Annotated in this window: 50 protein-coding genes and 1 pseudogene (2 of these 51 running past the window's edge); 10 read left to right on the forward strand and 41 right to left on the reverse strand. The window is 74.0% G+C overall.

The window, feature by feature from the left end:
* From lepB to ACUXPL_RS04095, 8 genes and pseudogenes are all read right to left on the reverse strand, one after another.
* Nucleotides 1-97, reverse strand: partial view of a signal peptidase I gene (lepB, locus tag ACUXPL_RS04060; protein ID WP_454182082.1) — the 5' end (the start) only. 647 nt of this gene lie to the left of the window's left edge; the window shows 97 of its 744 coding nt (coding positions 1-97); its start codon is at nt 95-97; its stop codon lies off the left edge, out of view.
* 36 nt (nt 98-133) lie between these two features.
* The gene (rplS, locus tag ACUXPL_RS04065) at nt 134-487 is read right to left on the reverse strand and encodes a 50S ribosomal protein L19 (RefSeq protein ID WP_002853821.1); all 354 of its coding nucleotides are present in this window, start codon (nt 485-487) and stop codon (nt 134-136) included.
* 245 nt (nt 488-732) lie between these two features.
* Nucleotides 733-1,479 (reverse strand): tRNA (guanosine(37)-N1)-methyltransferase TrmD, encoded by a 747-nt coding sequence (gene trmD / locus ACUXPL_RS04070; RefSeq protein WP_454182084.1) that lies wholly within the window; start codon nt 1,477-1,479, stop codon nt 733-735.
* A 3-nt stretch (nt 1,480-1,482) separates the two neighbouring features.
* Nucleotides 1,483-2,082, reverse strand: coding sequence for a ribosome maturation factor RimM (rimM, locus tag ACUXPL_RS04075; RefSeq protein WP_454182086.1), 600 nt, complete (start codon nt 2,080-2,082; stop codon nt 1,483-1,485).
* 46 nt (nt 2,083-2,128) lie between these two features.
* Entirely contained in the window at nt 2,129-3,655 is a 1,527-nt protein-coding gene (locus ACUXPL_RS04080) for a sensor histidine kinase (protein WP_454182088.1), read from the reverse strand.
* Complete coding sequence (locus ACUXPL_RS04085; protein WP_454182424.1) at nt 3,652-4,635, reverse strand: ATP-binding cassette domain-containing protein; 984 nt, start codon at nt 4,633-4,635, stop codon at nt 3,652-3,654. Before ACUXPL_RS04085 ends, ACUXPL_RS04080 begins: the two co-directional genes overlap by 4 nt.
* A 57-nt stretch (nt 4,636-4,692) precedes the next feature.
* Nucleotides 4,693-5,409, reverse strand: a pseudogene (locus tag ACUXPL_RS04090) (ABC transporter transmembrane domain-containing protein); the annotation flags it as partial.
* A gap of 26 nt (nt 5,410-5,435) precedes the next feature.
* Nucleotides 5,436-6,638, reverse strand: a complete 1,203-nt coding sequence (locus ACUXPL_RS04095) for a DUF1611 domain-containing protein (protein ID WP_454182090.1) — start codon at nt 6,636-6,638, stop codon at nt 5,436-5,438.
* Between the two features lie 178 nt (nt 6,639-6,816).
* On the opposite strand from ACUXPL_RS04095, the gene ACUXPL_RS04100 reads away from it, so the two are divergent.
* The 3 genes from ACUXPL_RS04100 to ACUXPL_RS04110 are packed head-to-tail and all read left to right on the forward strand — an operon-like array spanning nt 6,817 to nt 9,550.
* The gene (locus ACUXPL_RS04100; RefSeq protein ID WP_454182092.1) at nt 6,817-7,359 is read left to right on the forward strand and encodes a hypothetical protein; all 543 of its coding nucleotides are present in this window, start codon (nt 6,817-6,819) and stop codon (nt 7,357-7,359) included.
* Between the two features lie 29 nt (nt 7,360-7,388).
* The gene (locus ACUXPL_RS04105; RefSeq protein WP_454182094.1) at nt 7,389-8,852 is read left to right on the forward strand and encodes a sensor histidine kinase; all 1,464 of its coding nucleotides are present in this window, start codon (nt 7,389-7,391) and stop codon (nt 8,850-8,852) included.
* A complete protein-coding gene (locus ACUXPL_RS04110; protein WP_180537349.1) occupies nt 8,849-9,550 on the forward strand; it encodes a response regulator transcription factor in 702 nt (233 codons plus the stop codon). Before ACUXPL_RS04105 ends, ACUXPL_RS04110 begins: the two co-directional genes overlap by 4 nt.
* A 71-nt stretch (nt 9,551-9,621) precedes the next feature.
* On the opposite strand, the gene ACUXPL_RS04115 is transcribed toward ACUXPL_RS04110, so the two are convergent.
* The 6 genes from ACUXPL_RS04115 to ACUXPL_RS04140 form a co-directional block, all read right to left on the reverse strand.
* Nucleotides 9,622-9,861, reverse strand: a complete 240-nt coding sequence (locus ACUXPL_RS04115) for an RNA-binding protein (protein ID WP_029248213.1) — start codon at nt 9,859-9,861, stop codon at nt 9,622-9,624.
* 2 nt (nt 9,862-9,863) lie between these two features.
* Nucleotides 9,864-10,310 (reverse strand): 30S ribosomal protein S16, encoded by a 447-nt coding sequence (gene rpsP / locus ACUXPL_RS04120; protein ID WP_020628324.1) that lies wholly within the window; start codon nt 10,308-10,310, stop codon nt 9,864-9,866.
* A 200-nt stretch (nt 10,311-10,510) separates the two neighbouring features.
* The gene (gene ffh, locus ACUXPL_RS04125) at nt 10,511-12,097 is read right to left on the reverse strand and encodes a signal recognition particle protein (RefSeq protein ID WP_180537348.1); all 1,587 of its coding nucleotides are present in this window, start codon (nt 12,095-12,097) and stop codon (nt 10,511-10,513) included.
* 123 nt (nt 12,098-12,220) lie between these two features.
* On the reverse strand, nt 12,221-13,483 hold the full coding sequence (locus ACUXPL_RS04130) for an ammonium transporter (protein ID WP_036381234.1): 1,263 nt from the start codon (nt 13,481-13,483) through the stop codon (nt 12,221-12,223).
* A gap of 195 nt (nt 13,484-13,678) precedes the next feature.
* On the reverse strand, nt 13,679-14,887 hold the full coding sequence (gene ftsY, locus ACUXPL_RS04135; protein WP_179288545.1) for a signal recognition particle-docking protein FtsY: 1,209 nt from the start codon (nt 14,885-14,887) through the stop codon (nt 13,679-13,681).
* Nucleotides 14,888-14,934: 47 nt separating this feature from the next.
* On the reverse strand, nt 14,935-16,740 hold the full coding sequence (locus tag ACUXPL_RS04140) for an alginate lyase family protein (protein WP_454182097.1): 1,806 nt from the start codon (nt 16,738-16,740) through the stop codon (nt 14,935-14,937).
* 230 nt (nt 16,741-16,970) lie between these two features.
* On the opposite strand from ACUXPL_RS04140, the gene ACUXPL_RS04145 reads away from it, so the two are divergent.
* Complete coding sequence (locus ACUXPL_RS04145; protein WP_180537344.1) at nt 16,971-18,275, forward strand: MFS transporter; 1,305 nt, start codon at nt 16,971-16,973, stop codon at nt 18,273-18,275.
* Between the two features lie 90 nt (nt 18,276-18,365).
* On the opposite strand, the gene wecB is transcribed toward ACUXPL_RS04145, so the two are convergent.
* The gene (wecB, locus tag ACUXPL_RS04150; RefSeq protein WP_454182099.1) at nt 18,366-19,511 is read right to left on the reverse strand and encodes a non-hydrolyzing UDP-N-acetylglucosamine 2-epimerase; all 1,146 of its coding nucleotides are present in this window, start codon (nt 19,509-19,511) and stop codon (nt 18,366-18,368) included.
* A gap of 178 nt (nt 19,512-19,689) precedes the next feature.
* Here wecB and ACUXPL_RS04155 point away from each other — a divergent pair, with 178 nt between their 5' ends.
* From ACUXPL_RS04155 to ACUXPL_RS04170, 4 genes are read left to right on the forward strand one after another with little or no spacing between them, the layout of a single operon-like run.
* Nucleotides 19,690-20,577, forward strand: a complete 888-nt coding sequence (locus ACUXPL_RS04155; RefSeq protein WP_180537342.1) for an ABC transporter permease — start codon at nt 19,690-19,692, stop codon at nt 20,575-20,577.
* Complete coding sequence (locus ACUXPL_RS04160) at nt 20,574-21,449, forward strand: ABC transporter ATP-binding protein (protein ID WP_454182102.1); 876 nt, start codon at nt 20,574-20,576, stop codon at nt 21,447-21,449. Before ACUXPL_RS04155 ends, ACUXPL_RS04160 begins: the two co-directional genes overlap by 4 nt.
* Nucleotides 21,446-23,242 carry a hypothetical protein gene (locus tag ACUXPL_RS04165; protein WP_454182103.1) on the forward strand — a complete coding sequence of 599 codons (1,797 nt, stop codon included), beginning with the start codon at nt 21,446-21,448 and terminating at the stop codon, nt 23,240-23,242. The genes ACUXPL_RS04160 and ACUXPL_RS04165 overlap by 4 nt, the downstream gene beginning before the upstream one ends.
* A gap of 20 nt (nt 23,243-23,262) precedes the next feature.
* Complete coding sequence (locus ACUXPL_RS04170; RefSeq protein ID WP_454182105.1) at nt 23,263-25,848, forward strand: glycosyltransferase family 4 protein; 2,586 nt, start codon at nt 23,263-23,265, stop codon at nt 25,846-25,848.
* Nucleotides 25,849-25,903: 55 nt separating this feature from the next.
* On the opposite strand, the gene ACUXPL_RS04175 is transcribed toward ACUXPL_RS04170, so the two are convergent.
* The 18 genes from ACUXPL_RS04175 to coaD form a co-directional block, all read right to left on the reverse strand.
* Complete coding sequence (locus ACUXPL_RS04175; RefSeq protein WP_454182107.1) at nt 25,904-27,874, reverse strand: hypothetical protein; 1,971 nt, start codon at nt 27,872-27,874, stop codon at nt 25,904-25,906.
* 155 nt (nt 27,875-28,029) lie between these two features.
* The gene (locus ACUXPL_RS04180; RefSeq protein ID WP_454182109.1) at nt 28,030-29,505 is read right to left on the reverse strand and encodes a glycosyltransferase family 4 protein; all 1,476 of its coding nucleotides are present in this window, start codon (nt 29,503-29,505) and stop codon (nt 28,030-28,032) included.
* A gap of 152 nt (nt 29,506-29,657) precedes the next feature.
* Complete coding sequence (locus tag ACUXPL_RS04185) at nt 29,658-30,644, reverse strand: Gfo/Idh/MocA family oxidoreductase (RefSeq protein WP_454182111.1); 987 nt, start codon at nt 30,642-30,644, stop codon at nt 29,658-29,660.
* On the reverse strand, nt 30,641-31,744 hold the full coding sequence (locus ACUXPL_RS04190; protein WP_454182113.1) for a DegT/DnrJ/EryC1/StrS family aminotransferase: 1,104 nt from the start codon (nt 31,742-31,744) through the stop codon (nt 30,641-30,643). The genes ACUXPL_RS04185 and ACUXPL_RS04190 overlap by 4 nt, the downstream gene beginning before the upstream one ends.
* Nucleotides 31,737-32,360 (reverse strand): acyltransferase, encoded by a 624-nt coding sequence (locus ACUXPL_RS04195; RefSeq protein ID WP_454182115.1) that lies wholly within the window; start codon nt 32,358-32,360, stop codon nt 31,737-31,739. Before ACUXPL_RS04195 ends, ACUXPL_RS04190 begins: the two co-directional genes overlap by 8 nt.
* On the reverse strand, nt 32,357-33,667 hold the full coding sequence (locus ACUXPL_RS04200; protein WP_454182117.1) for a nucleotide sugar dehydrogenase: 1,311 nt from the start codon (nt 33,665-33,667) through the stop codon (nt 32,357-32,359). Before ACUXPL_RS04200 ends, ACUXPL_RS04195 begins: the two co-directional genes overlap by 4 nt.
* Before the next feature lie 112 nt (nt 33,668-33,779).
* A complete protein-coding gene (locus ACUXPL_RS04205) occupies nt 33,780-35,585 on the reverse strand; it encodes a glycosyltransferase family 4 protein (protein ID WP_454182119.1) in 1,806 nt (601 codons plus the stop codon).
* A 49-nt stretch (nt 35,586-35,634) separates the two neighbouring features.
* Entirely contained in the window at nt 35,635-36,891 is a 1,257-nt protein-coding gene (wecC, locus tag ACUXPL_RS04210; RefSeq protein ID WP_454182121.1) for a UDP-N-acetyl-D-mannosamine dehydrogenase, read from the reverse strand.
* 97 nt (nt 36,892-36,988) lie between these two features.
* Nucleotides 36,989-39,184: a glycosyltransferase gene (locus ACUXPL_RS04215; protein ID WP_454182123.1), complete on the reverse strand. Its 2,196-nt coding sequence runs from the start codon at nt 39,182-39,184 to the stop codon at nt 36,989-36,991.
* Nucleotides 39,181-39,951 carry a hypothetical protein gene (locus ACUXPL_RS04220; RefSeq protein WP_454182125.1) on the reverse strand — a complete coding sequence of 257 codons (771 nt, stop codon included), beginning with the start codon at nt 39,949-39,951 and terminating at the stop codon, nt 39,181-39,183. The genes ACUXPL_RS04215 and ACUXPL_RS04220 overlap by 4 nt, the downstream gene beginning before the upstream one ends.
* Nucleotides 39,952-40,033: 82 nt before the next feature.
* Complete coding sequence (locus ACUXPL_RS04225; protein WP_454182127.1) at nt 40,034-41,206, reverse strand: glycosyltransferase family 4 protein; 1,173 nt, start codon at nt 41,204-41,206, stop codon at nt 40,034-40,036.
* Nucleotides 41,196-42,341 (reverse strand): LCP family protein, encoded by a 1,146-nt coding sequence (locus ACUXPL_RS04230; protein ID WP_454182129.1) that lies wholly within the window; start codon nt 42,339-42,341, stop codon nt 41,196-41,198. The genes ACUXPL_RS04225 and ACUXPL_RS04230 overlap by 11 nt, the downstream gene beginning before the upstream one ends.
* A 50-nt stretch (nt 42,342-42,391) precedes the next feature.
* On the reverse strand, nt 42,392-43,309 hold the full coding sequence (gene mutM / locus ACUXPL_RS04235; RefSeq protein WP_251649602.1) for a bifunctional DNA-formamidopyrimidine glycosylase/DNA-(apurinic or apyrimidinic site) lyase: 918 nt from the start codon (nt 43,307-43,309) through the stop codon (nt 42,392-42,394).
* A 4-nt stretch (nt 43,310-43,313) separates the two neighbouring features.
* Complete coding sequence (rnc, locus tag ACUXPL_RS04240; protein WP_020621711.1) at nt 43,314-43,976, reverse strand: ribonuclease III; 663 nt, start codon at nt 43,974-43,976, stop codon at nt 43,314-43,316.
* A gap of 73 nt (nt 43,977-44,049) precedes the next feature.
* On the reverse strand, nt 44,050-44,253 hold the full coding sequence (gene rpmF / locus ACUXPL_RS04245; RefSeq protein WP_002856390.1) for a 50S ribosomal protein L32: 204 nt from the start codon (nt 44,251-44,253) through the stop codon (nt 44,050-44,052).
* A 2-nt stretch (nt 44,254-44,255) separates the two neighbouring features.
* Complete coding sequence (locus tag ACUXPL_RS04250) at nt 44,256-44,828, reverse strand: YceD family protein (protein WP_002856392.1); 573 nt, start codon at nt 44,826-44,828, stop codon at nt 44,256-44,258.
* Nucleotides 44,829-45,002: 174 nt separating this feature from the next.
* Nucleotides 45,003-45,917, reverse strand: a complete 915-nt coding sequence (galU, locus tag ACUXPL_RS04255; protein ID WP_180537326.1) for a UTP--glucose-1-phosphate uridylyltransferase GalU — start codon at nt 45,915-45,917, stop codon at nt 45,003-45,005.
* A 68-nt stretch (nt 45,918-45,985) separates the two neighbouring features.
* Nucleotides 45,986-46,459, reverse strand: a complete 474-nt coding sequence (gene coaD, locus ACUXPL_RS04260) for a pantetheine-phosphate adenylyltransferase (RefSeq protein WP_036338106.1) — start codon at nt 46,457-46,459, stop codon at nt 45,986-45,988.
* A gap of 132 nt (nt 46,460-46,591) precedes the next feature.
* Here coaD and ACUXPL_RS04265 point away from each other — a divergent pair, with 132 nt between their 5' ends.
* On the forward strand, nt 46,592-47,845 hold the full coding sequence (locus ACUXPL_RS04265; RefSeq protein WP_454182132.1) for an aminotransferase class I/II-fold pyridoxal phosphate-dependent enzyme: 1,254 nt from the start codon (nt 46,592-46,594) through the stop codon (nt 47,843-47,845).
* Nucleotides 47,846-48,049: 204 nt separating this feature from the next.
* On the opposite strand, the gene rsmD is transcribed toward ACUXPL_RS04265, so the two are convergent.
* The 4 genes from rsmD to ACUXPL_RS04285 are packed head-to-tail and all read right to left on the reverse strand — an operon-like array spanning nt 48,050 to nt 52,957.
* Entirely contained in the window at nt 48,050-48,613 is a 564-nt protein-coding gene (gene rsmD / locus ACUXPL_RS04270; RefSeq protein WP_200968607.1) for a 16S rRNA (guanine(966)-N(2))-methyltransferase RsmD, read from the reverse strand.
* Nucleotides 48,614-48,616: 3 nt separating this feature from the next.
* Nucleotides 48,617-50,809 (reverse strand): ATP-dependent DNA helicase RecG, encoded by a 2,193-nt coding sequence (locus ACUXPL_RS04275; protein ID WP_454182135.1) that lies wholly within the window; start codon nt 50,807-50,809, stop codon nt 48,617-48,619.
* Nucleotides 50,799-51,839 (reverse strand): DAK2 domain-containing protein, encoded by a 1,041-nt coding sequence (locus tag ACUXPL_RS04280; protein ID WP_454182137.1) that lies wholly within the window; start codon nt 51,837-51,839, stop codon nt 50,799-50,801. The genes ACUXPL_RS04275 and ACUXPL_RS04280 overlap by 11 nt, the downstream gene beginning before the upstream one ends.
* Entirely contained in the window at nt 51,836-52,957 is a 1,122-nt protein-coding gene (locus ACUXPL_RS04285) for an LCP family protein (protein ID WP_454182139.1), read from the reverse strand. The genes ACUXPL_RS04280 and ACUXPL_RS04285 overlap by 4 nt, the downstream gene beginning before the upstream one ends.
* 89 nt (nt 52,958-53,046) lie before the next feature.
* Between ACUXPL_RS04285 and ACUXPL_RS04290 the strand changes: the two genes are divergently transcribed.
* Entirely contained in the window at nt 53,047-53,526 is a 480-nt protein-coding gene (locus tag ACUXPL_RS04290) for a DUF3515 family protein (RefSeq protein WP_180537320.1), read from the forward strand.
* A 56-nt stretch (nt 53,527-53,582) separates the two neighbouring features.
* Here ACUXPL_RS04290 and ACUXPL_RS04295 read toward each other — a convergent pair whose 3' ends face one another.
* From ACUXPL_RS04295 to murA, 4 genes are all read right to left on the reverse strand, one after another.
* Nucleotides 53,583-54,722, reverse strand: coding sequence for a D-alanine--D-alanine ligase family protein (locus tag ACUXPL_RS04295; protein WP_454182142.1), 1,140 nt, complete (start codon nt 54,720-54,722; stop codon nt 53,583-53,585).
* Nucleotides 54,719-55,756: an NAD(P)H-dependent glycerol-3-phosphate dehydrogenase gene (locus ACUXPL_RS04300; protein ID WP_454182144.1), complete on the reverse strand. Its 1,038-nt coding sequence runs from the start codon at nt 55,754-55,756 to the stop codon at nt 54,719-54,721. The genes ACUXPL_RS04295 and ACUXPL_RS04300 overlap by 4 nt, the downstream gene beginning before the upstream one ends.
* A complete protein-coding gene (locus ACUXPL_RS04305) occupies nt 55,753-56,427 on the reverse strand; it encodes a lysophospholipid acyltransferase family protein (protein WP_406890631.1) in 675 nt (224 codons plus the stop codon). Before ACUXPL_RS04305 ends, ACUXPL_RS04300 begins: the two co-directional genes overlap by 4 nt.
* 80 nt (nt 56,428-56,507) lie before the next feature.
* Nucleotides 56,508-57,188 carry the 3' portion of a UDP-N-acetylglucosamine 1-carboxyvinyltransferase gene (murA, locus tag ACUXPL_RS04310; RefSeq protein WP_180537317.1) on the reverse strand. Its footprint extends 648 nt past the window's final position, so only the last 681 of its 1,329 coding nucleotides appear in the window; the start codon falls outside the window, past its right edge; it ends in the stop codon at nt 56,508-56,510.

Here is a 57,188-nt window from a genome sequence, read left to right on the forward strand (position 1 = left end):
CGGAGGCGGGGGTCGCCGTCGGGCCCGAGGAGGAGCCGGCCCCGGACGCGACGGAGCCCCGTGACCGGCGGGGGTCACGGGGCTCCGAGGCGCGCATGGGTCGATCACCGGTCGGCGGGGCCGACCGGGATGATCACTTGGCGTCGGCGCGCTTCTCGCGGATGCGGGCGGCCTTGCCGTGGCGGTCGCGCATGTAGTACAGCTTCGCGCGGCGCACGTCGCCCTTGGTGACGACCTCGATCTTGTCGATGACCGGGGAGTGCACCGGGAACACGCGCTCCACACCGATGCCGAAGGACACCTTGCGGACGCGGAAGGTCTCGCGCACGCCGTAGCCCTGACGGCCCATGACGTAGCCCTGGAACACCTGGACGCGGGCGGTCTTGCCCTCGATGATGTTCACGTGCACCTTGACGGTGTCGCCGGGGGCGAACTCCGGGATGTCGTCGCGCAGCGTCTTCTTGTCGAACGAGTCGAGAATGTGCATGTCGTCTCTCCTGGCGGATGCCACAGGTCAACCGCGTGGTATGCGGGCGCACGGCCCGTCCACGTCCGCATGACGAGGGGGCCGGGTCCCGAGCCGAGGGCCGGGCTCCGCACGTGGGGTGCGGTCCCGGGGTCCGATCCGTTGACGCGCGCCCCCTGTGGCAGGTCGGGCGTCCGGCGGACACGAGGATCCATTATGCCACAGCCGACGACGTCGCGACGCCCCGGCCCGTCGGGCGCGGCGGATCAGGCCTCGGAGCCGTACGCCGCCCACAGGTCCGGTCGCCGCTCGCGCGTGCGCTCCTCCTGCTGGGCCCGACGCCAGGCCGCGACCTTGCCGTGGTCGCCCGAGAGCAGCACGGGCGGCACCGCACGGCCCCGCCAGTCCGCGGGCTTGGTGTAGACCGGGTACTCCAGCAGGCCGTCCTCATGGGACTCCTCGACGAGCGAGGCCGGGTTGCCCACGACGCCCGGCACGAGGCGGCCGACGGCCTCGATCATCGCCAGCGCCGCGACCTCGCCGCCGTTGAGCACGTAGTCGCCCAGCGAGACCAGCCGCACCTCGAAGAGCTCCTCGGCCCAGCCGAAGACGCGCTCGTCGATGCCCTCGTAGCGGCCGCACGCGATCGCCACGTGCTCCCGGCCCGCCAGCTCGCGGGCGAACCGCTGGGTGAAGCGCTCCCCCGAGGGCGTCGGCACGAGCAGCACGGGGCGGTCCCCCGGCTCCGCCGACACCGGATCGGCGGGGGCCGGCGCCGCGGGCCCCTGGGCCGCCACGTGCTCGAGCGCGAGCGCCCACGGCTCGGGTTTCATCACCATGCCGGCGCCGCCGCCGTAGGGCGTGTCGTCCACGGTGCGGTGCCGGTCGAAGGTGAAGTCGCGCAGGTCGTGGACGTGCACGTCCACGAGGCCCTCGCGGCGGGCACGGCCCAGCAGCGAGACGTCGAGCACCGCGAGGTACTCGGGGAAGATCGTGACGACGTCGAAGCGCACCGCTCAGTCCTCCGCATCCGCATCGGCGGGCCCGTCTGCGGCGTCCCCGTCCTCGCCGGCGGCGAGTTCGAGCAGCCCCGGCGGCGGGGTCAGCACGAGCACGCCGGCCTCGGGGTCGATCTCCGGGACGATCTCCTCGACGAAGGGCACCAGGGCCTCCTCCTCGACGCCGTCCAACGCGACGTGCAGCAGATCCTGGACCGCCCCGGTGGTCAGGGCCGTGACGACGCCGACGCGCTCGCCGTCGACCCGCACCTCGAGGTCCACGAGGTCCTCCTCGTACCACTCGTCGGACTCCTCGGGCGCGGCGGGAACGGCGAACAGCTGGGCGCCGCGCAGGGTCTCGGCGACGTTGCGGTCCGGCGACTCCTCGAAGCCGACCACGAGGATCTGCTTGTTCCACCGGGCCCGGGTGACGGTGAGCTCCGCCGGAAGGCCCGGGGCGCCGTCGCGCACCACGAGGCGCTCGCCGGGGGCGAAGCGGGCGTCCGGGTCGTCGGTGAAGACCTGCACGGTCACCTCGCCGCGGATGCCGTGCGGCTTGCCGATGCGGGCGACGCGGACGAGCGCGTCGGCTGCGGATGGGGTGGGGCTGTGGCCCATGCGTTCTCCTGCCGGTCGGGGGACGGATTCGACCCCCCTCAGTAGATCACGCGAGGCCGCGCGCCCCCGTCCGGGCTGCACACCCGCGCCGGGCAGAGCTGAGGCGGACAGGCGCTCGCGGAGCCCAGTCCGCCTCCGGGGCCGGCCGCAGCAGCAGGCGCACCCGCGTCCGGCCGTCCTCGGTCTCCGCCAGGCGCAGCCGTCCACCCATCCCGGCCAGCAGGCCGGCGGTGATCGGCAGGCCCAGGCCGTTGCCAGGATCGGGGTCGTTCGACGCGGCCGCGAGGCGGCGCAGCACCAGGTCGCGCTCGTCCTCGGGCACGCCGCGGCCCTCGTCCTCGACGTCGACGGCGACCCACCGGTCCTCGTCCTCGCTCACACTGTGCACGCGCAGCCGGATCCGGGCCTGTACGGGGTCCGGGGCGGCGTCGCGGGCGTTCTTCAGCACATGCTCGAGGGCCTCGACGAACGCGGGCGCGTCCGCGAGCGCGGTCTCCTCCCCTGCCGTGTCCACCTCGGGCTCGGGGCCTTCGGCGGCGGACCGGGCGTGCCAGGACTGTGCGGCGGTGGCGGCGAGGGCGGCGACGTCGACCGGCCCGGGTTCGGCCCCCGTGTCCTGCCGGTCGAGGCGGACGAGGGTGACGAGTCCGTCCACGAGTTCGCGCACCCGCGTGGCCTCCGCGGCGAGCCTGTCCCGGGTGGCGTCCCGCTGCTGCGGGGTCGCGCCGGGGTGGCGCAGACCCTCCTCGAGCACGGTGAGCGGGGTGCGCAGGGCGAAGGCCACGTCCTCGGTGAAGCGGCGCTCCTGCCGCAGCCCCTGCCCGGCCCGGCGCAGCAGCGCGTTGGTCCCCCGGGCGAGCTCGCGGTACTCGGCGGAGCCCTCCTCAGGCAGCGGCCGCGGCTCGGGGGTGTCCAGGGCGCGTCGCACCGCGTCGTCGAACTCGGCGGTGTGGTCGAGGAATCGGCCGGCGGCGGCCCAGGCGGCGGCGCCCGTGGCGGCCAGGGACCCGAGGGCGAGCAGTCCCAGCAGCAGACCCTGACGGGCGAGCACGTCGTTGCCGGTCTGCCGGAACACGGCCACGACCACGTGCCCGGTGCGGTCCCCGGCCTTCACCTGCACGTTGGTCCAGGTCACGGGCCCGTGGACGGGGTCGGTCATGGTGCCGCCTCCGTCCGGGGCCAGCAGGGCCTGGCGGGTGTCGGGCGCGAGGTCGGCCAGGGACACGGCGTCGACGCCGACGCTCTCCCGGCGGTCCGGGTCCCCGGCGGTGCCGCCGATGACCAGTTCGGTCGGATCGGCCCGGTGGCGGTCGACGTAGAGGTCCACGAAGCGTTCGGGGTCGGTGGCCGGTTCCCCGGTGTGGGGGTCGCGGCCCTCGCGGGCGAAGGCGGCCACCGCCTCGTGGTCCCGGGTCAGGGCGCGGTGGACGTCCTCGTCGGCGGTCCAGCGCAGGGCCAGGGTCAGGGTGGTCAGCAGCAGGGCCGTGCCGACCGCGGCGGTGAGCACGGTCCAGCCCACGATGCGGAACCGTCCGCCGGTGGGGATCCGGCGGGTCGTCGTCGTGCGGGTCATGCGTCATCGTCCTCATCGTCGGGGCGGTCGTCCACGGTCGCGTGCCGCAGGCCTGCGAGCTGGGCGGCGGAGTGCTGCGCCGGCGGGCCGGAGGGGTCGCGTCCGGAGCCCGCGAGCCACGTGGTGGGCCGCAGCCCGTGGGTGTCGGTGCCGCTGCGGGGCAGGGCGCGCACCCGGGTGCGGGACAGTTCGTCGACGTTCCAGACGTCGTAGTGGTCCAGCAGCTGCTCGGGGTGGGTGCTGCGCAGGATCACGCAGCCGGGGTAGTCCCGCAGGATCCCGGCCAGCACCTCGCGGTCCTCGGCGTCCAGCGGGTCCTCGATGTGGTCGAGCACGAGCAGGGGCGGGTCATCGGCCACGGCCCGGGCGAGCTTCAGCAGGGCCCGTTCGCCTCCGGAGAGGGGCTCGCCGCCGCGGCGCAGGGTGGTGCGGTGGCCCTGCGGGAGTCGGTCCACCCGCTCGGCCATGCCCACTCGTTCCAGCAGGGCGTGCGTGGTCTCGTCGTCGCCGGGCACCCGGTAGCGGACCGTCCGGTCGATCGAGCCGCGCGGCAGGGGCACGTCCCGGGCGGCCACGCCGACGAGTGTGCGGCGGTGCCGGGTCGGCATGGCGTGCAGATGCCGCCCGGCCACGGTCACCCAGGCCGTGGAGTCGGCCACGTCCCCGGTGATCTCGCGGCAGACCCAGTCGATACGCTGCGGGGAGGCCCCGGTGAGCAGCACTCGGGAGCCGGGCATGGCCACCAGGTCAGGCACCGTCCCCTCGGCGTCCCGCAGGTCTGCCACGTGGACGGCGCCGCGGGTGAGTCCGGGCTGGTCACCGTGGTGGCGCAGCCGGTCGCGCTCCCGCTTCCGGCGGCGTTCGCGCCGCTCGTGCTCCCGGGCGTTCTCGATCACGGGCCCGATGATCCGCGCCGCGGCGTTGAAGTTCGGGCGGTGCTCGCCGACCCGGCCCAGTTCGGTGACGGGGGGTCCGAGCATGCCGGCGATGAACACGGCGGTGGTCACCTCCGCCCCGGTGGCGCCGACCACGCCGCCGACGACGGCGACCAGCACCCCCAGCAGCGTGGTGATGGACGCCGCCGAGCCGCGCATCGCGCCGGAGACCACGGCCCGCCGGTGGGCGGCCTCCTGCAGCTGTTCGGAGATCCGGTCTACGCGCCCGACCTCCCGCTTGACCCCGCCGGAGGTGCGGATCGCCTCGGCAGCGGTGACGGTGTCCGCCACATGACCGGCCATCCGGCCGCGCACCCGTCGCACGGCCACCGCCCGGCGGTAGAACACCCGGGAGAGCAGCCACAGGGCGAGGAAGTGCACGGCCAGCACCGCGGCCGCCGCCAAGCCCAGCGGCGGCAGCAGCACGAACAGTCCGCCCACGGTCCCCAGGATCAGGGGCGCCCCGACCACGATGGGGCTCACCCCCAGGGCGATCCAGTTCCGCACCGCGGTCAGGTCGTTGGTCGTGCGGGCGATCGTGGTGCCCAGACTGGTGGAGCCGGCCGGCACGAGGGCGCTGGTCACCAGCAGCCGGCGGGTCTCCCGCACGTAGTCCTGGCCGAGGTCCTCGGCGAGCACCCGCTCACCGATCCGGGCGGCCCCGACCAGCAGGGCCGCCCCGAGCAGGCTCGCCGCCAGACCCCAGGCCCCCGACCCCGCGGCCAGCAGCCGCGGGGTCAGGACGGCCACGAGGACCGAGATCGCCGCCTGGACCAGGCCGAGGCCGGCGAGGGAGGCCAGCAGGATCCGGCGTCGTCCGCTCAGCAGCGAGGGGAGCACGGAGCTCACGCGAGCTGGGCCGTCCGGTCGGCGCTGATGACCTGCCGGGCCACCTCGGCATCGCACAGGTCGTAGGTGGGGATGATCGGCACGGAGACGACCTCGGCGGCCTCGCGGGTGATCAGCGGCGAGGACGTGAGCAGCCCGGAGACGGCAGCCAGAGGCAGCCCGGCGGCGGTGAGCACCCCGGCGCCCGCGGCGGCGGACAGGGCCTCCCCGCAGGCGAACAGCACGACATCCGTGAGCCGGCCGAAGTCGGGGTCGGCCACGAGACCGGCAGTCTCCCCCTGGTAGATGCCGTCGGCGATCTCGATGACCACCACATCCGGGTCCCCCTCGGCGAGGGTCGCCGCCATGGAGAACACCACGTCCTTGATCTGCAGCAGCGGCAGCTTGAACGTGGAGGGCAGGCCGAAGTCGGTGAAGTCCACGACGACGTCGGCCCCGGAGTCCCGGAACAGGCCGGCGTCGTTGCCGGCACCGGTGCCGGTGGCCTTGCCCGCGTGCACCTTCAGCCCGGCGTGGACGAGGCCGTTGACCAGGCAGCCGACGGTGGTGGACTTGCCGGAGTTCATGGACGAGCCGAACACGACCACCACGGTGGGTCCGTCCTCGGCGAGCGCGTCCCGACCCCGGGTCCAGTCCTGGACCTCGTGCTCGGCGTTCCCGGTCATCGTGACGACCTCCCCGCCGTGGGTGATCAGGCCGATCGGCTCCAGCATGGTGGCCGGGTCGATGCGCTCATGGCGCTCCACGACCTTGCCCGCCACGCCGCCGGCGGCCACGAGGTGGGTGTAGCACAGGTCCTCCGGCGTCTCGGCCAGGAACTGGTCCGGGGCGTAGCGGGCGCCGTAGGCCACGATGACCTCGTCCCCGAGGAAGAGGCTGCGGCGGCGCGAGTTGTGGGACTCCAGGCGCTTGTGCTGCCCGATGGCCACGACCCGGGCGAGCACGAGGTCACCGGAGCTGGGCCGGACACCGCGGCCGCGGCGCACGCCGTAGCCCTGGTAGGCATCCGCGCGGGCGGAGCTGTGGAGGGCACGGGCGTTGTAGGAGATCTTGGCTCGGCGCAGGCGCTCAGCCTGCAGCGGCATGTCCTGGACGCCGTCGTCGCGGACGCCCTCGGCCGGGCGGTCGACCAGGTGGCGGTACTTCTCCTCCAGCTCGGCGGACAGGGTGGTGAACAGGTCGGACGTCGCGGTCTTCACGGTGACTCCTCGTCGCGGGGGTACCGCCGGCCGGCGCGGCGGGCGGGCCGTCCGTGGGAGACCGCCTCGGCGGCCACCGTCCGGCGGCAGAAGCATCACAGCAAGCCCACGTGAAAGCCGGATGAGAAGGGGCATCGCTCTCATCCGTTCCTCACGATCGAGGGCGATCATGGGACGCATGTCCCGCTCCGCCCGTCTCGCCCTCGCCCTGGTCCTGTCCCTTGTCGCCATCGTCGGCGCGGTCCTGCTCCTGGGGCCTTCCGATCGGTCCGGCAGAGAGGTTGTCGGTCCGCAGATCGTGCTGGAACCGACCCCGTCGGCGTCCTCGGCGTCCCCGTCCGAGCAGGCCTCCGGCACCCCGGGCACGTCCTCGCCCTCCTCGACGTCCGCGGCGCCTCGCACCGATCGGCCGGCCACGTCCACGCCGGCCCCGACGTCGGCCACCCCCACCCCGGCCAGGACCGCCCCGACGACCACCTCTGCCCCGGCGAAGTCCGCCGATCCCGCCGGCTCCTCCCCCAGGACGCCGGCGGCGCGCACCGCCGCGTCGTCCACCCGGCAGGCCTCCCCGTCCCTGCCCCGGGTGCCGGCCCAGGTGTCCTCCCCCACACCGTTGGACGGGACGGCCGCCGGTGGGGAGGATGACGGAGACGACGACGGCCCGGAGGACGACGACGATGACGATGATGACGATGATGACGACGAGCAGGACGACGACTGAGCCGCGGCTCGCACGGGGGCGCTGAGCCCGTGCTGAGGCGCTGGCGCCGGCTGCCGGTCCGGACCCGGCTCACGCTGCTGCTGGCCACGGTGCTGGGGATCGCCCTCGCCGTCTCCGGGGTCACCGCGTACCGGTTCCTGCGCGTCGGGCTGCACGAGCAGGTGGACGAGAGCCTGGAGCGCAGCGTCGAACAGGTGCAGCTGCTGGCCTCCACCGGGGTCGTGCCGGAGACGGGCGAGCCGGTGGACGAGGCCGAGGAGCTGATCCGGGTGGCGATGGTGCGGGTGGGGACCCTGGACAACGAGGGGATGCTCGGCCTCGGTGAGGGACGCGCCACGCTCGGGGCCTCCGACGCCGTCGAGCTGCGCCTGGAACGAGACCCGGAGCTGGTGGCCTGGGGGCTGGATCGGGTGCGGTCCGAATCGGTGATCATCGACGACGTCCAGACCGCGACCGCGCTCTACCGCGCCGTCGTCGTCCCGGTGGGCGGGCGCACCCCCGACGACGTCGGCGCCCTGCTGCTGGCCTTCGACATGGACGCCGAGGCCCAGCGCCTGAAATCGATCTTCCAGGGCTATCTGGCGGTGGCGGCCCTGTCCACGCTGCTCTCCATCCTGCTGGGCGTGCCCCTGCTGCGCGGTGTCTTCGCGCCGCTGGAGGCCCTGCGGGACACCGTGGCCGAGGTCTCCGAGCACGACCTGGGCCGGCGGGTGGCCGTCGCCGGCGAGGACGACGTCGCCGCGCTCGGCCACAGCTTCAACGCCATGCTGGGCCGGCTCCAGGCCTCCTTCGCCTCCCAACGGCGACTGCTGGACGACATCGGACACGAGATGCGCACGCCGCTGACGATCGTCCAGGGCCACCTGGAGGTGATGGACCCGGACGACCCGCAGGACGTGCGGGACAGCACCCGCCTGGCCCAGGACGAGCTGGAGCGCATGGGCCGGCTCGTCTCGGACCTGGTCACGCTGGCCTCGACTGAGCGCCCGGACTTCCTGCGTCCGGCACCGACCGACGTCGGCGACCTGACCGCCGCGGTGGTGGACCAGGCCCGGGGCCTGGGTGACCAGCAGTGGCGGCTGGAGGGCGTCGCGGAGACGGTCGCGGTGCTGGACGCGCAGCGACTGACCCAGGCGTGGCTGCAGCTGGCCTCGAACGCGGTCCGCTACTCCGCGCCCGGTTCGACGGTGGGGTTGGGCTCCGAGATCGTCGGCGACACGCTGCGGATGTGGGTGCGTGACGAGGGCGTCGGCGTCCGGCCCGAGGACCGCGAGGTGATCTTCCAACGCTTCTGCCGCGGCGCCCACGGCCGGCGCGCGGACGGGTCCGGACTGGGACTGTCGATCGTGGCCTCGATCGTGGAGGGTCACGGAGGACACGTGCGTTTGGACAGCATCCCGGAGACGGGGAGCATGTTCACCATGGAGATCCCGCTGCGGCCGGCAGCCACCCAGGACGAGCGCCCGGCCGGGCAGGAGGGGGCGCGCCCGTGATCCCGCTGCTGCTGATCGAGGACGAGGAGCGCATCGCCGCCTTCGTCACCAAGGGCTTCACCGCGGAGGGCTATGCCGTCACCACCGCGACCACGGGCACCGAGGGCATCGCCCTGGCGATGACCGGCGCCTTCGACCTGGTCATCCTCGACCTCGGCCTGCCGGATCTGGACGGCTTCGAGGTGCTCGAACGGATCCGGCGGCAGGAGCCGGAGCTGCCCGTGATCATCCTCACGGCCCGCTCCTCCACCCAGGACACCGTGGCCGGCCTGACCTCCGGCGCGGACGACTACATGCCCAAGCCGTTCCGCTTCGCCGAGCTGCTCGCCCGGGTGCGGCTGCGGCTGCGTGCGGCCGGGTCCGCCCCGGCCCCGGCCGACGCCCCGGTGACCCGGCTGCGGCACGGCGACCTCGAGCTGGACACCGCCCGCCGGCTCGTCACGGTGGCCGGTGCCACGGTGGATCTGTCCGAGCGGGAGTTCGCGCTGACCGAGGAGTTCCTGCGCAGCCCCGCCCTCGTGCTCAGCCGCGCCCAGCTGCTGGCCGCGGTGTGGGGCGGCGAATCCGAACCAGGATCGAACGTGGTGGACGTGTACGTGCGGTACCTGCGCGCCAAGCTGGGCGCACACCGGATCGTCACCGTCCGCGGGCACGGCTACCGGCTGGCCACCGAGCGGGAGCTCCAGGCTCGGGGCTGAACGTCCAGGCCGGAGGACGACGACGGCCCGCCGGCCCGGTGAGGGGCGGGCGGGCCGTGCGTCACGGGCCGTCAGGAGCGGCGGTCGGTCTCCACCACGTCCACGCGGACGGGGTGGCCGGCCAGGCCGTCCAGCACGGTGCGCAGCGCGGTGGCGGTGCGACCCTGGCGGCCGATCACGCGACCCAGGTCCTCGGGGGCCACGCGGACCTCCAGCATGTCGCCGCGCCGCTGGGAGCGGGCGTCCACGCGGACCGCCTCGGGCGTGTCCACGATGCCGCGCACCAGGTGCTCGAGGGCCTCGGTCAGCATGGTCACTCGGACTTCTCGGCGTCCTCGGCCGGCGCCTCAGCGGCCTCCTCGGCCGGGGCCTCGGCGGCCTGCTCGGACTCGGCCGGGGCCTCCTCTTGCTTCGGCTCCTCCGGCAGGATGACCGAGCCCTTCTCGGGGGCCACGAAGGCCTCCTTCTCGGACTTGGACTTCAGGGTGCCCTCGGCGCCCGACTCGCCCTTGAACTTCTGCCAGTCACCGGTGACCTTCAGCAGCGCGGCGACCTGCTCGGTCGGCTGGGCGCCGACGGAGAGCCAGTACTGGGCGCGCTCCGAGTCGATCTCGATGAACGAGGGCTCCTCGGTGGGGTGGTACTTGCCGATCTCCTCGATGGCACGGCCATCGCGGCGGGTGCGCGAGTCCATGACGACGACGCGGTAGAACGGGGCGCGGATCTTGCCGAACCGCTTCAGACGAATCTTGACAGCCACGAGTGTGGTTCTCCTTCAGTGGATCTGGGGGGCCGGGGCACGACGCCGCGTGGGGGCAGCGGGCGTCGACGACCTGGCACACGGAACGGAGCGCAGCGGAGGATAGAGGGTCGTCCGGGCTCACGCTCAGTACCGTGCCATTCTGCCAGATCGGGCGGGCCGGTGCACACCCGGCGCGCCGCGACCGGGCAGCGGGCGGCTCAGCGGTCCTTGAGGTACTTCTCGAAGCCCGCCGGCAGGTTGAGGGTGGACGGGTCGAAGCCCTCCATGCCCGCGCCGTCGCGGCCGAACACCGCCCCGGCCTGCGCCTGGGCGGCGCGGGCGCGCCGCTCCTCGATCGCCTTGCGCTCGGCCGCAGCCTTGGCCGGGTTGCCGGACTTCACGCGATCGCGCTTCGCGTTCTTGCCCTTGCCCTTCGCCTTGCGGGAGGCGCCGCCCGGCATCCCGGGCATGCCCGGGATGCCACCGCCGGCGGCCATGCGCTTCATCATCTTCTGCGCCTCCGCGAAGCGCTCGAGCAGGCCGTTGACCTCCGACACGCTCACGCCCGAACCGCGGGCGATGCGGGCACGGCGCGAGCCGTTGATGATCTTGGGGGCCACGCGCTCGTGCGGGGTCATCGAGTGGATGATCGCCTCGACGCGGCCGATCGACGACTCGTCGAACTGCTCGAGCTGCTGCCGCATGCCCTGGGCGCCCGGCATCATCATGAGCATCTTCTTCAGCGAGCCCATCTTCTTGAGCTGCTGCATCTGGGCGAGGAAGTCGTCGAGGGTGAAGTCCTCCTGGTCCGCGAACTTGCGGGCCATCTTCTCGGCCTCGCTGCGGTCCCAGTTCTGCTCGGCCTGCTCGATCAGGGAGAGCACGTCGCCCATGTCGAGGATGCGCGAGGCCATGCGGTCCGGGTGGAAGACCTCGAAGTCCTTCAGGCCCTCGCCCGTGGAGGCGAACATGATCGGCTTGCCGGTCACGTGGCGGACGGACAGCGCGGCGCCGCCGCGCGCGTCGCCGTCGAGCTTGGTGAGCACGACGCCGGTGAAGCCGACGCCCTCGTTGAACGCCTGGGCCGTGGCGACGGCGTCCTGGCCGATCATCGCGTCGATGACGAAGAGCACCTCGTCCGGGTCCACGGCGGCGCGGATGTCCGCGGCCTGCTGCATGAGCTCGGCGTCCACGCCGAGGCGGCCGGCGGTGTCGATGATGACCACGTCGTGGTACTTGGTGTTGGCCTCGGCGACGCCGTCGCGGGCCACCTGCACCGGGTCGCCCGTGGCGGCCTCGAACTCGGAGGAGACGCCGGGGTGCGGCGCGTAGACCGGGACCCCGGCGCGCTCGCCGCCGACCTGCAGCTGCTTCACGGCGTTCGGACGCTGGAGGTCGCAGGCCACGAGCAGCGGGGTGTGGCCCTGGGACTTGAGCAGGTGGGCGAGCTTGCCGGCGAGGGTCGTCTTGCCGGCGCCCTGCAGGCCCACGAGCATGATGACGGTGGTGCCCGTCTTGGCGTGCTGGATGCGCCGGGTCTCGCCGCCGAGGATGCCCACGAGCTCCTCGTTGACGATCTTCACGACCTGCTGGCCCGGGTTCAGGGCCTGGGCCACCTCGGCGCCGAGGGCGCGCTCCTTGATCTGCGCGATGAACTGGCGGACCACGGGCACGGCCACGTCGGCGTCCAGGAGGGCGCGGCGGATCTCGCGTGCGGTGGCGTCGATGTCCGCCTCGCTCAGCCGCCCCTTACCCTTGAGGCTGCGGAAGGTGGCTGTGAGGCGGTCGGACAGGGAGTTGAACACGGCGGGTGTGATCCTTCGAAGCGGGGTCGACTGATCCGGACGCGGTCGGTCGCGGGCGCCGCGGCATCCACCGCGGCGCCCGCCAAGCCTAGCAACCGACCGGCCTCACCCGTCCGCGGCGGCTCACCGCGCCTCCGCGGGGACGGGCACCCCGCCGAAGCCGACGTCGTAGGCCGACTCGTCGTGCAGGGTCAGATCGACGCCCCGCTCCTCGTCCTCCTTGCTCACTCGCAGGCCCATGGTCCCGCGCAGGACCAGGGCGATGACCGTGGTCACCACGGCGGTGAAGACCACGGCGACGAGCACGGCCACCGTCTGGGCCACCAGGAGACCGGCGTCTCCGCCGTAGAACAGGCCCGCCCGGCCCTCGTCCGGCAGGGCGAAGAAGCCGATCAGCACGGTGCCCAGGATGCCGGCGGTGAGGTGCACGCCGACGACGTCGAGCGAATCGTCGAAGCCGAGGCGGTACTTGAGGTTGACCGCGAGCGCGCTGGCCGCACCGGAGACCAGGCCGATCACCACGGCCCCCAGGGGGCTCACATAGGCGCACGCGGGCGTGATGGCGACCAGGCCCGAGACGATCCCGGAGGCGGTGCCGATCGAGGTCGGCCGGCCGCGGCGCAGCCACTCCACGAACACCCAGCCGAGCATGCCGGCGGCGCCGGCGGCGAGGGTGTCCACCCAGATCAGTCCGAGCTCGTCGACGCCGCCCGCCGCGCCCCCGTTGAACCCGAACCAACCGAACCACAGCAGGGCCGCGCCGAGCATGGTGAACGGGACGTTGTGCGGCCGGTGGCCGGGGTCCACGCCGAAGCCGTGGCGCTTGCCCAGCAGCAGCGCGAGCACGAGGGCGGCCACGCCGGCGCTGATGTGCACCACGAGCCCGCCGGCGAAGTCGAGGGCCTCCCCCAGGCGGGCGCCGATGGCGCCGTCCGCGGAGAGGAGCCCGCCGCCCCACACCATGTAGGCCAGCGGGGCGTAGACGACGGTGGTCCAGACGGGCACGAAGACGCACCACGTGACGAACTTGAACCGGTCGGCCACCGCGCCGGAGATGAGGGCGACCGCGATGATCGCGAAGGTGGCGCCGTAGGCCGCGGCGACGAGCCCGCCCTCGGCCATCGTGCCGGTCAGCCCGAGGTCACCGGCGGGGTTCCCCACCACCCCGGCCCACCCGTCGCCGCCGGTCATCCCGTGGACCCACAGAACCCAGACGACTCCGACGAGGCCCATCGAGACGAAGGACATCATGATCATGTTGAGCGAGGACTTCGCGCGGGTCATGCCGCCGTAGAAGATGGCCAGTCCGGGTGTCATGAGCAGGACCATCGCCGCGCTCGTCATCATCCACACTGTCCCTGCGTCCAGGACGTTCGACTCCTCCATGGGGGTCTCCTTCGGTCCGGGCCGCGAGCCGGGGGGCGAACGCCCGTCCCGCGGCGTCGCTGCCCGGCCCCGATCGGGACCGATGGAGAGACGATACCGGAGGGGTGGGCCACGCCACACGTCGATGACGTCTCCGTGACAGAACAGGGCCCCTCCCGACGTCGTCGGGAGGGGCCCTGGACCGGGTGCGGGACGTCAGTCGGCCAGCAGCGCGTCCACGAAGCCCTCGGCGGTGAACGGCGCGAGGTCGTCGGGGCCCTCGCCGAGGCCGATCAGCTTGACGGGCACGCCGAGCTGGCGCTGGATGGCGATCACGATGCCGCCCTTGGCGGTGCCGTCCAGCTTGGTCAGCACGATGCCGGTGACGTCCACGACCTCGGCGAACACCTTCGCCTGGGTCAGGCCGTTCTGGCCCGTGGTGGCGTCGAGGACGAGCAGGACCTCGTCCACCTCGGCCTGTTTCTCGATGACGCGCTTGATCTTGCCGAGCTCGTCCATGAGGTTGGCCTTGTTCTGCAGGCGGCCCGCGGTGTCCACGAGCACGACGTCGACGCCCTCGGCGATGCCGCGCTCCACGGCCTCGAAGGCGACGGACGCCGGGTCGGCGCCCTCCTTCTCGGAGCGGACGGTCTCGACGCCCACGCGGGCGCCCCACGTGGCGAGCTGCTCGGCAGCGGCGGCGCGGAAGGTGTCCGCTGCGCCGAGCACGACGGTGCGGTCCTCCGCCACGAGCACGCGGGCGAGCTTGCCCACGGTGGTGGTCTTGCCGACGCCGTTGACGCCCACGACCATGGTCACGGCGGGTCGGTCGCCCCTGCGGGTCGCGGCGAGACGGCGGTCCATCGAGGGGTCCACCATCGCCACGAGCTCCTCACGCAGCAGGGTGCGCACCTGCTCGGGGTCACGCGTGCCCTCGACCGTGACGCGGGCCTTGAGGCGGTCGACGAGCTCCAGGGTGGGCTCGGTGCCGAGGTCCGCCATCAGCAGCGTCTCCTCGATCTCGTCCCACACGTCGTCATCGATGCGGTCCTGAGACAGCAGCGCCAGCAGGCCCTTGCCGAAGACGTTGTTGGACTTGAGCAGGCGGGCCCGCAGGCGGGCCAGGCGCGAGCCGGCGGCCTCGGGCCGCTCGTACTCGGGCTTCGCCGGGGCGGTCTCCACCTCCTCGACGACGGCGGGCTCCGGCTCGGCGATGACGGCCGGCGCCTCGTCGACCTCGGGGCGCTCCAGGACGGCGGTGGACCCCGACGGGGCCGCGTGCCGCGGACTCGGGCGCGGGTCGTCCGCGTCCCGCACTCCCTGGTACGAGCCCTTCGGCGGGGCGGGGCGCCGATCCAGCAGGCCGACGAGCACGCCGCCCAGCAGCAGGGCGGCCACGACTGAGACTATGAGCACGATTTCCACGGGCCCAGTCTGTCACACGGGCCCTCGCCCGCCCCGGGTCGCACCGTTCACGTCAGGCGGGAGAGGGTGCCGTCCTGCTGCACCGAGACTCGGGCGTGCCCATCCTCGCTCCGGACCGTGAGGATGACGGAGCCGTCGGGGGCGCTCTCACTGTCCACCCTCACGGCGTCACCGGCGGCGGCGGGGACAAGCACACTCACGATCGCGGACTCGGCTCCGGTCGAACGGAACGCGACCTGCGTCGCCTCCTCCCGTTCCTGCTCTGCGGGGTAGTGCCATCCGTGGTGGGCGTGGCCGCCCTCGACGTCGGTCTCGCCCCGGCGAAGGTGCACGCCGCCACGCGACACCGGCTCACCGTCCATGCGCACCTGCACCAGGGTCGTCGATTCGCCGGAGTCTGCGTCCACCGCCCGGACGGTGTCCTCGGAGACCCTCTCCGCCGAGAACTCCGCCGGCAGATTCCACAGCGTCTCGACCACATGGTCCGTCCGGCCGTCGAGGATGCGAGTGCGATCCACGATGACGGCGGCGTCCGGGTCGGTGAGCACGAGAACAGAACGGGCCCGCTCCCCGCCGACGTCCAGATTCTGGCGCGCCGTCGCACCGTCGGCAGAGCCATCCGACGACACCCACACATCACCCCGCTCGGCAGGACCCGCGCCCGGGTACTCGTCGAGCGTCGGAATGTGGATCACGTTGTGCGCGGTCGGCCCCAGACCCCACGGTCGCCAGCTGTCCTCGACGATGCCGGGATGTCCCCCGTCTTCGACGATCTGGCGACCGCGCGCCGTGTACAGGAACTGCATCAGATCACCGCGGTGGGACTTCGTCTCCCGCCCCGTGCCCGTGCGCAGCATCCATGCGGCGGCGTCCGCGAAGCCGTCGCCGGGAGTTCCCCAGGATGACCGGCCGAATACGGGGCCGGAGTCGAAAGCCCGGACACGGTCGGCAGACGCGACGCCCTCCGCGCCGTTGGTGGCCGCGTAGCGCAGCTCATCGCTCATGCCGTCGAATGGCTTGACAGGGAACTCCGCACTGTCCCCGTATTGCCAATATGAGCCCGTCGAATCAACCATATGAGGAAGGGCTTGACCCATTTTTTCCACCCCATCCTCGAAGGCGCTGGATTCGACCCCGCATCGGGCTGCCGTCTCGTCAATGGCTTGGAAGAGCACATAGTTGAATTGCGCGTAATGCGGTGCCGCTTCGTTACTGAGGCCCTGGTCGTCCACCTGGAAGGGGATATCTCCTTCGGCGCGCTCCATGGCGTGCTCCATCCAGTCCGGTCGGCCCAGAACGCACCCGGCGCCCAGAAGAGCCAGGTTCTCCATCGACCCGTGATTGTGCCGCTTCGAGTAGCGCGCCATGTTCTGCGCTGCGTGCTGGCCGATCAGATCATCCAGCCAGGCATACTCCTCCGGCAGACTGCCGTCCTTGGCAAGTTCAGCAGAACGTGCTGCGCGGTCGGCGACCACTTCACGGAAGCAGAGGAGGACGCCCATGCGATGATGGTTGGCCTCCGCATCATCATGGTCGCCGCCCCATCCGCCTTCGTGGTCAGCCCGCCAATCGCGTATGACCCGCTCAGCGACAGCGAAGGCCTCCTCGTCGCCTTCCCGGCCTGCTTCGATGCTGGGCCCGATCCACTTGAGGGAAGACAGCCACAGACGCCAGCCTTCGTCCTGGTAAGGATCTACATCCCAGTCGATGTCACCCGATCCGTCACCCACCGCGACGGGATCGAACTGGCGCCACCCGTAGACGTCCCGCGCATTGGTCTCCACCGTGTTGAATCTCTGGAGCTGCCCATAGGCTCGACACGGAGAGAGGCTGGCGCGCTCGACGGCGGTCATGGGGTGGCCAGCTGTCTGGGGAGGATCCCCGGACTCGCCGCCGGGCGCCGCGGCAGGTTGAGGTGCACAGCCCGCCAACCCGACAGCAGCGGTCAGCAGGCCGGCGCAGACGCGGAACATCCGGCGACGATGGCCGGAGGAAGACCGGTGGTCCATCTCACCAGTGTCCCACGCGGCGTGGCGGACGTCGCCCCGGGCCGCACGCCCGGCGCCGTGCGAAGATGGCGGTCATGCCGTCGTCGTCCGCCCGCTCCTCGCGGGTCCCCCTGCCCCGTGAGATCAAGGTCCTCGTCGCCGCCGCGTTCATCATCGCGATCGGCTTCGGCATCATCGCCCCGCTGCTGCCGCAGTACGCGGCGACGTTCGACGCGTCCGCCGTCGGGGTGGCCGCCGTCGTGTCCGTGTTCGGGCTGACCCGCCTCCTGTTCGCCCCGGTCTCCGGCAGGCTGACGAACCGGCTCGGCGAGACGCCCGTGTACATGACGGGCGTGCTCATCGTGGCCGCGTCCATGTTCCTGGTCGCCTTCGCGCAGACCTTCCCGCAGCTGCTCCTCTTCCGGGCGCTCGGCGGCGTCGGCTCCACCCTCTTCACGGTGTCCGCGATGGCGTTCCTGGCCCGCAAGTCCCCGCCCACGATGCGCGGCCGGATCTCGGGCGCCTACGCATCCGCGTTCCTGATCGGCAACATCGTGGGTCCGATCGTGGGCTCCGCCCTGTCCGTGTTCGGGTACCGGGCCCCGTTCCTCATCTACGGCAGCTCCCTGGTGGTGGCGGCGGCCCTCGTCTTCTTCCTGCTCAAGGACACCCGGCTCGCGGACCGCGCCGTCCGGGACGTGCGCCCGGCCATGCCGGTCCGGGAGGCCCTGGCCAACCCGTCCTACCGGGCCGCGCTGGTCTCCTTCTTCGCCAACGGCTGGGCGACGTTCGGGGTGCGCAACGCGGTGATGCCCCTGTTCGCGGCGAGCGCGTTCGCCGGCACGGGGCTGCTGGGCTGGCAGGTGGACGGCGCGCTCATGGCGGGCCTGGCCCTGTCCGTGTTCGCGCTCGGCAACGTCACCGCTGTGACGTTCAGCTCGCGGCTGTCCGACGTGCACGGGCGCCGGCCGCTGATCCTGACGGGCCTGCTCGTCATGGCCGTCACCACCGGGGTGATCGGCTGGATGAGCTCGCCCGTGCTCTTCCTGCTCGCGTGCCTGCTGGCCGGCGCCGGCACGGGCACCCTCAACGCCCCGCAGCAGGCGGCCATCGCCGACGTCGTGGGCCAGGGGCGGCGTGCGGGCGCCGTGATGTCCACCGCCCAGATGTCCGCGGACCTGGGCGCCATCTCCGGCCCGCTGCTGGCCGGGCTCGTGGTGGACACGGCCGGCTATGGGTGGGCGTTCGCGCTCACCGGCGGCGTCATCCTGCTCGGCGCGCTCGCGTGGTGGCGTGCTCCGGAGACCAATGTGCCGATCGTGCCTGGCGGTCCCCGCACCGGGTCCCTGCCGCTGGTCCGCCCGGAGGACGCCCGGGTGACCCCGCGCGAGGACGGGTGAAGTCGGGGGCACGCGCGAGGCCGCCGTCCCCGCGGGGACGGCGGCCTCGTGACGTCGACGGGGTGTCCCCGTCCGGGGGTGCGGTGCGGCTCAGGCGCCGTCGAAGGCCGGCAGCCGCTCGCCCACGCCGAGCAGCTCGGCGATCGCCGAGACCGTGCGCTCGGCCGCGCGGCCGTCGCCGTAGGGGTTCACCGCCTGGGACATCGCGCTGTACGCGGCCTCGTCCGTCAGCAGGCGGGTGACCTCGGTGACCACGACCTCCTCGTCCGTGCCGATCAGACGCACGGTGCCGGCGGTCACGGCCTCGGGACGCTCGGTGTTCTCGCGCATCACGAGGACGGGCTTGCCCAGGGACGGGGCCTCCTCCTGGACGCCGCCGGAGTCCGTCAGCACGACGGTGGCCACGGACAGCAGGTGGGTGAACTCGCCGTAGGCCAGGGGCTCGGTCACGAGCACGTTCTCGCGGCCCTCGATCTCCGGCAGGATCGCCTCGCGCACCACCGGGTTGCGGTGCGCCGGCAGCACGAAGGTGACCTCCGGGTGGTCCGCGGCCAGGCGGGCCAGGGCGCGCCCGACGCCGCGCATCGCGTCGCCCTGGTTCTCGCGCCGGTGGGTGGTCACGAGGACGACGCGACGGCCGGACGCCTCCAGCTCGGCCAGACGCTCGTCCTCGAACGGCACCTGGTGGCCGACGGCCTCCAGCAGCGCGTCGATCACGGTGTTGCCCGTGACGTAGACGTCCTCCGCGGCCACGGCCTCACGCAGCAGGTTGTCCCGGCTCACGGTGGTCGGGGGCAGGTGCAGCGCCGAGATCTGGCTGGTGATCTTGCGGTTGGCCTCCTCCGGGAACGGGGAGAGGATGTCGAAGCTGCGCAGGCCCGCCTCGGCGTGGACCACGGGGATGCCGCGGTTGAAGGCGGCGACGGCGCCCGCCGTCGAGGTCGTGGTGTCGCCCTGGACGACGACGGCGTCTGGCCGCTCCTGCTCGAGGACGGCGTCGAGCCCGTCGAGGGTGCGGGCGAACACCCCGTTGAGGGTCTGGCGGGGCTGGATGATGTTCAGGTCGTGGTCCGGGACGATGCCGAACAGCTCGTTGACCTGGTCCAGCATCTCGCGGTGCTGCCCCGTGACGGTCACCACGCACTCGAACCGCTCGTCGGCCTGCAGCGCCTTGACGATGGGGGCCACCTTGATGGCCTCCGGGCGTGTTCCGTAGATGGGCATGACCTTGGGCACAGTTGCTCCTCTTGAGTGGACGACGGACCGCGGCCGCGGCCCGATCAGGCTCGACGCGGGCGCGAGCTGTCGCCAGTCTACTGACGGCGCCGCCGCACCGCCGGTTGCTAGAGTGGCGACTCGCGGCGGGCCGCCCCGGCCCGCCTTCCCCGCCTGCATGAAGAGAGGCCGCGACGGCATGGCAGACACCGGCGACCCCCGCGTCCCGAGCGGCACCGCGGTCCTGACCGTGGACGGAGCCAGCCTGCGCCGAGTGGGCGCCCGCCCGGGCCTGGCGCGCTACCTGGCCTCCCTCTGGGAGTACCGCTCGTTCATCCTGTTCGACTCCCGCTCCCGGATCGCCGGGGCGAACTCCGTCAACGCGCTCGGCCGCGTCTGGATGGTCCTCAACCCGATCCTCGACGGCGCGGCGTACTTCCTCGTGTTCGGGCTGCTGCTCGGCACCGGCCGCGGCGTGCCGAACTTCCTCGGCTACCTGATCATCGGCGTGTTCCTGTTCCGCTACACCTCGAGCGCGATCACGGCGGGGTCGCGTTCGATCTCGACCAACCTCTCCATCGTGCGCGCCTTCCGCTTCCCGCGGGCCACCCTGCCGATCGCGACGAACATCCGAGAGCTGATGCTCTTCGGCCCGACGCTGGTGGTGATGCTGGTGCTGGTCCTGGCCATCCCGCCGATGGAGCAGATCACGTGGCGCTGGCTGCTGCTGATCCCCCTGCTGGCGCTGCAGACGCTGTTCAACGTCGGCGCCTCGCTCCTGCTGGCCCGCTACGTGGCCCGCTGGTCCGACCTGTCCAACCTCATCGCGTTCGGCACCCGGATCTGGCTCTACATCTCCGCCGTGTTCTTCAGCGCCGACCGCTTCGCGAACATCCCGCCGCTGATGACCGCCATGCATCTGAACCCCCTGTACTGCGTCCTGGACATCGCGCGTCAGTCCCTGCTGTACGCCTCCGACGCCGACCCGATGCGGTGGATCGTCCTCGCGGCGTGGACGGCGGCCCTGCTCGTGGTGGGGACCATGGTGTTCTGGCGCGCCGAGGAGACCTACGGGGAGGAACGATGAGCGCGGAGCCACTGACCCCCTCCGTCGTCGTCGACGAGGCGTCCATGACCTACCGCGTCCTCTCGGCCGACGCGGTCCAGCCCCACCGGGGCCTGCGGGGCCGGGTCCGCGCCGCCCGGGGCGTGCGCACCACGGAGGTCCAGGCGCTGCAGCCGCTGTCGTTCGTGGTGGGGCGCGGCGAGTCCGTGGGCGTGATCGGCACGAACGGGTCCGGCAAGTCCACCCTGATGAAGCTCATCACCGGCCAGATGCGCCCGACCACCGGCCACATCTACGCGACCTCCACGCCCGTGATGCTGGGCGTCAACGCCGCGCTCGTGCGCCAGGTCTCCGGCGAGGACAACATCCGTCTGGGCTGCCTGGCGATGGGGATGTCCCGCGCGGAGGCGGAGGCCAAGCGGGACGCCGTCGTCGCCCTGTCCGGCCTCGACGACCACGCGCTCCAGCTGCCGCTCAAGGCGTACTCCTCGGGCATGGCCGCCCGCCTGCAGTTCGCGATCGCCACCTCGGTGGACCCGGACATCCTCGTGATCGACGAGGCGCTCAACACGGGCGACGCCCAGTTCCGGGAGCGCACGCGCCAGCGGCTCGACGAGCTGCGCGAGCAGGCCGGCTGCGTGTTCCTGGTCAGCCACTCCCTCAGCACCATCCAGGAGATGTGCCAGCGCGTGATCTGGATCGAGCGCGGCGTCCTCACGATGGACGGCAGCCCTCGCGCCGTGACGCGCGGCTACAACCTCTACGCCCGGGCCATGGCCCAGGGGCGGACCGAGGAGGCCCAGGAGATCCTCAAGCGCAAGCGGTCGGAGCTCGTGCGGGAGCGCATCGCGTGGACCGGCGGCGAGCGGCCCACCGGGATCACCGCGCTGTGAACACGACCGGGGTCCGGCTGCGTCGCTGGGCGAGCCGGGCCCGCATCGTGGGCGAGCGCGCGGCCGCCACGGCCGGCGACGCCGGCGCCTCGGCCCTCCGCGCGGCGCGCGGCGCCCGGGGCGCGGCCACCCTCCCGGAGCGCACCTGGCGTGCGGCGGACGTGCACGTGCCGGACGCGGCGACCGCGCTCCCGCTCCCGGCGGCGGCGGCGCTGCGCCGCGCCCTGACGGGTGCGCGCGTCCCCTCCCTCGACGCGTTCTCCCCCCTCGGGCCCCGGCCGGCCGATGCGCCGGCCGTCCTGCTCCTGCCGGTGGCCGGGCCGGCGGCAGGCGGGTGGTCCGTCGAGGCGGCCGCCGAGCTGACCGCCCGGCGCTGCGCGGACCTGGAGAAGCCCGCCGGCGCGCCCGGCCTGCACACGGTCCTGGTGACTGACCCCGCTTCCCGCAGGGCTCTGACCGCCGCCCTGCACACTGCCGGAGCCCGCCTCCCCGGGGTGCTCGTCGTCGTGTGCCCGGACCCGGCGACGGCGGCCGGCCGGGCGCGGGTCCTGGCCGTGCTGGGGCTCGTCGACGCGGTCCTCGCCCCGGAGGGGACCCGGCTGGACCCCCCGCTCGCCCGCGTGGCCGCACGCGCGGGCCGCGCCGTGATCGGACCGGACCGGGCAGCCGAGACGTGGGAGCGCCTGGCCGCCGCCGGCCGGGCGGCGCGCCTGGACTCGCTCACGCCCGCCGAGGCCGCCGGCCCACCCGCCGCATCTGCGCCCCGGGTGCGGGTGACCGCGGAGCCGCGCCGCGTCGTCGTCGCCGGCCACGACCTGAAGTTCGCGGGCGCGCTGATGGACCGGCTGCGCGCCGACGGGCACGAGGTGCGCGTGGACGCCTGGCGCGGCCATGCCCGCCACGACGTCGAGCGCAGCCGCGCCCTGGCCGCGTGGGCGGACGTGGTGCACTGCGAATGGAGCCTCGGCAATCTCGCCTGGTACTCCCGGCACCTGGACTCTCCGCACCGCACCACGCGGTTGACCAGCAGGCTCCACCTGCAGGAGGCGGGCACCGCGTTCCCGTCCCGGGTGCGTCAGGACGCCCTGGACGAGTGGGTGTTCGTGGCCGAGCACGTGCGCGCCCAGGTGCTGCGGGACACCCGCTTCCCGGCGTCGCGGACCTCGGTGGTGCCGAACGCGGTGGCCGTGCCGCCCACGCTCCCGGACGGCGACGACGAGCGGCGCTTCGTGCTCGGGCTGGTCGGCGTGCTGCCCGAGCGGAAGGGGCTGCACCGCGCCCTCGACCTGCTGGCCGCGCTCCGCCGCACCGAGCCCCGCCACACGCTCCGGATCCGCGGCCACCACCCGGAGGAGGTCGGCTGGATGGCGCAGCGCCCCGCCGCGGCGGCCTACTACCGGGCGCAGCTGCGCCGCATCGAGACCGACCCGATGCTCGCCGGAGCCGTGGCCTGGGACCCCCACGGGCCGGACATGCCCGCGTGGTACGCCCAGGTGGGCGTCGCGCTCTCCGTCTCGGACTTCGAGTCGTTCCACTTCACGCTGCCCGACGGCGCCGCGCACGGCTGCCTGCCGGCCGCACTCGCGTGGGCGGGCGCCGACCTGCTCTACCCCGCTGCGTGGCTGAGCCCGGACGTGGCCACCATGGCCGACGGCCTTCGCCGTGCCACGGCCGACGCGCGGGCCTGGCGGTCCGCCGTGGCCCAGACCCGGCGAGACGTGGCACACACCTATGCTGAGGAGGACGTCGTGCCTGCCCTGGTCCGTCGGATCCTGGGAGGCACCGCCACCTGACCTCGCCGAGAAGGAGTCCCATGCCCGTCGCCACGCCCGCCCCCCGCCGACCCCGGATGGCGATGCTGGTGGGGAACCAGGTCATCGGAGACTCGCGCGTGGAGAAGGCCGCGGTCTCTGCGGTGCGCGCCGGCTACGAGGTCGTCGTGGTGGGCGTCTCCCACCGCACCACGTTCAACCTCGGCCGGTACGGGTCCGTGCCCATCCTGCGTGTGCCCGTGACGTTCCGGCGGCACCTGGCCTGGCAGACCCTGCACGGGACCGCCCGGCCGGACGCGACGGACTGGTCCGCCGTGCTGGACCCCGAGGAGGCCGCGGCGATGACCGCCTGGGACCTCGCCCACGAGACCGGGGCGGGCCTGCCCCAGGCCGTGGTGCGCGGGCTGTCGCCCCACGCCCTGCCTGACGGGGCCCGCGGCCGACTCGGCCGTGCCGCCCGTCGCCTGGACCGCCTCGGCCCGGCGCGGGGCCGCCGGGGCCCGGCAGCAACGCGGGGTCGGCGCGCACTGAAGAACTTCGCCGCCGGGCGGACCGGCGCCTGGCGCGAAGTCTGGCCCCTGATCGCGGACTACGAGGACGGCTTCCTGCGTGCCCTGATCGACCTCGCGCCCGACATCATCCACGTGCACGACCGCCATCCCCTGCCCGCTGCGGCCGCCTACGACCGCTACCGCGCTGCGCTCGGTCTGCCGCCGGTCCCGTGGGTCTACGACGCCCACGAGTGGTTGCCCGGCCAGATGATGCCCGGGCCCGTGGACCAGCGCATCGCGTGGAAGGCGGCCGAAGCCGAGCTGATCCACGAGGCCGACGCCGTCGTCGCCGTCACGGACGCACTGGCCGACCGGATGCGCGAGTACCACGCCCTGCCGGAACGACCCGTGACGGTGATCAACGGGCCGTGGGGCACGCAGGTCCCGATGGACCCGGCCGAGCGCCTGCCCCTGCGCACCGAGCTGGGCCTGTCCGACGACGTCCCCCTGCTCGTCTACGTCGGCAAGCTGGCCGAGGTCCGCGGCGTGGGCACGCTGGTGGACGCCCTGCCGCTGCTGCCCGGCGTCCACGTCGCGTATGTGGGCTCCCCCGACCCCGGCGCCCGGCAGGCCCTGCGCGACCGGGCTGCCCAGCTCGACGTCGCCGACCGGATGCACATCGTTGACTACGTGCCCTCGGCCTCGGTGACGTGGTACGTCTCCTCCGCCACCGCGGGCGTGAGCCCGCTGCTCCCCACCCCGGCCCACGAGAGCGCCGTCGCCACCAAGCTGCGTGAATGCCTGCTGGCGGGTCTGCCGCTGATCGTGTCCGACCTGCGAGAGCAGGCCCGTTTCGTCCGGGAGCAGGGAGTGGGGATCGTGTTCGCCCCCGGGGACGCGGCGGACTTCGCCCGGGCGGTGCGCGACCTCCTGGCACGCCGGGCCGAGCTGACCGCCGCCGCGCGCTCCCCGGAGATCACCGCCCGCCACGGATGGGAGGCCGCCGAGCGGGCGTTGCACGGCCTCTGGCGGCGTCTCGTGCCCACGCCCGCCGCGCCGCCGCCCGTGGAGATCGCCCCGGACCCCGCCCGCGATCCCCGGGCCCGCGGACTCCTGGTCGTGGGCGACCCGCCCACGGTCCGACCCCTCCTGGACGCCTGGCCCGTCGACGCCGGCCCCGCGACGCAGCGGCCGCCCCGGGAGGTCCCCGAGGGCCGCGGCCTCGCCGTGGGCGGCCCCGAGGCGGTCTGGGGCGTCCTGCAGGACTGGGTCACGGACGACCGTGCCCACGGCACGGTCCTCAGCGGGGGCGAGGGGCCGCTGTGGGGCCGGGCCGAGCAGTCCCCCGTCCATGAACTGCTCTCCCTCCGGGCTCGCGGACGCCAGGTCGCCCTCGTTGCCGGCGAGCGGATCCTGGCCGGCATCGACCGGCGGCTGACGGCCGTCCCCGGCCACCCCTGGGGAGGACTGGACCCGGACGCGCGGGCGGCGCTGGACCGCCGCATCCGGCGTCAGGGCCGCCCGTTCCAGGCCGCCCTGGCCGCCGGAGTCCCCGTGCTCTCCCACCGGCGCGTGGAGGCGCTGCTGACGCCGGGTGTGCTGTGGCTGCCGGCACCGATCCCGACGCCGACGGACCGGGGACCCGGCCCTGACGGCGCGTCCGCACCCCGCAGCGTGCTCGTCCTGCCCGGGGACCGCACCTCGGCCGAGTCGGCGGCGGTAGACGAGCTGGTCGCGGAACTCACCGCAGGCGGGATCCCGGTCGAGGCCCCGTCGGGTCCCCGGTTCCGCCGCCGACCCGCCGCGTTCCACGGCGACGTCGTCGTGGCCCCGCTGCACACGGGGGAACTGGAGGTCGCGGCCCTGCAGGCCCTGGCCGCGGGCAGCGCTGTGGTCGCCGGGCCGCCGGTGACTCCCGCGCCGGACGAGTGCGCCCCGCCGGTGACCGAGACCGACGACGCCACGCTCCTCGCCGCGGTGTTGAGCCTGCTGGAGGAGACGTCGGCGGCCGCACGGGAACGGCGGGAGCGGGCCCGCGCGTACCATGCGCGGCTGCACGCGCCCGAAGCCGTGCTGGTGCGGCTGCAGGCCCTGCTCAGCCCTGCGGAGACGAGGGACGAGCCCGCCGCGGTGTGATCCGTGGCGGGCCTCTCCCGGGTCCCCGGCCGGGCGCCCCCGGTGGGGCCGGGACTCAGTCCTCGGCCGATGCCCGGGCGGTGGCCACCCGGGCGGCCCAGGACTGCGTGCGCTGGGCCTCGGCCATGCCGGGCGCCCCGCCCCGCACGAGCGCGGCGATGCCGGCGCGGATCGCCTCCGAGGAGCGCGCGACGCCGAGCCCCACGCGGTTGCGCTCGAGGAAGTCCGCGATCCTCATGTCCGCGAAGCAGAGCACGGGGTAGCCGCGCTCGATCAGGGACATGGTCTTGTAGGGGAAGCTGAACCGGGCGTACTCGCCGCCCAGCAACACCACGCCCACCACGGTCCGTGTCGCGGGGACATACCACTCGAGCGGGACCGTGGTGATCCGCAGCCCGGGCCGGTTCGCCAGGCCGTGCTCGGCCAGCAGGTCCTCCAACACGGAACGCTCCCCCGCGCGCACGACGAAGTCGAGTCGCACCTGCGGGTCGAGCGTCCCGACGGCGGTGAGGTACTGGCCCAGACCGTAGATCCCGCCCACGCCTCCGGCGTACAGCAGGGTGACGCCCTCCTCGCCGATCGCCGGGGCGTCGGCGGGGACGGTGTTCGCCGGAGACGCGGCAGGCGGCAGCGGCAGCCAGTTCACGGGGTCGCGGCCGTGACGGGCCAGCAGGGCGTCGAAGCCCGCCCCGGACTCCGCGGACGGAGCCGCCAGCCGGTCCGCGGCCGCCGCCATCGCGTCGAACTCGGCGAGCCCACGCTCCTGGACGTCGCGCCGCGCGTCGGCATCCTCGAGGTACCCGTCGATCTCGTCCAGCCAGTGCAGGTCACGCACGAACCAGACGCTCGTGCCGCCGGCGGCCGAGAAGCGGGCCATGACGTCCGCGAGGGCGGCGGTCACCCGGCCGACCGGGATCGGCGACGTCGAGTTCTCGCCGTAGAGGAGTCCGAGGGGACGGCCGGCGGCGAGCGCCTCGTCCAGAACCCGGAGCCGCCGATCGAAGACGCCCGGGACGGAGGAGAGCCGCAGCGCCGCCGCAGGCTCGGAGAGGGCGTCGTTCATGTTGCGCACCCGCTGGGGACGGGCCCCGTCGGTGCGGTCCTCCAGCGGCGAGGTGGAGAAGAACACGTCCAGCGGGCCGTCGTGCCGGAGCACGGCGAGGTCCTCGAACGTCCGGTCCACGCGACCGGTCATCGCGGCGCGGTAGGCGGCGAGCAGGTCGGGGGTGCCGGCGTCGACGGCGTCGAGGGCGGAGTGAGGCTCGGGCCCCCCGTGCAGGGCCGCGGCGAGCTCCGTGACGAGGCGCAGCCCGCGCCCCGTCCGCACGCCCGGATGGCCCGCGGCCCACGCGCCCGAGCCGATGGTGTCCTCCACCACCAGCCGTTCCGCGAAGCCGGTGCCGACGAGGAGTTCGCCGACGGCCGCGTGGTCGCGCGACGAGCCCACGAGGACCACGTGCGTGGCGCCGCCGAGCCGGGTCGCCGCCACCGCGTCGAACGCGCGTCCTGCGGCGAGGTCGCGGGTGCGGTAGAGGGCGGAGGCGGAGAGGCTGCGGAGCGAGGCGCCCGGCACCGTGTCCACCGCGGTCTGGAGCGCCTCCATCTGCGCGGCGAGGCGATCGGCGTCGACGTGTTCCGGATGGAGGACGACGACGCTCGGCGTCTCGAATTCCTCGGCCAGCGGAGGCAACAACTCGGGCGGCAGGGCTCGACGTGGATGGCGGAGGTGGGCGCTCCACGACCCCTTCGACAGGGCCTTGTCAAACTCCCATTCGTCCTCGAGGAACAAACGGTCCACGGCCCTCGTGACGGCTGCGAAATCCTCTTCAGAGTGGCGGCGGGCCGCCGAGAAGTCCAGGTCGCCCCGCCAGAGCAGGGGGACGAACTCGGCTTCGAGGTATCGTCCTGCAAACCCGCACGCCCGCAGGCCGGACGCGAGGATCAGGTCGTATGCACCGCGCTCAAGGACCTGGCGCATCACCCGCGCGACCTGGTTGCTGGAGTCCCGCAGGGGCCACTGGGCCATCCAGCGGAACAGAGGCGCGGGCCGCCCTGAGCCGGTGAATCGGAGCCAGGAGGGCCCTTGAACGTCGATGACGTCCATGGTGGACCCGTTCCGCCTTGCGTCATCGGCGAGCCGCGCTTCGGCGACCCCGAAACCGGCCGTGATCATCAGATACCTCACGACGAAGCCTCGCTCCCCCCGGACTCGGGCAGGAGTCCCATCAGCGCCATTTCACGCATCACGGTGTGCGTGGGTGACGTGGCCGCTGCGACCCTCTGTGCGCCCGCACGTGCCAGGCGGAGGAAGAGTTCGGGCGACTCGAACACCCGGATCATCCCGGCCACCAGGCCTTCAACGTCCTCCGGAGGAGCTACAACGGCGCAACTGGAGTCTACGAATTCGGGGACGGCACACGCCGCGTTGGTAACGGCGACCAGGCCAGACGACATCGCTTCGTCTCGGGACACGCCCTGCGAGTCCCATCGTGTGGGCACGAGGAACATGCCGTATTCCCGGTGAAGTCGAGCAATCTCTGCTTGAGAGGCGAATCGTCGCTCAACAACCACGTTCTCATCTTCGGCGAAGGTCTCCTCGAATGCGCCGAAGTACTTCCCGTCGCCGATGATCCGGATGTCCAGCTGCGGCCACCATTCGGTCTCCCTCAAGCGCACAAGTGCTGCGACGGCGAGATCCGAAGCGTAGTTCAGGTTCGCAGCAGACCGGACCCACAGCAACCGGAATCGCTGTGCGGGGTCTTTCTCATGGAAGCGGAAAAGCTCGGTGTCGATAACATTGTGCACCACCGCAACTCGCTGCTCAGGGAATACCATTTCCAGGTCATCCTGGGCTCCTCGACGCCACCAGCGGGAGACGAACACGAACTTCTCGGGTCCCGCCGGGTCATCCAGAACCTCGCGCCAGAATCGCTGTCGAGTGAGGCTGTCCTTAATGCCATTGACCAACGGCTCAGGTGACCGGTAGTTCCGAATTGTGCGGATCCATCTACGTGATTCGAAGCCATGCATGAAGGAGAAGAGTCTGTGCCCTCGCATCGCCTCACGCACTTGACGCCAGATATACGGCTGGAGAAAGTGCGTTGAGACCGATGTGTACGCGGTTGTCTCGAGGAGTCGACGGGCCTCGGCGCCCCTGCCCACGAGAACCGGTACGCCGTCATACACATACGAGCTGGGTTCCTCGGACGCGTTGACCACTGCCACATGCACTCGGACACCGGCCTCGATGTAGTACTTGACCCGGCGGTGAACGAATCCGTTCCCGTACTCTGCCCCCACCTTCGGGTATTGATTCAGAATGACGAGGTGGCTCACATCACCTTCGGCCACTGAGAGATCCTCGACGAGGTCCAAGTACTCGGCGATGCGGTCTTCGGCGTTGCTCGCGTCCTCTTCCTCATACCCCGTCGGTTCAAGGGGCGGGAGCGGCTCGGCGTAGAGAGCCTGCTTGAGGTGGGCGAGCTCCAGCTGAAGGAAGGTGGCGATCTCACGTTCGGAGTATGTCGATCCAGCGTCTGACCAGTGCAGGTATCCACCGTAACCTCCCGGAGGTCGACGACGCGGTGTCGCCTTCTGAGGTGGCGACTCGTCGCCATCACGTCGGCGGGATCGAGTCTGCCCCGCTATCCGCCGCATGCTGTCCTTCCCCGGCGTCCACTCAGGCAGCGCGGTGAACCCGTCACGGAGCAACCGACGGCCAGGCCCCGGCAGTCCGTCGGCACGCCGGATGAGAGAGCGGACGGCGTGTCCACGTGCCTGGCGCCACCACCGGCTTCCGCTAGGGGGCATCACAGGGCCACCCTCTCGCCCGTGCGGGCCGACGCGATCATCGCCTCGGCCACGCGCAGCGTGTCGAGCCCCTCCGCCATGGACACGTGCTCCCGCCGGACGCCGAGGATCGCGTCGCGGAACGCCTCGTGCTCGGTGTGCAGCGGCTCGGGCTTCTCGATCGCCAGGCGGGTGACGTCCCCCTCGGAGACGCCGCGGAACGCGGACAGCGCTTCCCACCGGGTGCGGACCGACCCGTTGGCCTGGAATGTCAGGTCCGCGTGCACGGTGTCCGCCACGAACGCGCCGAGCTCGCCGGTGACGACGGTCTGGCGGATCTTCACCGGGGAGAGCCAGTTCACCACGTGGCTCGTGATGACCCCGCACTCGAGGCGGCCGCTGGCGACCACCATGTCCTCGTGCTCGCGGCCGGAGTTGGTCATGGTCTCCGCGGCCACGCGCGTGAACGGGCTGTCCGCCAGCCACGCGGTCAGATCGATGTCGTGCGTGCCGAGGTCCTTGACGACCCCGACGTCGGCGATGCGGGCAGGGAAGCCGCCCTGGCGCACGGTCGTGACCTGCAGGACCCGGCCCAGCTCGCCGGCCTGGATCCGGCGGCGCATCTCCTGGAGGGCGGGGTTGAAGCGCTCGATGTGGCCCACGGCGCCGACGAGGCCGGCCTCGTCGAAGGCGCGGACCAGGCGGGTGCCGGCCTCGGTGCTGTGCGCGATGGGCTTCTCGACCATCACGTGCACGCCGGCCTCGGCCAGGGCCATGCCGACCTCCTCGTGCAGGCCGGTCGGGACCGCGCACATGACGGCGTCCACGCCGTGGTCGATGAGCCCCTGGACCGAGTCGTAGAGGGGCAGGTCCCCCGCCACGCCGTGCGGATCACCCATCGCGTCGGCGACGGCGACCAGCTCGGTGCCCTCGATGGAGCGCATCACGCGGGCGTGGTGGCGGCCCATCATGCCCAGGCCGATCAGTCCGGTGCGCAGCACGCTCATGCGGCGGCCTCCGCCACCGCGGTGTTGACGGCCTCGACGACGCGCGTGACGTCCGCGTCCGTCAGGGACGGGTGGACCGGGATGGAGAACACGGTGGACGCGGCCACGCGGGTGTTCGGCAGGTCCGCCTCGACGCCGAAGGAGGGCAGCTCGTTGGTGGGCACCGGGTAGTAGACACCCGTGCCGACCCCGAACTCGTCCTTCAGACGGGCGAGCACGTCCGCCCGCTTCCCGGCCAGCTCCTCGGGCAGGCGGACCGTGTACTGGTGGTACACATGCTCGGCGCCCTCGAGCACCGTCGGCACGGTGACCCCGCGCAGCTCGGCGTCGAAGCGGGCGGCGATCTCCTGCCGGCGCCGGGTCCACGCGCCGACCTTGGTCAGCTGTACCCGGCCGATGGCCGCGTGGATGTCCGTCATGCGGTTGTTGAAGCCCACGAGCTCATTGCGGTACTGGACCTCCATGCCCTGGTTGCGCAGCAGGCGCAGGCGACGGGCGACGTCCTCCTCCCCCACGGAGACCATGCCGCCCTCGCCCGAGGTCATGTTCTTGGTCGGGTAGAGGCTGAACATGCCCCACGCCCCGAAGGTGCCCACGGGGCGCCCCTTCCAGCGGGCGCCGTGCGCCTGCGCCGCGTCCTCGAACAGCTGGAGGCCGTGCTCGCGGCAGATCGCCTCGAGCTCGTCCATGCGGGCCGGGTGGCCGTACAGGTGCACCGGCATGACGGCGGCGGTCCGCTCCGTCACCTTGGCGCGCACGTCCTGGGGGTCGAGGGTGTACGTCTGCAGGTCCACGTCCGCGAAGACCGGGGTCGCACCCGTCAGGGCGACGGCGTTGCCGGTCGCCGCGAAGGTGAAGGCGGGCACGATGACCTCGTCGCCGGGGCCGATGCCCGCGGCCAGCAGGCCCAGGTGCAGGCCGGAGGTGCCGGAGTTGACGGCCACGCAGGCCCGGCCGTCCACCATCGCGGCACCGAACTCCTCCTCGAAGGCCGCGACCTCGGGGCCCTGCGCCACCATGCCGGAGCGCAGGACGCGGTCCACCGCCTCACGCTCCTCGTCGCCGATAAGCGGCTTCGCCGCCGGGATGAACTCAGCCATGGTTCTCCTCCTCCTGCGCGGGCCCGGCCGGTCGCAGCGCGCCGTCCCGCTCGATGAACGTCTCCCCGGTGTCCGGGCACACCCAGACGCCGTCCCTCTCCTCCAGCCGGCGGCCTGTGCGGCCGACCCAGCCGATGCGCTTCGCGGGCACTCCGGCCACGAGGCCGAAGTCCGGCACGTCGCGGGTGACCACCGAGCCGGCCGCCACCAGGGCCCACGCGCCGATGCGCACCGGCGCCACGCACACCGACCGCGCGCCGATCGCGGCGCCGTCGCCGATGTCCACGCCCACGGCGTCCCAGTCGTCCCCGGACTTCTGGGACAGGTCCGGGTTCACCGCGCGGGGGTAGGTGTCGTTGGTCAGGACGACGCCGGGTCCGATGAACACGCCGCGGCCCAGACGGGCCGGCTCGTAGACGAGGGCGAGGTTCTGGACCTTGCAGTCGTCGCCGAGCTCCACCCCGGTGCCGATGTAGGCCGCGCGACCGACGATGCAGCGTTCGCCGAGGCGGGCCTGCTCACGGACCTGCGCGAGGTGCCAGACCTTGGTGCCGGCGCCGAGGACGGCGTCCTCGGCCACGTCGGCCGAGGCGGCGGTGAAGACGTCCTCGCTCACCGGGTGGCCTCGGCGTCCTGCGGCAGGCCGATGACCCGACGGGTCACGCCCGCCCAGGCGTCGGCGTCGGTGACGTTGCGGCCGTCCACGAAGGTGCGCACGCCCGGCAGGTCGGCCGGGGTGAGGGCGCGGTACTCGGCGTGGTCCGTCTGCAGGATGGCGGCGTCGACCTCGGCGCCCGCGGTGTGCGGGGTGAAGCCCAGCGCGGTGAGCTCCTCGTCCGTGTACATCGGGTCGTCCACGGTGACCTCGGCGCCGCGGGTGCGCAGGGCGCCCACGGTGGCGAACACACCGGAGAACGCGGTCTCCTTCACGCCGCCGCGGTAGGCGGCGCCCAGCACGACGACGCGCTGACCGGCGAGGTCGCCGTGGGCCTGGGCGAGCAGGTCCACGGCGAAGTCCGGCATCGAGGCGTTCACGGCGCGCGCGGTGCGGACGATGTCCGCGGCCGGGTCGTTCCACAGGTACAGGCGCGGGTAGACCGGGATGCAGTGGCCGCCCACGGCGATGCCCGGGCGGTGGATGTGGCTGTACGGCTGCGAGTTGGAGGCCTCGATCACCTGGTAGATGTCGATGCCGTTCGTGCCGGCGTAGCGGGCGAACTCGTTCGCCAGGCCGATGTTGACGTCGCGGTAGGTGGTCTCCGCGAGCTTGGCCATCTCGGAGGCCTCCGCGGAGCCGAGGTCCCACACGCCGTTGGGACGGGACAGGTCAGGCCGCTCGTCGAAGTCCAGCACAACCTCGTAGAACTCGCGGGCGCGCTCGGCGCCGGCCGGGGTCAGGCCGCCGATCAGCTTGGGGTAGCGGCGCAGGTCCTCGAACACGCGGCCGGTGAGCACGCGCTCCGGGGAGAACACGAGGTGGAAGTCCTCCCCCTCGGTCAGGCCCGAGCCCTCCTCCAGCATCGGCTTCCACCGGGTGCGGGTGGTGCCCACGGGCAGCGTGGTCTCGTAGGAGACGAGGGTGCCCGGGGTCAGGTGCTTCGCCAGCTCGGTGGTGGCGCCGTCCATCCAGCCGAAGTCGGGGCGGGCCTCGTCGTCCACGAAGAGCGGCACGACGAGCACGACGGCGTCGGCCCCCGGGACGGCGTCGCCGTAGTCGGTGGTGGCGCGCAGGCGGCCGTCGGCCACCGCGGAGGAGAGCTTCTCCTGGAGGTGGGCCTCGCCCGGGAAGGGCTCGGTCCCCGCGTTGACGAGGTCCACGACGGCCGCGTTGACGTCCACGCCGACCACCTCGTGTCCCTTGCTCGCGAACTGCACGGCCAGCGGCAGGCCGATCTTGCCCAGGGCGACGACGGCGATCTTCATGCGGGTCCAGTCTTCCTTCCGTGCGCGGGCCCCACGCGACGAGCGTCGGGCGGGCGTCGAGGAGGCCTCCGGAACACGAGAGTGCGGGAGGCCCGGCGCCAGCGTCACTGTATCAGCGCGGGTGGACGCCGAGCCGGTCGTAGAGCGACCGATAGCGGCGCGCGTTGGCCTCCCAGGTGCGCGTCTGCAGGGCCCAGTCCCGGCCGGCCGCACCGAGGCGCGCCCGCTCGGCCGGGTCCTCCGCGAGCCGGTCGAGGGCGGTGGCCAGCGCGGCGGGATCCTCCGCGGGAACGAGCAGACCGGTCCGCCCGTCCTCGACGAGCTCGGCCAGGGCCGGCAGGTCCGAGGCGACGACGGGCCGACCGGTGGCCGAGGCCTCGACGGTCTTCATCGGCGTCACCGCGCGGGTGACGGGCAGGTCCCGGCGCGGGACCGTGAACACGTCCAGGGCAGCGTGGTGCAGGCGCGCATCCTCGCGGTCGACCCGCCCGGGGAAGGCGCACAGCTCAGCGATGCCGAGCTCCGCGGCCAGGGCCTGCAGCCCGGGCCGAGCGACGCCGTCGCCGGCGATGTGCACGCGCAGCCCGGGACGGTGCGGGGCCAGCCGTGCGGCGGCGCGCAGCAGGGTGTCCAGGCCCTCGTAGTCCACGAGGCTCGAGACGGTGCCCACCACGAAGGCGTCGGTCGGCAGGTCCCAGCCCAGCCGGGCGCGTGCCTCGTCCCGGTCCGCCGGCTCGGCGACGAAGGCCGGGCCCACGGCGTTGGGGCAGAGCACGACGGCGTCCTCGGCCACCCCGGCCGCGACCAGGCGGTCGCGCATGCCCGCCCCGAGCGTCACGACCCCGTCGGCGCGGCGGGCGGCCTCGGCCTCCCGCTCCTGGAAGAGCCGGTACCGTTCCGAGGCCAGGGCCTCGGGCCCGCGCACCGCCGCCCACGTGTCCGCGAGCTGCCCCCGGACCTCGTACACCCACGGGATCCCGAAGGCCCGCGCCACGGCCTCGACCGCGAGTGCGTTGACGAAGTGCGTGGTCGTGTGCAGCAGGGCGGGACGGTGTCGTCGCACGTGCGCGGCCAGCAGCTCGGCGTGCTGCTGGATGCGGGCGGCCTGGCCCTGGGCGAGCCGCACCGGCAGCAGCCGGGCGTAGCTGATCCCGTCCACGACATCCCGCTGTGCCGCCCAGGGCACGCCGATCTGCACGGGGTAGCCCGGCCGCGTGACGGCGGCGACCTCGAAGCCCTCGTCCCGCAGGGAGGTGAGGATCGCGTGGCTGCGCTGGGCGTACCCCGACCCGGTGTGGGGCAGGGAGTTGGTCAGCACGTGCAGCACCCGCCCCGGGACCGGGCGGTAGCCGGGCTCGGTCGGCACGGTCGGGGCGACGCCGCGGAACGCGTCCCGCTCCCCCGCCATGCGGCGGGCGAGATGACGGTTGCGGGGATGCCGCGCGGCGAGCGCGGCCGCGCCGCCCAGGTCGCCGCGGTGCGCCGCCAGGCGTGCGGCGGCGGCCGTCCACGCCGCGCCGCGATGTTCCTCCGGCACGCTGCCGAGCAGCGTCGCGGCGACGTCGGGCCGGCCCATGCCGAGGGCCGCGTCGGCCCGGTGGACCAGCCCGCGGCCGCTCCCCGCCCCCGGACGGGACGCGCGGACGGGCCGGCCGGCCTCGTCCACGCCGAGGGCGGCCAGGGCCGCCGCGCGCTCGCCCCGCATCTCGTGGCCGAGCGCGGGCACGACGCCGTTCCGGCCCAGGCGGGTGAGGACGCCGGCCGCCCCGCCCGCCACCGCAAGCGGAAGTCGACGGGAGACCTGCAGGGCCAGCAGCACCGGGTCGTCCGTCACGTGCTCGCGGACGGTCTGGGCGGTCAGGGCCAGGGACCGCAGCAGCGGGCGGCGGGACGACGCGGGGCGCTCGCGTGCGGTCATCGGTGCGGGCTCCTGTCGGCGGGGCGGGCGGGGCGCGGGCCGAGTCGGGTCAGAGGGACGGGCCGGTGCGCCACTGGCCGCGCGTGTCGATCACGCGCTTGTCGGCCACGCGGTCGCCGAGGTCGGCGAAGGCGGAGTGGTCCACCAGCAGCACCACGATGTCGGCGGCGTCCAGGGCCTCGTCGGCCGCGACCAGACGGACGTTGTCCTTGCCCTGCAGCGCGGCCGGCAGCTCCGTGACGTGCGGCTCGACCACGAGCACGTCGGACCCGGAGAACTGGCCCGCCAGCTCGGCCGCGATGTTCAGGGCCGGGGATTCACGCAGGTCGTCGATGTTCGGCTTGAAGGCCAGGCCCAGGGCGGCGACGACGGGCGCGCGGCCGGTGGCCTGCTGGACGTCGAAGGCAGCGGCCTTGACCTGGTCGATGACCCACTGGGGCTTGCCGTCGTTGATCTCCCGGGCCGCGCGGATCAGCCGGGCGGTCTGCGGGGCGGCGTCCACGATGAACCACGGGTCCACGGCGATGCAGTGGCCGCCCACGCCGGGGCCCGGCTGAAGGATGTTCACGCGGGGGTGGTGGTTGGCGAGCTCGATGAGCTCCCAGACGTCGATGCCCTGCTCGGCACAGATCACGGACAGCTCGTTGGCGAAGGCGATGTTGACGTCGCGGAAGGAGTTCTCCACGAGCTTGGCCATCTCCGCGGTGCGGGTGTCCGTCAGCAGGATCTCGCCCTCGCAGAACGTGCGGTAGAGGTCGCGGGCCCGCTCGGCCGCGCGCCGGGTCGAGCCGCCGACGATCCGGTCGTTGGTCACGAGCTCGACCATCACGCGGCCCGGGAGCACCCGCTCGGGGCAGTGGGCGAAGTCCAGTTCGGCCTCGCGCAGCTCAGGACGCTCGGCGAAGATCACCTCGGCCATGTGCTCGGTGGCGCCGGGGGGCGAGGTGGACTCGAGGATGACGAGCTCGTCGCCGGTCAGCTGCGGGGCCAGGCCGCGGGCGGCGGCCTCGATGTAGCCCAGGTCCGGGGAGTGTCCGTCCTTGAACGGGGTCGGCACGGCGACGATGTAGGCGTCCGCGGCCGGCGTCGTCTTCGAGGCGGTGAGCAGGCCCTTCTCGACGCCGCGCGTAACGAACCCGGCCAGGTCCGGCTCCACGAAGGGCACCGTGCCCGCATTCACGGCGTCCACGGTGCGGTCCGAGACGTCCACGCCGAGCACCGTCACGCCGTTCTCGGCGAGGATGGCGGCGGTGGGCAGTCCGATGTAGCCCAGGCCGATGACGGCGACGGTCTCGATCTTCTTCACGGGGTCTCCTCAATGGGGAATGGTTCACGGCGGCGGCCCCAGGCACCGGCGGGCGGGGGCGGACGCGTCCCACCCTACCGCCGTCGCCCGGCCTGCTTCAGTCCAGCCCCAGCGCCTCGCGCCACAGGCCGGCCACGACGCGCTCGTCGTACGCGCGCACCCGGTCCCGGGCCAGGGTCGAGAGCTCGTCCCACCGCGCGTCGTCGGCGACCGCCTCGAGCACCCGCCGCGCCGCGGCGTCGGTGTCGTCGAGCACGAACTCGTCGCCGAACACGCCCCTCGCGCCGGGCCGGTCCCAGACGAGTGGGACCGCGCCCGAGACCATGCCCTCGGCGGGCGCGAGGTGGAAGCTCTCGGTGGTGGACGGCGAGAGCACCCAGCCGATCTTCGTCAGCCACGAGCCCATGTCCGCCCCGAAGGGCTCGAAGGCGACGGCCTCGCGCAGCGGACCGGCGCCGAGGCGGGCGAACAGGTCGAGGTAGCCCTCGCGCTGGAGGGGCTTGCGCCACTCGTGCGGGTACTCCCACGGCATGCGGCCGCGCACGTGCAGGGTGAACCGTTCGTCATGGGCGCGCAGGATCTCCAACAGGTCCACGGCCCGGTCCAGGCGCTTGCGCAACGGCACCACGCCGACGAGGCCGAGCCGGAACCGGCGACCCGGCAGACCGGGACGGTCCAGGTCCGCCACGGACACGGCGTTGGGGATCACCGTGACCCGCGTGGGCTCGATGGGCAGGTGCTCGCGCACCAGGTCCCGGTAGAGATCGGAGACGGTCACGAGGCGGTCCACGGCCTCGGTCTCGAGCGCGGAGAGCCAGCCGCCGCGCAGCTCGAACATGTGCAGGCGGACCACGAGCCGCTGGCCGGGCCGCTTGTGGCGGGCGTACCAGACGGCGTTGGGGCCCGCCCACTCGCACACCACGACGTCGGCCCACTCGACGAGGCGGCGTGAGGCGGCCTCGTCGTGGCGGTGCAGGCCCTGCCAGTGGTCGATGCGCAGCTCGACGCCCGGGTCGTCCCGCAGCAGGTCGACGAGCTCGCCCGCGAACTTCAGGTCGTGGCCGGCCAGGACCACGCGGGTGCGTGACCCGCCGCGGGCGGGCCGTCGGTCGAGCAGACCGAGCCGGTCCATGACGCCTGTCAGGGCGCGTGCGCGCGCGGCCATGCGGTAGGGGGCGGCAGCCTCGACGACGCGCCGCGAGAGGGCCGGCAGGTCGTGGCGGGCGGCCGCGATGCGGGCGGCCACGTCCCGGGCCGAGTCCCTCACCCCGTCCACGAACAGGGGGTAGTCGGCCCCCAGCAGCTCCTCGTGCGCCACGGTCCGGTTCAGGAGCGGCGGCACTCCGACCGCGCAGCTCTCGAGCACCTTCGTGGAGATCTCGAGCGAGAGGTCCAGGGCGGGGGCACGCCAGCCCAGAGAGACGTCCGCGGCCGCGGTGCGGGCCATGGACTCCTCGCGGGAGAGCGCTCCGGTCCACTCGAAGTCGGGCCGGTCGGCCTCGAGACGGGAGCGCATCGCCGCGGCCCAGCCAGGCCGGTCCCGCTCGGGGTGGACCTTGTCCCCCACCATTGTGAGCGTGGCCGGGACGCCGGCCTCGTGGAGGGCGGTCAGCACGTCCGGCATGAGGTCGGTGCGCCAGTCGTGGGCGAACTTGCCCGTGTACACGAGACGCACCGGGCCGTCGGCGGGCGCCTCGGCGCGTTCGGCCGGAACGAGCCCGTCCGGCACCATCGGCGAGAGCAGCTCGGTGCGCCCGGCGGCGGCCGGGACCATCGCCTCGAGCACGGCGCGAGCCTGGGGCGTCTGGGCCAGCATCAGACGGCTCGCCGCGGCGATGCGGCCGAGCTCCTCGACGCGCCCGGCCGGGAAGCCGTCCTCCACGTAGCCGTACTCGGTCACGTAGGACCACAGCCGCCCCGGGAAGGCGCCGCGGTCGGCGAGCTCGAGGCAGGCGTGGATGCCGCGCACGAGCACCACGTCGTACCGGGACTCCTCGTCCCGGCGGGTCAGCACGTCCGCGGCGCGGGAGGGGGTCATTCCCCCCTGCCCGGCCGCCGGCTCGGCGGCGAGCACGCGCACCCCTGTCAGGGCGCGCAGCGGAGCGGTGAGCAGGTCCCGGCGTTCGACGGCCTTGAGCTGGACGTCCACGCTCGCACCCGTGCGGGCGAGGGTCTCGGCCAGGGAGGGCAGCCACGTGGCCGAGCCGTCGATGACGTTCAGGTCGACGTCGCCGTAGAGCAGGACGCGCACGTCGGCGGCGTCGGTCAGGCGGTCGGGGTGGTGCGTGTTCATGCGCTCTCCTCCGGGCAGGCGGCGAGGACGTCGGCGATCCCCTGGGGCGCGTCGCCCGGGTCCTCGGTGAAGTGCAACGGCGTCCGGCCCGCGCCGGCCTCGACGACGATGACGTCCTCGGCGTGCAGCAGGGCGAGGGCCCCGAGCCGGTGCCGGTGACGGCCCCGGGAGAGCACCCAGACGGTGACCCCGCGCGCGGCGGCCGCGCTCACGGCACCCCGTAGCTCGAGGTAGAGGGCCGCGCCGGCGGCGTCGAGGGCCCCGGCCCACGGCCCGTCCATGCCGTCCACGTCCACGACGACGGCCTCCACGCGTTCGGCCACCGCGCCCGCGGTGCCCGGCACGAGCGGCACGACGCGGTGCCCGGCGGCCGCGAGGGCCGCGCGCACGTCCGGGGCGGCGACGACGCCGACGGCCCGCCCGCCCCGCTCGGTGCGGGACGTGTCGGCCAGGCCCAGGGCCCGCTCGAGACGGGCCGCGGCCTCCGGATCGGCGCCGACGGCGGCCGCACCGCGGCCGGTGAGGGAGGCGCTGCCGGGGCGGGTGCGGGCCGGCCCGCCCGCCAGGCCCAGGGCGTCGGCCGGCCGGGCGTGCGCCGGACGGTCGCCCCAGCGGATGCCGAACACGCCGCGGACCTCCTCGGCCACCTGCGGCGGCAGCCTGCGCAGCAGCGCGCCGCCGGTGCGGCGCACCCGACGGCGCTGTTCGGGCGGCAGCAGGCGAGCGCCCGCGCGCGCGACCCGACGGATGGACTTCCCAGCTGGCATCAGAACTGTTCCTCGGTGTCCCGGTGGAGTGCACCCGGCCGGGTGCGGCGGCGTCAACCCTAGCAAGGGGCCGACGTCGGGCTCAGCGACCGGCGACGCGGCGCAGCAGTCGCACGTAGCGGCGGGCCACGGCCGGCAGGTCGGCGTGGCGGCGCACCCAGTCGCGTCCGCCCGCGCCGACGTCGGTGCGGTGCGGGTCGTCCGCGAGCGCCGTCAGGTGCCGCACCAGGTCGTCCACGTCCGGGCCGATGACCTCGGCGCCGCCGGCCGCCTCGAGGGTGCGGGCGGCCTCCCCCGTCACTAGGCCCGTGACGTGCCGGCCGACGGCGAGCACCTCGTAGGTCTTGGAGGGCACGGTGTACCGGAAGCTCGGCCAGTCGGGACGCAGGGCCACCACCAGCGTGTCCGCCCACGCGTACTGCTCGGCCACGGCCGCGCCGTGGACGGGTCCGAGGATCTCGGCCGGCGAGCCGAGCTCGGCGTTGCGGGCCTCCAGCACCGGACGCCGGGTCCCCTCCCCGACCAGCCGGACGCGCACCCCCGGCCGGGTGCGCCGCAGCGTCGCCGCGGCGTCGATGAGCCGCTCGAGCCCCTGGCTCTCGCCCATGTTGCCCAGGTACAGCACGTGGAGCTCACCGGCGGCCCGCTCCCGCCGGGGCGCCACCGCCAGGCGGGCCAGGTCCACACCGTTGCCCAGGGTGCGGACCACCCGCACCCCGCGCCCGCGCAGCGTCTCCGCGAAGCCGTCTGTGACGGTCACCACGAGCCGGGCCGCGCGCTGGCCGCCGGTCACGACGCGCTCCATCGCGACGCCCAGCAGGCCCTGGTGGACCCCGGCCTCGTGGGCGAGATCCGGCCAGGCGTCGCGCATCTCCAGCACGAGGGGACGGCGCCAGAGGCGGGACAGCACGACGCCGGGCACCACCACGGGCAGCGCGGGCACGGTGGCCACCACCACGTCCGGGCGTCGGGTGGCCATCCCACGGGGGACGGCGAGCAGGGCGTGCACCACCGCCTCGGCGAAGCGGCCGTTGCGGCCGGCCTCCCCCAGGGGCAGGCGAGGCGTGGGCAGGACGCGTTCGCCGTCGGGCCCGGAGAAGGGGCGCACACCCCCGGGCGCGACGACGTCGACGTCCCAGCCCGCCGACCGCAGCGCCGCCACGACCGCGCCCCAGCGACGCGCGGGCGGGGTGCGCTCGGGCCGGTAGGAGTGGGAGACCAGCAAGAGGCGGGGGCGGCGCGGCTCAGTCGTCACAGGGGCCCTCCCCGAGGGCGGGTGCGGGCGTGGTGCCGGTCAGCAGGGTCAGCACGGGGGCGGCCCCGCCGGCGGCCTGGGCCTTCTTCTCCTTCTTGGGCTCGTGCTCGTCGACATAGCGCTGGACGTCGTCGTCGGCGAGGGCGGAGCGCAGGTCCGCCAGCTTGTCCTCGTCGAGCTCGACGATGGCGTCGCCGTTCGGCCCCTCCGCGAAGCCCTTGCGGGGCACCGTGAACATCTCGACGTCCTCGCCGCGGACGTCGCGCAGCTGCCACGCGAGCGAGGCGATCACGCCGGACGTGAGCCCCTCGTCCACACCGAGGTGGTCGGAGAACGTGGCGACGACCTCGGTGGTGCGGGCGGGATCGCCCAGGATCTGCGGGCTGAGGAAGCGGTCCATCGCCCCGGCCAGGTAGCGCTGCTGGTTCTTCACGCGGGTGACGTCGCCGTCGTCGAAGGCGTGCCGTTCGCGCACGTAGCGCAGGGCGGCGGTGTCCTGCAGCAGGATGTGTCCGCGCGGGTAGTACGAGGGGTTGGCCTGACCGGAGGAGAAGGCCCGCGGGTTGCAGACCTCGACGCCGCCCAGCGCGTTCGTCACGCCCCGGAAGCCCTGGAAGTCGACCTCGAGGACGTGGTGGATCGGCACTCCCAGCAGCAGCTCCACCGTGTCCACGGCGAGCGCGTAGCCGCCCGTGTCGAAGGCCGAGTTGATCTTCGCCTCACCGTGGCCGGGCACGGTGACCCACGAATCCCGCAGCACGGACATGACGTAGACCTGGCGTCGGTCCGCGGGGATGTGCACGAGCATCATGGTGTCCGAGCGCTGGCCCATGTCCTGCTCGCCCTCGCCCTCGCGGGAGTCGGAGCCCAGGACGAGCACGTTCAGCGGGCCGTTGCCGGCCGCCTGCTCGAGCGCCCCCACGTCCACCGTCTGCCGGTGGTCGTCGAAGGTGCGCCCGAGCGAGCCCGCGTACCAGGCGCCCAGACCGAGCAGCGCCGCGAGCAGGACGGCGAGCACGCCGACGACCCACGGCCAGCGCCGGCGGCGCCGCGCGACCGGCGGGGCGTCGTCGCGCGGGGACTCGGGACGCGGCAGGGGCTCAGGCGTCCAGGACGCGGCCGGGGGATGGCTCACTCGTGTCTCCTGCTCGAGGTCGGGGGTCAGCCCAGTCTACGGACGCCCCGTCAGGCGTCGGCCGCCGCGGCCCGGCGACGGCGCGGCCGGGGCTGGCAACGCGGGCACAGGTGGCTCGCACGGTTCATGAACGGCTCGCGGACGATGCGGGAGTCGACCCCCTCGGCGGCGCAGCGGCGACACGGCTGCCCGGTGCGCCCATAGGCCGCCAGGGAGCGGGCGAAGTAGCCCGATCGCCCGTCCACGTTGACGTAGAGCGCGTCGAAGCTCGTGCCCCCCACCTCCAGGGCCCGGCGCATCACGTCCTGGACGGCCGCCATGAGGCGCAGCGTGTCCGCCCGGCGCATGCGCTCCGTCGGGCGCTCGGGGTGCAGGCGGGCGCCCCACAGGGCCTCGTCCGCGTAGATGTTGCCGATCCCGGAGACCAGCGACTGGTCCAGCAGCGCGCGCTTGAGGGTGGAGCGGCGCCGCGCCAGGCGCGCGTGCACGGCCGCGGGGTCGAACAGGGGATGCAGCGGGTCCAGGGCGATGTGGGCGGCCGTGGTGGGGATCCGCTCGCCGCCGGCGGCGTCGTCGGGCCGCAGCGCGTCGAGCCACCAGCCGCCGAAGATCCGCTGGTCCACGAACCGCAGCTCGCGGGCGGAGCCGTCCGCCGCGGTGACGGGCAGGCGCAGGCGCAGGTGACGCTGGTCGGCGGCCCCCGGTTCGTCCACGAGGATCTGCCCGCTCATGCCCAGGTGCACGACGACGGCGTCGTCGCCCTCGGCCAGGGGCAGCCAGAGGAACTTGCCGCGGCGAGCCGGCTCGGCCAGCCGGGCGCCGCGCAGCCGCTCCCGGAGGGCGTCCGCACCGCCGGGGCTGCGACGCAGCGAGCGGGGGTCGAGGACCTCGAGCTCCGCGGCGACGGCGTCCGTGGCCCACCGGGCCAGGCCGCGCCGGACGACCTCGGCCTCGGGCAGCTCGGGCACGGCCTCAGCGCCCCGCGGCCGGCAGGCCCGCCTCGAGGGCCGGCCAGGAGGCGGCCGCGGCGTCCCGCTCGGCCTGCTTCTTGGAGCTGGCGACGGCGGAGCCGTACTCGCGCTCGCCGACGACGAGGGTGGCCCGGTAGCGGGGGTCGTGCGCGGGGCCCTGCCCCTCGATCGCGTAGCGGACGGCGCCGAGACCGTGGCGGCTGGCGGCCTCGGCCACGACCGTCTTCCAGTCGGTGCTCTCGCGCAGCAGGTCCGGCTCGTCCAGCAGCGGCACCACGTGGCGGTGCACGAGTGCGGCCGCGGCCACGGCCCCGTGGTCCACGTAGACGGCGCCGATGAGCGCCTCGAGGGTGTCGGCGAGGATCGAGTCCTTGTCCGCCCCGCCGGTGCGGCGCTCCCCCGTGCCCAGGCGCACGAACGGGCCGATGCCGATCCGGCGCGCCACCTTCGCCAGGGCACGCGTGGACACGACGGCGGCCCGGCGGCGCGCGAGGTCGCCCTCGGCCAGGTCCGGGTACACCGTGAAGATGTGGTCGGTGACCACGTAACCCAGCACCGAGTCCCCGAGGAACTCGAGGCGCTCGTTGGTGGGCAACCCGCCCTGCTCGTAGGCGAACGAGCGGTGCGTCAGAGCGCGTTCGAGCGTCCCGGCGGTGATGTGCACGCCGAGACGCTCGAACAGCTCTTCTGGCTCGGGCGCGGGCTCAGGCCCGCGGCGAGCCGATGGGGACGCCATCTCAGGCGTCGGCGACCTTGCGGCCCTTGTACTCGAAGAACAGGGGGGTGCCGGCGGCGTCGGTCTTCAGCTCGGCCTGGTGGGGCAGGCGGTACGAGACGCGACCGTTCTCGACGGACTTCACCAGGGCGGGCGCGGTGGCCTTCCACTGCGACCGGCGGGCACGGGTGTTGGCACGGGACATCTTCCGCTTCGGGACTGCCACGACTATCTCTCTTCTGTCTCGGTGATGGAGGTCTCTGAGGTGCCCGCGAGGTGGGCCAGGGCGGCCCAGCGCGGGTCCACGCGCTCGTGGGCGTGCCCCTCGGGCGCGTCCTCGAGGCGGATGCCGCAGTCGGCGCACAGGCCCTCGCAGTCCGGCCGGCACAGCGGCTGGAACGGGAGGGCGATGACCACGGCGTCCCGGAACACGGGTTCCAGGTCCACGGTCTCGCGCACCACGAGCGGCTGCTCGCCGGCGTCGTCCTCGGACGTGCCGGTGAGGTACAGCTCCTGCAGGTCCACGGTGATCCCCTCGTGCAGCGGGCGCAGGCAACGGCCGCACTCGCCCTTCAGGGTCGCGTCCGCGGTGCCGGTGACGAGGACGCCCTCGTGCACCGACTCCAGACGCAGGTCCAGTTCGACGGGGTCCCCCTCGGGGATCCCCAGCAGCGGCGTGGAGACGCCCGCGGGGGCGGGCCACTCGGCCGTCAGCTCGCGCTGGACTCCGGCCCCGCGCGTCAGATCGCGCACGGGGATCACCCACGGCGAGTCGGCGCCGTGGTGCTGGATGCTGTCCATGGTCGCTCCTCTCGGCGGGTGGGACGGCGGGGGTACACGGCCCGTCCGCACGCCCTCTGCGGGGGTGCGATGCGGCCTGGACACGGGTCCAGCCACGACGGACCGACAGCCCATCCTACCGGGTGGGTCCGCCTCGGCCAAAGCCGGCGGCGGCCCGCGCGTCGCCGGCCCGGCTCAGAGCCCGGCGGTGAACTCTCGGAGCCAGGCCCGCAGGTCGGCCCCGAGGTCCTCGTGCCGCGTGCCGAACTCGATGACCGCCTGCAGGTAGCCGAGCTTGTCCCCCGTGTCGTAGCGGCGGCCGTCGAAGACGACGGCGTGCACGCCGCGGCCCTCGCCTTCCTCCGTGGCCAGCCTCTGCAGCGCATCGGTGAGCTGGATCTCCCCGCCGCGGCCGGGCGGGGTCTCGTCCAGCACGTCGAACACCTGCGGGGCCAGCACGTAGCGGCCGATGATCGCGAGGGTGGAGGGGGCGTCCTCGCGGGCCGGCTTCTCCACGAGGTCGGTGACGCGGACGACGTCGTCGCCCTCCCCCGGCACGGCCTGCACCGCGGCCACGCCGTAGGCCGAGACGGCCTCCTCCGGGACCTCCATGAGGGCGATCACGGAGCCGCCGAGGCGCTGCTGCACGTCGATCATGCGCTCGAGCAGCGCCTCGCCGTCGCCGATGATGTCATCGCCCAGCAGGACCGCGAACGGCTCCTCGCCGACGTGGCGGCGTGCGCAGTTCACCGCGTGGCCGAGCCCGAGGGCCTCGCCCTGGCGGACGTAGTGGATGTCCCCCACCAGGTCCGACTCGCGGATCTGCGCGAGCCGCGTGGCGTCGCCCTTGCGCTCCAGCGCGGCCTCCAGCGCGGGATGGCGGTCGAAGTGGTCCTCGAGGGCCCGCTTGTTCCGGCCCGTGATCATCAGCACGTCCGCCAGGCCCGCACGCCGGGCCTCCGACACCACGTACTCGATGGCCGGTCGGTCCACCACCGGCAGCATCTCCTTCGGCATGGCCTTGGTGGCCGGCAGGAAGCGGGTGCCCAGGCCGGCGGCCGGGATGACGGCCTTGCGGGTGCGGGGGCGAGAGGGGGGCGGGACGGTCATCGGCGGTTCTCCTGCGGTGGATGCGGTGGGTCGAGCGGAGGGATGGCCCGCGGGTGGGCCGGGCGGGGTCAGGCCCCGCCGTCGAGGCCGCGCAGGACCGCGGCCGGGACGAACTCGGCGACGTCGCCGCCGAGTCCGTGGACCTCCTTGATGAGCGAGGAGGACACGTGGGTGTACCGGGCGTCGGCCGGGAGGTAGACCGTCTCGACCCCGGTGAGGTGGCGGTTCATCGCGGCCATCGGGGCCTCGAACTCGAGGTCGGCGCCGCCGCGCAGCCCCTTGACGATCGCGTCCGCGCCGATCTGTCGGCAGAACTCGGCCAGCAGGCCCGGGCCCATGGGCCGGACCGCGACGCCGGCGAGGGACGACACCGTCGCCTCGATCATGGCGATGCGCTCGTCCACGCTGAAGCGGTACGTCTTGGCGGGGTTGGAGGACACGGCGACCACCACCTCCTCAAAGAGGTTCGCGGCTCGCGCAATCACCTCGACGTGCCCCTTGTGGAGGGGATCGAACGAACCAGGGCAGACGGCACGACGCATGGGTGCCAGCCTAGCGGGGGCTGGGCCGAGCGGCGACGGACGCCCGTCCGGTCCGGCTCCGGCGCGTCGCGGTCGTGACGGACGCGGCGCGCACCGCCGTGGGCGGTCCGCGGCGATGGGTACAGTGCGGCCATGGACGGAAACCAGGCCACCCCCGGATCAGCACGGCACGACGTCGACGTGGACGCGCCGTGGCGTCGCACGGCGGCGGCCGCGGGCCTGCTCGGCGATGCCGGCCCCGTGCCCACCGTGTTCGAGACGATGACGGGCCTCGCCGTCGAGCACGGGGCCGTGAACCTCGGCCAGGGCTTCCCCGACGCCGACGGCCCCGACGCGCTGCTGCGGCTGGCGGCCGAGGCCGTGCTGGCGGGCCCCAACCAGTACGCCCCCGGCACGGGCGACCCCGTGCTGCGGCAGGCCGTCGCGGAGCACCGCCGGCGCCACTGGGGCGTGACGGAGGACCCCGCCACGCAGGTCATGATCACCACGGGCGCGACCGAGGGCATCGCCGCGACGGTCCTGGCGTTCGTGCGCCCGGGCGACGAGGTCATCACGGTCGAGCCGTTCTACGACTCGCACGCCGCCACGATCGCCCTGGCCGGCGGCCGGCACGTGAGCGTGCCGGTGGAGGCCCCGGACTTCCTTCCGGACCCGGCACGGGTGGCGGACGCGATCACCGACCGCACGCGCCTGCTCATCGTGAACACGCCGCACAACCCCACGGGCGCGGTCTATCCGCGGGAGCTGCTCGAGGAGCTCGTGGCCCTGTGCCGGTCCCGGGGCGTGCTGATCCTCTCGGACGAGGTCTACGACCACCTCGTCTACGAGGGCGAGCACGTCAGCCTGCGCTCGGTCGCGGGCGCCGAGGACATCGCCCTGACGGTCTCCAGCGCGGGCAAGGCGTTCGCGGTCACCGGGTGGAAGGTCGGCTGGCTGACCGGCCCGGCCGAGCTCGTCGGGGCCGCGCGCGCCGTCAAGCAGTTCCTCACCTACTCCTCCGGCCCCGCCTTCCAGCGCGCGCTGGGCGCCTATCTGCCCACCGAGGACGCCAAGCGACATCTCGCCGGCCAGCGCGAGCGGTACCGCGACGCCCGGGATCGGCTCGTGGCGGGCCTGCGGGAGGCGGGCCTGGACCCGGTCGTCCCGGCGGCGGGCTACTTCGTCGTCGTGGACCTGGCCCCGTGGGGTGTGACGGACGCGGCCGAGGCCGCGGTGCGGTGGACGCGTGAGGCCGGCGTCACGGGCATCCCCGTGGGCGCGCTCTGCCGCCCGGACGGGGGCCACCTGCGGTCGTGGCTGCGGCTGGCGTTCTGCAAGTCCCCCGATGCGATCGACGAGGCGATGTGCCGCCTGGCCGAGGCGGCCCCGCGGCTGCGCGCGGCCTGACCCCCGACGCTTTCGTTGACGAAACGGCGGTCCTCGGAGCACTTTCGTTCGGGAAACGGCTGTCCCTGGAGCATTTTCGTTCGGGAAACGGCGGCCGCCGTGCTCGCGGTTCGGTGCTGAGCCCAGTCCGTTCCGCCCTCCCGTCCCCCCAGGGAGAACGGGCCGAGACGCCGCCGTTTCCCGAACGAAAACGCGTGGGCGGGGTCAGCGCTCGTCCTGCCAGAGGTACAGGGCGGTCTCGCCGTAGACGCGCACCTCGACCTCCTCGAGGCCGTCCGGCCGGCGCGGCGCCGCGTCCCGGGCCGCCCGCTCGAGCACGAGCAGCCCGCCCGGGGCGAGCCGCCCGGCCGCCGCCTCCACCACCGCCTCGAGCGGCGGGCCGGCCACCGGGTACGGCGGGTCGGCCAGGATCAGGTCCACGGACGCGGTCTCCGCCGCGAGCGCCTGCTCCACGCTCCCGGCGCGCACGCGCACGACGTCGGCCCCGCGCGCGCGGTTGACCAGCGCGGCGTTCGCGCGGCACGCGGTCAGGGCCTTCCGGTCCCGCTCGACCAGCAGCACCGACGCCGCTCCGCGGCTGGCGGCCTCGCACCCCAGGGCGCCGGAGCCGGCGTAGAGGTCGAGCACGGCCGTCCCGTCCAGCCAGTCGCGGGCCTCGAGCCAGGAGAACAGGGCCTCCTTGGTGCGGTCCGTGGTGGGGCGCGTGCCGGTGCCGGGGACGGCGGTCAGGGGCCGCCCGGCGGCCGCGCCGGCGATGATGCGGGACATGGCTCAACCCTTCTCGAGGTAGTCGGCGGCGGTGAGGTGCTCGGCCTCCCAGCGGGCCACCTCGGCGGCGAGCGCCGGGTGGGCGGAGAGCCCCGGGCCGGCCGCCATGACCTGCGCGACGGCGTCGGCGGCCACGGCGATCAGCGGGGCGTCGGCGATGACGTCCACGTGGTGCAGCCCGGAGGCCAGCCCGGACTGGGCGGCGCCGAGCACGTCGCCGACGCCGCGCTGGGCGAGGTCCTCCTGCGCGATGCGCATGCCGTCCTGCTCCTGGGCCAGGACCTCGAGCCGGCGCAGCGACGGGTGCCCGTCCGGCAGGCGCGTGGCCAGCAGGCAGACCGCCGCCCCGGGCCCGCGGCCCACGCGGCCGCGCAGCTGGTGCAGGGTGGACAGGCCGAAGTCGTCGGCGTCGAGGATCGCCATGACCGTCGCGTTGGGCACGTCCACGCCCACCTCCACGACGGTGGTCGCCACCAGCACGTCCGTCTCCCCGCGCGCGAAGGCCTGCATCGCCGCGTCCTGCTCGGCCTGGTCCATGCGCCCGTGCACGGCGTCGATCCGCAGCCCCGCCAGCGCCGGGAGACCCCGCAGCCGGGGTGTCATCTCCTCCACGTTGGCGTGACCCGGGTCGGCGTCGTCGGGGTCGATGCGCGGGCACACCACGAACGCCTGATGGCCGGCCGCCACGTGCTCGGCGATCAGCTCCCACACCCGGCCGATCACGCGCGGGCCGTGGGCCATGCGCGCCACGTGCGTGGTGACCGGCTGACGCCCCGAGGGCAGCCCCTCGAGCACCGACAGGTCCAGGTCGCCGAACACCGTCATCGCCACGGAACGCGGGATGGGCGTGGCGGACATGACGAGCAGGTGCGTGCCAGGGTTGGCCCGCCGCAGGGCCTCGCGCTGGTCCACGCCGAAGCGGTGCTGCTCGTCGACGACGGCCAGGGCCAGCTCGGCGAAGCCCACCTTCTCGGAGAGCAGCGCGTGCGTCCCCACGGCGATCCCGGCCTCGCCGGAGGCCAGGGCCAGCAGCGCCTCGCGGCGCGCGGCGGTCTTGAGCGAGCCGGTGACCAGCACGACCCTCGTGGCCGGGCCGTCGCCGGCCCCGAGGGTGCCGGCCTCCGCGAGCGGGCCCATCAGGCGCAGCAGGGCGCGGTGGTGCTGCGCGGCGAGCACCTCGGTGGGCGCCACCAGGGCGGCCTGGCCGCCGGCGTCCACGACCTGCAGCATCGCCCGCAGGGCCACGAGCGTCTTGCCCGCGCCCACGTCCCCCTGCAGCAGCCGGCTCATCGGGGCGTCCCGGGCCAGCTCGGCGGACAGCTGCTCCCCCACCGCCACCTGGCCGGGCGTCAGCGCGAACGGCAGGCGGGCGTCGAGGGCCTCGAGCAGGCCGCCGGGCCGCGGCGGGCGGGGCACGGCGGGCACCGCCCGCTCCCGGTCCCGGCGCCAGGCGAGCGCGGCCTGGACGAGCAGCGCCTCACGCAGGGCGAGCGCGGTCCGCGCCGGGCCGGTGGCGGCGACGTCGTGCGGGGCGTGCAGGTCCCGGTATGCCTGGGCGGTGCCCGGCAGCGGCACCTCCAGGTCGAGCGCCGCGGCGGCCTCCGCGCGGATCCGCTCGGTGAGCAGTTCCGGGATGCGGCCCAGGTCGACGGTCTCGAGCACCCGGGCGACGGCGGAGCGGACCGTCCACGACGGCAGCTTCCCCGTAGCCCGGTAGAGCGGGACCGGCCGCACGTCCACCTCCCCCGGGGCGACGTCGTCGTCCAGGAGGGCGAAGTCCGGGTTGTTCAGCGTGATCCGGCCGCGGTACTCGGTCGTGCGGCCCTGGAACATGGCGGTCATCCCGGGGGCGAGGCGGCGGCGGGCGTCGTGGCCGTTGAAGAAGGCCATGGACAGGCTCGCCCCCGGCACGCCGGCCACGGACGGGTCCGCGACGGTGACGTCCACGATGAACCCGGGCCGGCTGTGCATGCGCCGCGTGGTCACCGACTCCACGACGGCGACGACGGTCACCTCGGCGTCGTAGGGCAGCGCGGCGATGGGGGTGAGCTCGCCGCGCTCGATCCAGCGGCGCGGCACGTGGTCCAGCAGGTCCCCGACCGTGGTCAGCCCGAGCTCCTTCTCGAGGCGGGCGGGCAGCTTCCCGCCCAGCACCTCGGACAGGGGCAGGTCGGTGACGGGGACCTCAGCGGCCATGGCACCCGTCCGGTGCGGCGTCGTGGCCGTGCGACGGCCCGGCCAGGTCGGTGACGGCCAGGCCCTCGACGTCGCCGGCGGCCCGCAGGGGGCCGATCGCGTCCGCGGCGCGGGGCACGTGCACGTGGACCCGCCACGGCACCCGGCCCTGCCCGTCACGAGCGGTCCCGACGGGGGCGAGGATCACGGCGTCCCCCACGTCGGTCAGCCGTCGGCGCAGCTCGGCCGCGGCGAGCGGGGTGAGCGCCAGGGTGCCCATCACCTCGACGGCCCCCTCGGTCGGCGCCTCCGCCGCGGCGGCGGACTCGCCCTCCGCGGCGTGGGCGCCCTCGACGTAGCCGTGGAGCGCGGTGGCCAGCTCCTCGTCCACGGGCGTGCCCGTGACGACGGCGCGCAGCGCCTCGAACACCCAGAGCAGCCCGACGGCGCCGGCGTCCACGACGTGCGCCCGGGTCAGCGGGGCGAGCAACGACTCGGTCTCCTCCACGGCCTGCACGCAGTCGGCCAGCATGACGGTCACGGCCGGGCCGAGCCGCACGGCCGGGTCCGCGTCCCCGGCCACCGCGGGCGTGTCGGGAGCCTGGGTGGACGAGCGCGCGAGGCTGCGGGCGGCCGCGGAGAGCACCGTGAGGATCGTCCCCTCGCGCGGATCCGACAGGGCCTGCCGGGCGGCCCGGTCGGCGGCGCCGAACGCCGCCGCCAGGGCGAACGCGTCGACGCGCTCCCGGCCGCGCAGGGGCTCGGCCATCCCCGCCAGGCTGACCGCGAGCAGCATGCCCGAGTTGCCCCGGGCCGAGTCCAGCGCGGCCGCGCCCGCGTGCGCGAACACGGCGCCGACGTCGTCCTGTGCGGGGCAGGCGTCGGCCGCGGTGCGGGCCGCCGTCAGCGTGGCGAGCATGTTCGTGCCCGTGTCCGCGTCCGGGACCGGGAAGAGGTTCAGGGCGTCGAGCCGCGGCGCGGCCCGGCCCACGAGCTCCTCCGCGAGCGCGAGCCAGTGCCGTACCAGCGACGGCCGGGGCGGCGTGCTCACTGCGCGACGGCCTCCCCCAGGGTGCCGGTGCGGATGCCCTCGCCCAGCCGGGCGATCGCCGCCCAGTCCGGCCACACGACGTCCTCGCCGGTGTCCGTGTAGCCCACGCCCACGGACGGCACCGTGCTGGTCACGATCGGGGCGTCGCGCGCGTCGCGCAGGGACCACGCCAGGTTCGCGAGGGTGCTCGAGCCGAGCTCGTCGTCGAGGGTCAGGAAGGGAGCGAACTCCTCGACGGCGGCCTGCACGCGGCTCGGGTCCGAGAGGGTGTCCCGCGAGAGGAACGCGGCCACGATGGCCTTGACCAGGCGCTGCTGGTTCTCCACGCGGTCGAAGTCGCTGCGCGGCAGGTTGTACCGTTCCCGCGCGTAGGCCAGTGCCTTGTCCCCGTCCATCTGCACGGTGCCCGCGGGGAAGTCGATGCCGCCGGTCGAGACGAAGGCGGCGGGGTTGTCCACGCTGACGCCGCCCAGGGCGTCCACGAGGCCCTTGAAGCCGGCGAGGTCGACGGCGATCACGTGGTCCACGCGTGCCTGGAACATGTTCTCCGCGGTGGCCACCGTCAGCGGGATGCCACCGTACTGGTAGGCGGCGTTGACCTTGTGGTCCCCGTGCCCCGGGATCGGCACCCACATGTCACGCATGATGGACATGACCTGGATCTCGCTGCGGTCCCCGGGCACGTGGACCCACATGAGGGTGTCCGACCGGCCGGCGGGGTCACGGCCCTCCGCGCCCGCGTCCTCGCCGACGAGCAGCACGTCGAGGGCCTGCTCGTCCGCCTTCTCGTCCCCGTCCGGGGCGACGGGGCCCTGGGCGCCCTCGGCGGCCTGTTCCGCGTCCATGCCGGGCGGCGGCGCGGTGGGCTGCTGGGCGGACGCCCCCGCGGCGCCCGGGCGGCCCGACTCGGCGGGGAACGCGCCGCCGTCGAAGCGCTGGGTGTCCTGGTCGATGGTCCGGGCGATCCCGCCGACGTACACCGCCGCCGCGATGCCCACGGCCAGCAGTGCCACGAGCACCACCGCCAGGGCGATCAGCCACGGGCGACGACGACGGCGCCGCCCGACGGCGACGTCCTCCTGCGGGGGGCGGGGGCGGGGGTCCGCGGTGCTGCTCACGTGGGCTCCTGAGGCGGGGACGGGAACGGTCCCGCCCATGCTAGGGCACCGGCCCCCGCGGGTCCCGGCGCCGCACGTATCCTGGGCGGATGGAATCCCGCCGCCTGCGTCGTCTCGTGCCCCTCCTGACCGCGATCGCCCTCGGCGCCACGGCCTGCGCCGGACGGGTGGCCACGGTGGAGGCCGCGCCCCACGCCGCGGACCCGGCGTGCGCCCCGGCCATGGTGGCCATGCCCGACGCCCTGGGCGACCTCGACCTGCGCCCCACCGACAGCCAGGCGACGGCCGTGTGGGGTGACCCGGCCGCCGTCGTCCTGCGCTGCGGTGCCGAGGTCCCCGGCCCCACCACGGACCGCTGCATCTCCGTGGACGGGATCGACTGGGTCATCCGCGACGAGGACGAGAACTGGCGGATCACCACCTACGGCCGTGACCCGGCCGTGGAGGTGCTGTTCGGCAAGGACCAGGCCAGCTCGGACACCGTGATGGTGGGCCTGTCCTCGGCGGTCGCGCAGATCGAGCCCAGCGGCGGCTGCGTCAGCGTGCAGGACGCGACACCCGTCGGCTGAGACCGGCGCGGGCCGGCCGGCACGACCGCCGTGGCCCGGGCCGGCCGCGGGCCGCATCAGTGCAGGCCGACGCCCCGCTCGAGGGCGAGGTCCAGCAGCTGCGAGATCAGATCGTCGTAGGACAGGCCCGTCCGCTCCCACATGGCCGGGTACATGCTGATGGGCGTGAAGCCCGGCATGGTGTTGATCTCGTTGACCACCCAGCGCCCGTCCGGGGTGAAGAAGAAGTCGCAGCGGCCCAGGCCGGATCCGTCCACGGCCTCGAAGGCGCGGATCGCCAGGGCGCGCAGCCGCTCGATCTCCTCCTCCGGCAGCTCGGCCGGGCAGGACAGCTGGGTGGTGCCGGTGTCCTGGTACTTCGACTCGAAGTCGTAGAACTGCGTCTCACCCTCGTCGTGGGCCACGACGATCTCCCCCGGCAGCGAGGCGCGCGGGGCGGCGGAGCCGTGCCCGTCGAGGACGGCGCACTCGATCTCGCGGCCGACGATGCCCGCCTCCACCACGACCTTGGGGTCGAAGCGACGGGCCTCCTCCACGGCGGCGCGCAGGCCCGCGCGCTCGGTGACGCGGGTGATGCCGAAGGACGAGCCGGCGCGGGCGGGCTTGACGAACAGCGGGTAGGCGAGCGCCCCGGCGCGGGCGAGAGCCGCCTCCGGATCGCGCGCCCAGTCGCGGGCGGTGATGGTCTCCCACGGGCCGACCTCGAGGCCGGCGGCCTGAAAGGCGACCTTCATGAAGTGCTTGTCCATGCCGACCGCGGAGGCGAGCACACCGCAGCCCACGTAGGGCAGACCCAGCGACTCGAACATGCCCTGGAGGGTCCCGTCCTCGCCCCAGGGGCCGTGCAGCAGCGGGAACACGACGTCCACCGGGCCCAGCGAGGAGCCGTCGGCCGCGGTGAGCTCGACGGTGCCGTCCGGCAGGGCGCGCAGGCTCACCGGGGCCACGGGCTCCGGCACCTCCGGCAGGGCGTCGCCGTCCAGGCGGAACGAGGCCACGTCCAGCTCGTCGTGCGACCACAGGCCGGAGCGGGCCACGCCCACCGGCACGACGTCCCAGCGCTGACGGTCGGCCGCGTGCAGCACGCCCGCCGCGGTCACGCAGCTGATGGGGTGCTCGCTCGAGCGGCCGCCGAAGAGCAGGAGCACGCGGGGACGCGCGCCGGCGGCGGCCTCCGGGGCGGGGGTGGCGGTCATGCGGTGCGTCCTTCCGACTTCAGGTCACGGGCGAGCAGCAGCTCGGCGAGGCGGTCCACGGCCACGTCCCCGGCGACCACCCGGTCCATCAGCTCGCTGATGGGCATCTCCACGCCGTGGGCGCGGGCGACGTGCACGACGGCAGAGACGGACTTGATGCCCTCGGCCGTCTGGCTCATGGCGGCCACCGCCTCCTCCGCGCTGAGGCCGGTGCCGATGTGGCGGCCGGCCGAGCGGTTGCGGGAGAGGGGCGAGGCGCACGTGGCCACGAGGTCCCCCAGGCCGGCGAGCCCGGCCATGGTGGCCGGGGCGCCGCCGAGCGCGACGGCCAGCCGGGTGGTCTCGGCCAGGCCCCGGGTGATGACGGAGGCCTTGGAGTTGTCCCCCAGCCCCTGCCCGTCGCAGATCCCCACGGCGAGGGCGATGACGTTCTTCACCACGCCGCCGATCTCCACGCCCACGACGTCCGTGTTCGTGTAGGGCCGGAAGGTCCGGCCGGCCGTGAGGGCGGCGATGCGCTCCGCCGTCGCGCGCGAGGCCGAGGCGACCACCGTGGCGGTGGGCTCGCCGCGCGCGATCTCGAGGGCGAGGTTGGGTCCGGAGACCACCGCGAACCGGTCCGGGCTGAGGCCCAGCTCCTCCGCGCACACCTGCGACATCCGCGCGTCGGTGCCGCGCTCGAGGCCCTTGACGAGGGAGACCACGACGGCGTCCGGGGCCAGATCGGCGCGCACCGCGTGCAGCGTCTCGCGCACGTGCTGCGCGGGCACGGCCACCACCACGACGCCGGCTCCCCGGACCGCCTCGGCGGCGTCGGTGACGGCGCGCACGCAGGTGGGCAAGGAGATGCCGGGCAGGTACTCGGGGTTCTCGTGCCGCTCGGTGATGGCTTCGGCGACCTCGGCCCGCCGGGACCAGATCACGACCTCGGACGCGCGGGCGGACTCGGGGCTGGTGCTCAGGCCCAGGACGCGGGCGAAGGCCGACCCCCAGCTGCCGGCGCCGAGGACGGCGACGGTGCGCGGATCGCTCATGCCCCGGTCACCCGCCGTCCGGTCGTGGGGTCCCAACGGCCCTCCGGGGCCGGTTCTCCGCGCAGCTCGGCGACCAGCTCGGTGATCGCGGCCATCATGCGGTCAGTGCCCTCGCGCAGGGTGGCCGCCGTCACGGGGAGGTCCCGCAGGTCCGCGAGGTCGACGGGCGCGCCGACCCGGATCCGGGCGGTCTTGCGCGGGAGGACGCGGAGGGAGCGGCCGCCGTACGGCAGCAGCTCCTGGATGCCCCACTGACCGACGGGGATGAGCGGGGCGCCGGTCTGCAGGGCCAGGCGCACGGCCCCGTTGCGCGCCGCCATCGGCCAGCCGTCGGGATCGCGGGTGACGGTGCCCTCCGGGTACACGATGATCGCCCGGCCCGTGGCGACGGCCTCGCGCGCGGCGGCGAGCGAACGGCCGCCGTCGCGGGTGCGCTCGACCGGGATCATGCGGGTGGCCTCGAGGACCTGCTTGAGCACGGGCACCTTCCAGAGCTCGGCCTTGGCGAGGAAGGTCGGCAGCAGGCCCTGGTTGTAGACCATGTGGGCCACGGAGAGCGGGTCCACCTCCGAGATGTGGTTGACGGCGAGGATCGCGCCGGTCTGGGGCAGGTGCTCGGTCCCCTCCCACACCTGGCGGACGAGGGCCCGCATCGCCGGACGCACGATCACCCCGGGGATCACGTAGGCGGCGCGCGCGGCACGCGTGGGACGACCCCCCGCGGCGGCAGGGCTCTGGGCGTCCACGCCGCTCACCGGTCGCGTTCGGTCAGCTCGACGTCGGCGCCGAGGCCCTCGAGCTTCGCCATGAAGTGCTCGTAGCCGCGGTTGATGATCTCCAGGCCCGTCGCCGTGGAGGTGCCCTCGGCGGTGAGGGCGGCGATCAGGTGGGAGAAGCCGCCGCGCAGGTCCGGGATGTCGAACTCGACGCCGTGCAGCGGCGTCGGGCCGGAGATCACGGCCGAGTGCAGGAAGTTGCGCTGACCGAAGCGGCACGGCACGGAGCCGAGGCACTCGCGGTGCAGCTGGATGGAGGCGCCCATCCGCACGAGGGCGTCGGTGAAGCCGAAGCGGTTCTCGTACACGGTCTCGTGCACGATGGAGACCCCCTTGGCCTGGGTCAGCGCCACCACGAGGGGCTGCTGCCAGTCGGTCATGAAGCCGGGGTGCACGTCCGTCTCGAGCACGAGCGGGTTGAGATCGCCGCCGGCGTGCCAGAACCGGATGCCGTCGTCGACGACGTCGAACTCGCCGCCGATCTTGCGGTAGGTGTTCAGGAACGCCGTCAGGTCGCGCTGCTCGGCGCCGCGGACGTAGATGTCCCCGCCGGTGGCCAGGGCGGCGGAGGCCCACGAGGCGGACTCGTTGCGGTCGGGCAGGGCGATGTGGTTGTAGCCGCGCATCTCGCTCACGCCCTCGATGCGGATGGTGCG

The sequence above is a fragment of the Micrococcus sp. 140720015-1 genome (genome assembly GCF_053627595.1).

Bases quoted from the DNA above. Each gene is read 5' to 3' on its own strand.
- ACUXPL_RS04080 (WP_454182088.1), bottom strand. From the start codon at position 3,655: ATGACCCGCACGACGACGACCCGCCGGATCCCCACCGGCGGACGGTTC.
- ACUXPL_RS04215 (WP_454182123.1), bottom strand. From the start codon at position 39,184: ATGAACACGCACCACCCCGACCGCCTGACCGACGCCGCCGACGTGCGC.
- ACUXPL_RS04265 (WP_454182132.1), top strand. From the start codon at position 46,592: ATGGACGGAAACCAGGCCACCCCCGGATCAGCACGGCACGACGTCGAC.
- ACUXPL_RS04220 (WP_454182125.1), bottom strand. From the start codon at position 39,951: ATGCCAGCTGGGAAGTCCATCCGTCGGGTCGCGCGCGCGGGCGCTCGC.
- ACUXPL_RS04145 (WP_180537344.1), top strand. From the start codon at position 16,971: ATGCCGTCGTCGTCCGCCCGCTCCTCGCGGGTCCCCCTGCCCCGTGAG.
- coaD (WP_036338106.1), bottom strand. From the start codon at position 46,459: ATGCGTCGTGCCGTCTGCCCTGGTTCGTTCGATCCCCTCCACAAGGGG.
- ACUXPL_RS04130 (WP_036381234.1), bottom strand. From the start codon at position 13,483: ATGGAGGAGTCGAACGTCCTGGACGCAGGGACAGTGTGGATGATGACG.
- ACUXPL_RS04155 (WP_180537342.1), top strand. From the start codon at position 19,690: ATGGCAGACACCGGCGACCCCCGCGTCCCGAGCGGCACCGCGGTCCTG.
- ACUXPL_RS04180 (WP_454182109.1), bottom strand. From the start codon at position 29,505: ATGCGGCGGATAGCGGGGCAGACTCGATCCCGCCGACGTGATGGCGAC.
- rplS (WP_002853821.1), bottom strand. From the start codon at position 487: ATGCACATTCTCGACTCGTTCGACAAGAAGACGCTGCGCGACGACATC.
- ACUXPL_RS04300 (WP_454182144.1), bottom strand. From the start codon at position 55,756: ATGAGCGATCCGCGCACCGTCGCCGTCCTCGGCGCCGGCAGCTGGGGG.
- ACUXPL_RS04200 (WP_454182117.1), bottom strand. From the start codon at position 33,667: ATGAAGATCGCCGTCGTCGCCCTGGGCAAGATCGGCCTGCCGCTGGCC.
- ACUXPL_RS04205 (WP_454182119.1), bottom strand. From the start codon at position 35,585: ATGACCGCACGCGAGCGCCCCGCGTCGTCCCGCCGCCCGCTGCTGCGG.
- ACUXPL_RS04250 (WP_002856392.1), bottom strand. From the start codon at position 44,828: ATGGACAGCATCCAGCACCACGGCGCCGACTCGCCGTGGGTGATCCCC.
- ACUXPL_RS04175 (WP_454182107.1), bottom strand. From the start codon at position 27,874: ATGGCCCAGTGGCCCCTGCGGGACTCCAGCAACCAGGTCGCGCGGGTG.
- ACUXPL_RS04140 (WP_454182097.1), bottom strand. From the start codon at position 16,740: ATGACCGCCGTCGAGCGCGCCAGCCTCTCTCCGTGTCGAGCCTATGGG.
- rimM (WP_454182086.1), bottom strand. From the start codon at position 2,082: ATGGGCCACAGCCCCACCCCATCCGCAGCCGACGCGCTCGTCCGCGTC.
- ACUXPL_RS04170 (WP_454182105.1), top strand. From the start codon at position 23,263: ATGCCCGTCGCCACGCCCGCCCCCCGCCGACCCCGGATGGCGATGCTG.
- ACUXPL_RS04275 (WP_454182135.1), bottom strand. From the start codon at position 50,809: ATGGCCGCTGAGGTCCCCGTCACCGACCTGCCCCTGTCCGAGGTGCTG.
- ACUXPL_RS04115 (WP_029248213.1), bottom strand. From the start codon at position 9,861: ATGCTGACCGAGGCCCTCGAGCACCTGGTGCGCGGCATCGTGGACACG.
- ACUXPL_RS04100 (WP_454182092.1), top strand. From the start codon at position 6,817: ATGTCCCGCTCCGCCCGTCTCGCCCTCGCCCTGGTCCTGTCCCTTGTC.
- ACUXPL_RS04295 (WP_454182142.1), bottom strand. From the start codon at position 54,722: ATGACCGCCACCCCCGCCCCGGAGGCCGCCGCCGGCGCGCGTCCCCGC.
- ACUXPL_RS04160 (WP_454182102.1), top strand. From the start codon at position 20,574: ATGAGCGCGGAGCCACTGACCCCCTCCGTCGTCGTCGACGAGGCGTCC.
- ACUXPL_RS04185 (WP_454182111.1), bottom strand. From the start codon at position 30,644: ATGAGCGTGCTGCGCACCGGACTGATCGGCCTGGGCATGATGGGCCGC.
- galU (WP_180537326.1), bottom strand. From the start codon at position 45,917: ATGACCGTCCCGCCCCCCTCTCGCCCCCGCACCCGCAAGGCCGTCATC.
- ACUXPL_RS04085 (WP_454182424.1), bottom strand. From the start codon at position 4,635: ATGCTCGGACCCCCCGTCACCGAACTGGGCCGGGTCGGCGAGCACCGC.
- ACUXPL_RS04290 (WP_180537320.1), top strand. From the start codon at position 53,047: ATGGAATCCCGCCGCCTGCGTCGTCTCGTGCCCCTCCTGACCGCGATC.
- ACUXPL_RS04190 (WP_454182113.1), bottom strand. From the start codon at position 31,744: ATGGCTGAGTTCATCCCGGCGGCGAAGCCGCTTATCGGCGACGAGGAG.
- rsmD (WP_200968607.1), bottom strand. From the start codon at position 48,613: ATGTCCCGCATCATCGCCGGCGCGGCCGCCGGGCGGCCCCTGACCGCC.